This window comes from bacterium (assembly GCA_037200965.1).
In the GTDB taxonomy this organism is placed as follows: domain Bacteria; phylum Patescibacteriota; class Minisyncoccia; order Phycocordibacterales; family Phycocordibacteraceae; genus C7867-001.
On record JBBCGK010000001.1, the window covers coordinates 1 to 56,256 of the forward strand.

The following is a 56,256-nucleotide window of genomic DNA, read 5'->3' on the forward strand; positions in this document are numbered from 1 at the left end:
ATGTGGCCCGACCTCACGCTTCCCGAGATACAATCGCTCATCGCGCTCTACGGATACCTTCTCCTGTTTCCCATAACCGTCGTCGAGGGACCGATCGTCGGGGTGATCGCCGGGCTCCTGGTCGCGACGGGGCAGCTCAACTGGTTCTGGGTTTTCCTGGTTCTCTTTGCGGGCGACCTTGCGGGCGACGTCGCGTACTACGCGCTCGGCCGCTACGGACATGGCCCCCTCATGCGGCGCCTGGCCTCGAAGCTCGGACTCACGGAAGCGCGCATGCGTCCCATCGAAGACGAATTTCGGCGCCACGACGCGAAGCTCATCCTCATCGGGAAAACCCAGGCCCTCGGGTCGGTAATCCTCTATCTTGCGGGCGCGGTGCGCATGCCGCTCGGAAGGTTCCTTTGGTGGAATACGGTCGGCACGATACCGAAAGTCGTGCTCTTTGAAGCCGCGGGCTATTTCTTCGGCGCAAGCCTTACGCAAGCCAGCAGATATCTCGACTATGCGGGCGTCGCGACGTTCGCACTCGCGCTTATCCTCCTCGGCTCGTATCTGTATTTCAGGAAATACCTCGGTGCACAGATGACGCCAGGCGGGAAAGAATGAGGCATGAGCGTGACGGGGCGGTGCTTTCCATGTGCGAGAGGAAATAGAAATACTGGGAAATGATCTCGAAGGGAGAAAGGACGGTGAATACGTCGATGACCATGCCCGCTTCGGCCTGAAAGCCCCGGCGCCATCCTATCTTTTCGTACATCCGGACATTAAATACGCTCTCCCAATTGACGACCGTGAGGCGCAGGCCTGCCGCCATGATTTGGCGGTTGATGAACGATTCGCACCCGAAGCGCGGGAGTTTCCGCATTCCCTCGAGGTGTCCGGCGACGAGCGCGCGGGGAATGACGCGCTCTCCGGATACAAAATCGATGCCGACCATCCGGTATATCCAAAGGCTGTTCGCGCGAAGGCTAAGCGATACGTCGCTTCTGCCCTCAAGCACGGGCTTCGCGAGGGCGGAAATGTTCGCGGGCGTCACTCCCGCAAGATCGGCGTCGAGGAGCATGAGCAGTTCTCCCTTCGCCGCTTCGATGCCGAGCGTGAGCGCATGGGTCTTTCCCTTGTTCTGCGGGTATGAAATGAGCTTCAGCTTGTCGCCGTACGAGGAGAGCAGGGCATGCGTCTCGTCGGTCGACCCGTCGTTTACGACGATCACTTCTGCAAGGAACGGGTGGTCTATGACCGCGGAGAGGATGGTCCGTATCCGGTGTTCCTCGTTGTATGCGCATATGACGCAGGAGATCGTCCGCATATGAAGGATTGTCGCTCCTAAGCGCGTGCGCCGCAAGCGCCCCGGCGTACCGGCAGGTTGAGCGCGGAAACCGCGATCCTGCGAACTTCAGGTGCGTTTGATGACACGAACCACTATCCGTAGTATGTTGTTATCCGGGTAATTCCCAAACCCGTTCCTCGCATCAAATTAAGGAAGGATAGCGCAATGTCAAATCGCAGTCTCCGCCGCATGAGCGAGGGCGATGTCCTCGGCATCATGAATGCGCGTTCCGGACAAATTCGGGACGCTACGGCCGAACAACAGGCGCTCGAAGAGCGCCGGGTCTTCGCGGATCGTGTTCAGAACAATCTGGGCTACACACCTCTCGCTGCCGCCATCCAGCATGAGAGCATCACCGTTCCGGTGGACGTGGTTCTGATGAGGACCTTGTGGAATCTCGGAATCCGTCCACTTGATCGCGCATCGGTGCTCAAATATCAGCGGCGCGCGATCAAGGCAATGCACAACGTCCTCCTTACCTTGTTTGGATGGCCTATGCTCATAGTCGGCTTGATCGGCTCGATCTTGGTCATCAGCAATGGTATGAGCGAGGCGATCGGGAGCCATGATTCGACGTTCGCTGCCATGAGGCACGGCGGATGGGTCTGGCCTGCTCTGTTCGGTTTCGGTTTTGCGTTCGTTCTGATCGAGCACAGGATCGTGCCGCGCTCTGTCTGGCGTGTCTTGAACTTGAAGGATCATTCACGCTTCGGCCTGAATGGCACCGCGCTGTTGCCCCGTGCCGCGCTCGAGATCGCGCTCCAAGTACAAGAGAAAGTCCCGAGCGCGTTGTTTTTCGTGCATTCTCTCACGCACGAATACGGCTCGTGGCGGATTGTCCCGAGCCCGGACCCGTTCCTTGAAGTTCGGTTCGGCAGCGAAACGTATTTCGTTGCCGTCTGGGATGAGCCGGGATTTGACGGCCGTTTGGCGGCTGTCGAATAACGGGAACGATCATGCGTGCACTCCTTGAAATGCCCCGGCCTGCAAGTCGGGGCATTTTTTGTGTTCGCAGGAAACCCCGCGCGTATCCTTCATCCCCGCAAGCGCGGGGATGAATGCGGAGCGGTCACGCGCAAGCGCCGCAGAAGGAAACCCCGGGCGCAGCGAAGCGGAGCCCGGGGAGGAGGTCATTAGGTTCGCTCCCGCTTCGGCCGTCTTGTTCGAATCCTGTTCTTCGGGCTCTCAAGCCCGAGCGCCGCGCGGATGTGGCGCCGCGCAAGCGACGTCTTCGCGAAATCGAGCCATTTCGCGGTCGGATGCGTTGACTCTCGCTTCAGTATCTCGACGCGGTCGCCGTTCTTGAGCGTGGTATCGAACGACACCATCTTCCCGTTCACCTTCGCCCCCTGCATATGGTCGCCCAGGGTCGAGTGTATCGCGTACGCGAAGTCGACCGGCGTCGAGTCGATCGGCAGATCGATCACGTCTCCCTTCGGAGTGAAGACGAAGACGCGGTGGCTGAAGAAGTCTTCCTTGAGGCCCGTGATGAATTCCTTCGATTCGGCGATGGAAGCGTGCGCTCCCGCAAGGTCGGCGAGCCACTTTGGCGGGTCGGCCTTTTTCATTTCCGGCGCCGCTTCGGGAGGCTTTCTCGAAAAGCGCAGAAGCGACGGCATCATTTCCCGTATCCAGCCGAACGAGAGGCGTTGCGAAGCGTCTTTCGATGCCTCGGCTCCCAGCTGCTTATACGAGAGGTGCGAGGCGATGCCGTATCTCGCTTTCGCATGCATGTCGCTCGTGCGTATCTGTATCTCGACGATGCCCGCTTCGGCCGTGAGGACGGTCGTGTGGAGGCTTTGATAGCCGTTGGGCTTCGGAAGGGCGATATAGTCCTTGAATTCTCCCGGGAGCGGCTTCCAGCGTGCGTGGATGACGCCGAGCGCCGTATAGCAGTCGCTTATGGCGGGGACGATGACGCGCAGCGCGGCGATATCGTTGATTTTCGTGATGTCGTCGCCCTTGCGCGCGAGCTTCTGATGCAGACTCCAGAGTCCTTTGACGCGTATCTCGGTATGGAAATCCTTGACGCCCTTCCTTGCGAGTTCCTTCTGGAGTTCTTTCTGCACTTTCGCGAGCCCCACTTCGCTTTCCTTGCGGGCGAGCTTGCGGACTTCGGCGGTGTGCGCGTATGCGTCGGGATCGACATACGGGAACGCGAGGTCCTCAAGCTCCTTCTTCACGCGCCCCATGCCGAGGCGGTCGGCCAGGGGAGCGTATATCTCGAGCGTCTCGAGCGCGATGCGCTTGCGCTTCTCGTCCGGCACATGCTCGAGGGTCTGCATGTTGTGATAGCGGTCCGTGAGCTTGATGATGAGCACGCGGATGTCGGAGGAGGTCGCGACCAAAAGGCGCCGGAGGCTTTCGGCGTGCCGTTCGGCACCGCGGTATTTATGCTTGCCGAGTTTGGTCACGCCCTCGACCAGAAACAGCACTTCCTTGCCGAATTCCTTTTCAACTTCTTCGGGGGTCGCCCGGGCGTCTTCGATGGCGTCGTGAAGGAGCCCCGCCGCGATCGTTCTCGCGTCCATTCCGGCGGCGGCGAGCATCTTGGCGACAGCCGCGGGATGTATGAAATACGGCTCTCCCGAATAGCGGGTATGGCCCTCATGCGCTTTGGCAGCGAAGTCGTACGCCTTTTTTACGAACGCGATATTCTCGTCCGACGCATTCTGCATTTCTGCCAGGATTTCCTTGACGGGCGTCATGCCCTCTATGATACCCCTAGCATCGAGTTAGTAAACTAATACACAACTCCTGCTTTATTTGGATTCTGCAATAGTCTTTGCAAGACTCGCCTTAAGGCTTTCCGATTCCGGCCACCAAAAAAGCTGCTCAAGATCATGATCGATCGCGTACAATGCCAGACGTGTGCCTAATTTGTTAAACGAAAAGAGTTCAGGGTAAAATTCTCTATACCACTCCATCAGGTCTGCATAATCTTCCGGCCTGATAAGCGGTTCCGCCGCTTCGGACGCATATTTCATCGGTTCATTGACCATTCGTTGCACGACATCAAGAACATATTCGGCCGATCGAATATCCGTTCTCTCGAAATCAAGCATGCCAACTACCTCCATATCTCGAACGATGAAATTGTCGAAATGCACATCATAGTAGGTCAGTGCCGTCTTGCTTTCATCGAGCACTTGCGCGTTCTCTTCTACATATTTTCTTATCTCATGTACAAAGCCAGGCTCAATTCCTCCTTTCATAATGGCTTTGGCCGCATGTTCCTCAATATTCGCCATCATTCTGTTGCGCCATAATGCAGTGGTGTCGATGCCGAAGTTCGCTGCGAATTCCTGGTAAGGCGTTTCATTTATTATCCTCAAGTAGGAACATATCTGTTTAACAACAGCCTTTCTTTCATCAACGGAATATTCATGCCATCGCATATAGAGATTGTCTCCCTTGATTTTTTCATATATGACATACCCTCTGTCGAGCGCTAGCTTATTGGTATCCGAATATGCGATGACGGGAACTGGCAGCTTGTTCTGAAAGAGTCCGCAGAGATAAATCTCTTTCTTAAGATATATCTCATCTTCCTCGTCTCGTATTGCCTTGAAAATATACGTGTCGTCTATGGAATAGACATCATTCGAGAAGCCGACACCGAGCTTGCTGATTTGTTTAGGAACGCCAATCTCTGCTGCAATAAATACTTCCTTAATTTGATTTTCGCTCAATTTCGGAAGCGTCATAACTACTTAAGATATTCAGCAGCTTCCTCTGGCGTAAGCGTCGCGGGATCGATCGAATTCGGAAGATAGATGCGGCGGAGGCCTTTCTTGAGAAAGACTCCCTGCTTCGATTTGAGGAGCGTAATTATTTTCTTGGTCTTTGGATGGGGGCCGACATCGCGAACCTTCTCGACGCCCTTCGGAAGCTGCTTGGCGACCGCGAGAAGCGCGAGCGCCTCGGGAAGCGTGATCGTATACGGGTCGCCTTTCTTGATGGAGCGGAATTCTCCCTCCGTGCCGACGTAGGGGCCGAAGCGCCCGGTGTTGGCGAAGACATCCTTCCCGGTTTCCGGGTGTGTCCCAAGCACTCTCGGAAGCGACAGGTATTTCACCGCATCCGCAAGCGTCACGTTCGCGGGAGAAATGCCCGCCGGGATGCTCGCGCGGCGCACATTGGCTTTCGGCTTCGCTTTGGACTTTCGTTTGCCCTTCGGCTTCTTCGCAGCTTGTTCCTCCTTCGGTTCCTCTTCGGATACAGTCGCCTCAAGCGGCATCTCGACATACGGCCCGTATTTCCCGGTCTTTATGTATATCGGAGCTCCGGTTTCGGGGTGCATGCCGATCGGCTCGTCGCCCTTGAGTTCGAGGCCGTCTTCGCCGCGGGCACCGAGGCACTCGGGATAGCGCTTGCAGCTCATGAAAATACCGCCGCGCCCGAGCTTGAATTCCATCGGGCTTTTGCAGATAGGGCAGGGGAACTCGGAAGGCGCATCGCCAAGCGCCGTGGCTTTCGGAAGACTGTCTTTCTCATGCACTTCCTTGAGGAAGGGGGTATAGAAATCACGGAGCGTGGGCGCGTATCCGCGCTCCCCGCGCGCGATCTCGTCAAGCTCGTCCTCCATCTCGGCCGTGAAGGAATCGCTGATGTACTTCGCGAAATGATCCTCGAGCCAGCCGGAGACGACCATGCCGGTCGCGGTCGGCGTAAGTGTCCGCCCGGTCTTCTCGACATATCCGCGGTCTTGGATGGTCTTCATGATCGACGCGTACGTCGACGGGCGCCCGATGCCGCGCTTCTCGAGTTCCTTTATGAGTCCGGCCTCCGTATAGCGGTTTGGCGGCTCGGTCTGTTTCTCTTCGGCTTCAAGCGAACGGAGCGTGACCATATCTCCCTGCGAGAGTTTCGGCAGCTCCACGTCTTCTCCGCGCGCCTTCGTATCGCACGCAAGCCATCCCGGAAAGAGAAGACGGGAGCCGTTCGCCGTGAACTGCGGGATATCCGCATCCGCATCCACTTTGATGCTCGTGCGCATGATCTTCGCGGCGGTCATCTGCGACGCGAGCGCGCGGGTGCGGATGAGTTCGTACACTTCTTCTTCGTCTCCCGTCGCTCCCGCCTTCGCTTTCGCCGCGTCGGTGGGGCGGATGGCTTCGTGCGCTTCCTGGGCGTTCTTGCTCTTCGTCTTATACGCCCGTGCCTCGGCGTATTCCTTTCCGAACTGCTTTTCGACGACCGAAAGCATGGACGCGACCGCGTCCTTCCCGAGATTCACGGAGTCGGTGCGCATATATGTGATGTGTCCGGCTTCGTACAGCTTCTGGGCGGCTCGCATAGTGCGCGACGGCGAATAGCCAAGCCGGGTCGAGGCGACCTGCTGGAGAGTCGAAGTGGTGAAAGGCGGGCGGGGCTGACGCTCTTCCGCGCGTTCCGAAACGTCCGCGATCTTCCAGGCCGCCTTCTTTCCGAGCTCTACGATGCGGCCGGCCTCTTCTTTTGTCTTCGGCTGTTCGCTTGCCGTTGCGGGGAAGTCGCCTGCTTTCGAGCCGAAGAGCGCATTGAGTACGAAATAGGTTTCGGCAATGAATGCCTTGATCTCGCGCTCGCGCTCGGCAAGTATGCGAAGCGCCGGGGACTGCACGCGTCCGGCCGAAAGCCCGTACCGCACTTTCTTCCAGATAAGTCCTGAGAGGTCGTACCCCACGAGGCGGTCGAGCACGCGCCGCGCTTCCTGGGCTGCCCGCAAATGCTGGTCGATCTCGCGGGGGTGGGCGAGCGCTTCCTCGATCGCCGCTTTGGTGATCTCGTGGAAGACGACACGCCTGGGCTTTTTGAGCCCTACGACCTGCTGGATATGCCAGGCGATCGCCTCGCCTTCGCGGTCCGGGTCGGTTGCGAGGTATATCTCGTCCGCCTTCGCCGCCTCGCGCTTGATGCGCTCGATCACGTCATGCTTGTCGGGAGAGACGACGTAGCGGGGGAGGAAATCCGCCTCGACATCGACCGCATCCTTGTTGCTTTTGGGGAGGTCGCGCACATGCCCCACCGACGCGATCACCTCGTATTCCTTGCCCAAATATGCGCCGATGGTGCGCGCCTTCGTGGGCGATTCGACGATGAGAAGCTTCTTTGCCATTACCCCACTCATACCGCGACCCTATATATATGGTCAAGCGCGGAAGACAGGGTGAAGGATGGAGCCGCTTCATAATAATCGCGGTTGAATCATTCTTTATCCGGTTATGAAGCGCCTCTCGCTATGAATATCGGATGCAGCGCTTCGTGTCCGCATATGGGGTCGTAACGCTTACGGAGGAACGAAAGAAACACATCCTCGCGTTTCATCCTGACGTCACGCGCTGCTTCCCGCATTTTGCTCAAACGCTGGCAGAACCCGAGCTTACCCTGCCTTCCCGGAGCGACCCATCCGTTCTTATTTGCTACCGATTCCTTCCGCGTCGCAGGAAATATCTCGCAATCGTGCTGAAAGTCGGTCTCGAGCCCTTCGTACTTACCGCATATCTTGCAAAGAAACCGAAACGAATTATCCTATAACCATATGATTACGTACTACTACGACAAAGAAGCCGACGTTTTTTACTTCTCGCAGGGTATCCCGCGGGCATCCGACCAGACCGTGGAAACGGGAGACGACGTTCTGTTGCGCGTGAATCCTCGCACGAAGCGGGTGCGCGGTTTTACTATTCTCAATGCGTCTAAACATTCCCGGAGCACCCGGATTCATGCATCGCTCCCGTTTTCTTTTACTCCGGCGGTCTCGTAACTTACATACGGCGCCACTTGCCGAACTCCTTTTTGAGAACGCCGCGAAGCTCGAGCATTACGAGCGCCGCGAGCGCTTCTTTGGCTTCAAGCCGCAGGGCACGGATGATTTCGTCATGCGCTGCCGGCTCCTCAAGCAGGTCGTATATTTCCCGCTCCGCGCCCTCGAGTTCCGGCGGCGCTTCGCCTGATTCTTCCCGCGGCTTGAGCCGGAGCGCCTCGAGGATATGCTTCGGGTCCGACACAAGTTCGGCACCAAGGCGAATGAACAGATGCGAACCGAAGCCGTGGGGTGATCCGATCTCGTGCGGAACGCACAGAAGCTCACGGTTGTATTCGCCGGCAAGACGGGCAGTGATGAGGGTCCCGGAACGCTCTCCGGCTTCGATAACGAGGACTGCATCAGCGATTCCCGCCATGATGCGGTTCCTCTTTGGGAATCCCCAACGGGTGGCGCGGGAATCGGGAGGGAATTCGCTCATCAATCCTCCGCCGGCTTCAAGTATCCGCTTCGCAAGACCGCGGTTAGTTGAAGGATAGAGCACGTCGTCCTCGATCCCGGAACCGGGAATGGCGAGCGTGTGGAGACCCGCGTCAAGCGCGGCTTCGTGCGCTGCCGCGTCCGTGCCGAGCGCGAGCCCTGAGACAATGGAGACCGGGTATCCGGCGAGGCCTCCTATGAGCGTTTTACATGCCTGCCGTCCGTATCCCGTTATCGCTCGTGAACCCACGACCGCCAGACATTTGTGGCCCGGCGGCGGGAGTTCTCCCCTAAGCCACAGCCGCCCGGGCGGTCCCGGGATTTCCGAGAGGAGCGGAGGGAACTCTTGTCTGTCTAATTCTCGAACAGGCCATTTCATGCCGCGAACTATGCACGGTGTCTGGTGATGAAAAGATAAAAGTGTCGTATAGTATCGAGACAATGCTCGACATACATTTCATCCGGGAGAACGCGGACCTCATAAAGGCTGGGGCGCGGAAGAAGCGCATCGCGGTCGATATCGACCGCCTTCTTGCCGTCGACGAGGAACGCAAGTCGATCAGGCAGCGGATGGACGAAAAGAAGGCGGAGCAGAACCGCATGAGCAATACCATTGCGCTCGCCCAGGGTCCGGAACGCGCTGCCCTCATCGAGGGCATGCGGCATGTGAAGGAAGGATTCCAGGAGCTCGAGGAGAAATATAAGACGGTGATGGAAGAATGGCAGAAGCTCATGCTCCTCGTGCCGAATATCCCCGACATGTCGGTGCCGGAAGGAGAGTCGGACGCGGACAATGCGGAAGTGAAGAAATGGGGGGAGATTCCGCAATTCGGTTTCGAGCCAAAAGGGCACGTAGAGCTTATGGAAGCGCTTGGGATGGCGGACTTCGAGCGGGGCGCGAAGGTGGCGGGGTTCCGCGGATACTTCCTTAAGGGAGACGGCGTGCTTCTTGCGAATGCGCTGTCCCAGCTCGCGCTCAAGCATTTCCTCGCGAAAGGCTTCGAGCCGATGATCGTGCCGTCCTTGGTCCGCCGCGAAGCATTTATGGGAACCGGGTACCTTCCGCAGGGGGAAGAGGATTTATATAAGACGCAGGATGGGGAATTCCTCGCGGGAACCAGCGAAGTCGCCACGATGTCCTATTACATGGACGAGACGCTTGATCTCAAGGATTTCCCGAAAAAGTTTCTTTCATACTCGCCGTGCTTCCGCCGTGAAGCGGGGAGCCACAGCAAGGACACAAAGGGCCTTTTCCGCGTGCACGAGTTTTTCAAATGGGAACAGGTCGTGCTTTGCGAGGCGTCGCACGCGAAGTCGGTAGAACTCCACGAAGAGTTGACGCGGAATGCCGAGGAATTCATCGAGCTTCTCGGCATCCCGTACCATACGGTGGTGAACTGCGGAGGGGATCTCGGGCTCGGGCAGGTGAAGAAATACGATATTGAGGCGTGGATGCCTTCGCAGGCGCGGTACCGCGAGACGCACTCATCTTCGTATTTCCATGATTTTCAAACACGCCGGCTGAATCTTAAATATAAAAACGCGGAGGGCAAGATTGAATTTGCGCATTCGCTCAATAACACTGCGGTCGCGATGCCGCGCATATTTTCGATGCTTATCGAGAACTATCAGCAGGCCGACGGATCCGTAAAGGTGCCGGATGCGCTTGTTCCCTACATGGGGAAGGAAGTTATAACCCATGGCAGCGGAACGAACTAAGGGGGAACGTCTTCGGGCGCGTCGCCGCGCGCGGCGGCGAATGCTTCGGATACTTGGCGCGATTCTTGCGGCGTTTTGCGTCGCCGCGCTCTTCTATCTCCTATGGCAGCCATACCTGCGCATTTCGAACGTGGCTGTAAGCAATGGGGATACCTCGATCGAGGCGATCGTGCGAGAACCGCTTGCGGGAACCGTCTGGGGAATCCTTCCGCGCGATTCGTACTTCCTCGTACCGGACGAGACCATACGCAATTCGATACTTGCCGCGCATCCGGAACTCGAAGCCGTTTCCATCTCGCACTCTTCGCTCACGTCCCTTGCGGTCACGGTAACGGGCAGGGTGCCGCTTGCCCGCTGGTGCGGCATGGCCTATGAGCCTGACCTGCCGCGCTGCTACTTCTTCGATACGACAGGCTTCATATACGGCGAGGCGGCGTCTTCGACCATGCGCGCAGGATCTCAACTCCTTTCGACACTTCTTGTCTACGCTCCGCTTGCGGACGAAGCACCGGGCATCGAAGCAGTCGGGCGGACGCTGCGGAATGCCGGGAAGCTTCCCGCCGCGTTTCAGTTCGCGCGCGACATGGCGAAGCTCGGCGCCATAGCCGAAAGCCTCGCCATCCGAGGCGACGAGGCCGATCTGCATCTTGAAGGCGGTACTCGCGTCACGTATGTGCTTGGGGACGAAGAGAGGGCGTATGCGCTCGTTTCCTCCGCGGCATCGGAACTCGATTTTCCTGGCGCTTCTCTCGAGTATGTAGACCTGCGCTTCACCGACAGCGGCAAGGTGTATTTGAAACGGAAGGAGTAGATAGTGTAAGGTGCGGACATGCACTTTTGGGAGAAACTCAGGAAGCCCTTCTTCGCGCTCGCGCCCATGGCGGACGTGACCGACCCCGCGTACCGGAGGCTTATCGCGCAGACCGCCAAGCCCGACGTCATGTGGACGGAATTCGTTTCCGCAGACGGCCTCTACCACACCCGTGAAATAAAGAAGATGTCGGACGCGGAGAATCCGCTCATGCGGGACCTGCGGTATACGGAAGCCGAGCGGCCCGTTGTGGCGCAGATATTTTCAAGCTCGCCGGAGCGCATCGCGTACGCTTCGGAGCTTGCGGCCAGGCTCGGCTTTGACGGCGTCGATATCAACATGGGTTGTCCGGACAAGACTATCGAGAAGCAATGCGCGGGCGCGGCGCTCATGAAGGACCCGGTGCGTGCGAAGGAACTGGTGCGCGCCGCCAAAGACGGCGTAGCGCGCGCCACTCCGGGCGGCATTCCCGTTTCGGTAAAGACGCGCATCGGATACGACCGGGAAGCGCTCGATACCTGGCTTCCGGCTCTTCTCGAAACGGAGCCCGCCGCAGTCACTCTCCATCTCCGCACCCGCAAGGAGATGTCGCTCGTGCCCGCGCACTGGGATCTTATGCCGCGTGCCGTTGAGATCCGCGACAGCCTCGGCTCCAAAGCCCTAATCATTGGTAACGGGGACGTAAAAAGCATGCAGGATGCGGAAGAGAAGGTGCGCGCGGGCGGGTGCGACGGCGCGATGCTCGCTCGCGCGATATTCGGAAACCCTTGGCTCTTCTCCGAGCGTAGGCCTGAAGATATCACCTCGGCGGAAAAGCTCGCGGCGCTCGTGCTCCTTGCCCGCTATTTCGAGGAACTCTCGCCTCCCAAGCACTTCGCGATATTGAAAAAGCATTTCAAGGCGTTTGTTTCGGGTTTTGACGGTGCCGCGGAGCTTCGGATGAAGCTCATGGAAGCGCAGAATGCGGAGCAAGTGGCAAAAATCATCAGGGAAGCCGGACCGTTTTCATAAGAAGGGGTTCGTGGTAGAACGGGTCTAGCGAAATAACGGAGGTGCATATGAGTTCTTTGGCAACCATGCCGCTTGCGTTCGACTACGAAGAACTGCGACGCGTACTTCAGACTCCGTCAATGTGGGCGTGCAGCGAACGGATTCTTCGATCGCATTTCAAGCCGGAGGCACGCGGATCAGCCGGGAACTACTATACGCTCCGGCCGACCAGGGACGAATATATCCTCACGCCAAAAGGCGACGAGATACTGCTTCACCTCGAAAGCGACTACGCGCTCGTCCTTGAATGCGACCTGGTACCGATCGCCTGCATCGGCTTTACCATGGATATTCTCGACACCCGCGTCCTGCACGTTATCCAGATACAAGGGACCAAGACGGAGCGCGCGGTAGCGTGCGTGCCTCAAGCGACAGCCCGCTTCAGGGCGAACTTGAACCGCCTGAAATGGGACGATGCGCTTGTCGATGTGCTCCTTGAAGTCGCGCGGCGCCTTGCGGTGGAGTCCGTGCGCATCCGCCCGGCCGAGATGAATCCCGAGTATAAGCGGGGCATGTGCCCTGATGACTTAAGAAACAGGCAACTGGTCACGCGCTATGACCGGACCGCGATGCGGCTCGGCTTCATGCTCGACCCGCGGGACGGGTGGTATGCGCGGACACCGTGAACTGACCGCCAGGCGCGCAAGCGCCTGGCGGTCGAATCTTTCGCCTCCCGGCTGTATACTGCTTCAATGGCGCACCAATCCCTGTACCGCACCTATCGCCCCTCCACCTTTGCCGAAGTCGCCGGGCAGCCGCAGGTAACGCAGCCGCTTGCGGAAGTCGTTGCCTCCAAAAAAGCGGGGCACGCATACCTCTTCGCCGGTTCCCGAGGCCTCGGGAAGACCAGCGCCGCGCGCATTTTCGCACGGGAGCTCGGCGTAACCGAGAAGGACCTGTATGAAGTCGACGCGGCCTCGAACAACAGCGTCGAGGATATCCGCGCGCTTACCGAAGGCGTGTATACGCTCCCGTTCGAATCTCCCTATAAGGTGTATATCCTCGACGAGGTGCACATGCTCTCGAAGGCGGCATGGAACGCGTTTTTAAAGACGCTCGAGGAGCCGCCTTCGCACGCGATATTCGTCCTCGCCACGACCGACCTTGAGAAAGTGCCGGAAACCGTCCAGTCGCGCTGCCAGGTGTTCGAGTTCAAAAAGCCCTCACGGAGGGCGCTTGCCGAAGTGGTCGCGGATGTGGCGAAGAAGGAAGGATATGCGCTTGCGCCGGACGCTTCCGAGCTTGTTGCGCTTCTTGGCGACGGCTCGTACCGCGATGCGCTTTCGATACTCCAGAAAGTACTTGCGGGTGCGAGCGGAAAAAAACTTTCGCGAGCTGACGTGGAAGGCGCCACGGGCGCGCCGAGGGGCGAGCGGGTGCATGAGCTCGTCGCCGCGGTCGCGAAAGGCGATCGGGGAAAGGCTTTAGCCGCTATCTCGCATGTTTCCAAAGACGGCGCCGATCTGAAGCTTTTTCTTATGCTTGTGCTCGAGGCGCTGCGGTCCATCCTTCTTATCCGCCACGCGCCCGACCTTCGAAAGGAACTGGAAGCGGAGCTTGGCGCGGACGAATATGCCACGCTCAAGAAGTATGCGGACGAAAGCGGTTCGAATCTTACCCATACCGTTCTCCTCTCCTTCCTCACCGCTTCCGACCGCATTCGCTTCGCCCCCGTTCCCGAGCTTCCGCTCGAGCTTGCGGTGCTTGATGCCGTTCCCGAGGGGCGGTAGAGTATTCGTCAGAGCCCTTTAGTAGTTTTGTGCAACATCAGGGCTCGCAATGGGAGAGACTTCATGTCTGCATCAAACAGCACTCAGACCGAATCGCGTTCATTCCTGTCCGAGGCGTTTCGCCTTTTCGCTTCGGATCGACGGGCAGTCGAGCGTCTTTCGCCCGATCATCTGGAAGTCGTTGCCGCCGCGTCGGCGATGGCCTGCGGGAAAGGTTCGCCTTTCGACGACGATGAGCTTCTGCGGGTCCTTCGGGCGGCGGTCCAGGATCGTTCGACGGTCGAACAGCTGAGAGGCAAGCTAAGCGCCATCCTCAACCGGGACGCGGCGCAGCAGCCGCTTTCGCTTGAGGGCGGAGGCCGGGCGCCTCTTCAAGCGAACGCTTGATGGTCTTGTGCGCTATGCGCGCTGTCGGAGATGACTCCGGCGGCGCGCTCGCTTTTTATTTATGGTTAAATCGATCTTTGATGCTAGTGTATTTCGTATTGGGGGATCGTCTAACGGCAGGACAACAGCCTTTGAAGCTGTGTATGAAGGTCCGACTCCTTCTCCCCCAGCAGAAAGAGATTGGGCATATCGTTTATTGCTATACTTTCGCTATGCAAGGACTAGCGTCCGGTACGGTACATAAAATGCCTGCGGATTTACGAAATGCCCTGGCCGCTTCCGCTCCCGCGCGGACGCTGTGGAACGATATTACGCCGCTCGCCCGCAACGAATGGATATGCTGGATCACGTCCGGCAAGAGGGCGGAAACGAGGAACATCCGCATCAAAAAGGCGCTCTCGAAACTCAAGAGCGGGATGCGAAGGCCTTGTTGCTGGGCGGGGTGTCCTCATCGTTAGCAGTTAAAAACTTCAAGGCGCCCTTTGAAGGAAGGTTCTGCGCGGGGCGTTATCTTGATTACGATACTATTCCGTTTCAACCTGCATGAGCACCCTCATCTCGTTTTTCTCAACCTATATCTTCCTGCTTTCCGCCAGGGAAGTGCAAAAGCAAATCCTGATCCTAGGCGCGCTTTTCGCGCTCATCACTCCCTTTATTGAACACGCAAATCTCGCCGACTGGTGGTCGCCGGTATTCGTCTGGGATACGTTTTTCCATATCGAAGACCTGCTCTTCGGTTTCGGGCTTACCGGCACGGCCCTTGGCACCTACTTTTGGATTTCAAAGGGCGTTCGCGCGAAGATCGAAAAGCAGGCGGTCTTTCCCCGCGCCTCTAAAGTTGTCCTGACGATTGCCGCGGCATGCCTTATGTTCGGACCCTTTTATCTTATGCATATTCCGTCGTTCTATACCGAAATCACCTGCATGATCGTGCTCTCCGCATGCGTATGCGCGAGGGTTCCGAGAATGATTCTTCCGGCCATCGCCACCGGAATCATACTTACGCTTATCGTTTTGCCCGGGTATTTTGTCGCGACGCATTTCCATCCCGGATGGATACAGGAGTACTGGAAGCTCGCGGGCTGGCCGGGAGAGCTGTTCCTCGGCGTCCCGATAGGCGAGTATGTTTTCTACCTGCTCTCGGGGTTGTTCATTCCGGCGTTTGCGGAAGCGTTCTTCGCGAAGAAGTAAGGCGCCTCACTTCGCCTGTCCATTCAATTCCGCAGTCCCTGCGCGCCGGAATAGCAGGGCCGATCCGATCCATACCAGGACGAAGAAAGTGTTCAAGACGAATACCCCAAAGACGCCGGGAGGCTCAAAAAGGAGGGGCTTCCAGAAAACGAGCGCGATCACGGGAACCAGGGCCTGGGCAAGGGCCGTTATACCCAGTGCGCGCGCCATTCCGCGGGGCCTAAAGCGTGCGATACAGGCGCTCACGAATCCGATCGCGAGCACCGCAAAGTACAGCCCGTTGGGGCTGTCCAAGTCCCCGTCCCCGATGATGCCGACGGCCGCGTTTATCCAGACAAGAAGCACCGCTGTCGCCACCGCAAGGCCGACCGCCGTTCGATATGCGCCATTGTTCCTCGTTTCCGCTACCAGCTCATAGACAAGGCACGCGCCAAAGAGAAGCGCGCCCATGAAAACGAAATCGAAGAAGGTCCAGTGCCAGCCGTCCCCGTCGACTCCGCTGCCAAGAAGCGTCAGCGCAAGCGGTATCGCGAGTATAAGCGCGACGACGGCGGCCCAGACGATCAGTCTGCCTGCGGTGCTTCGCATTGTTTTGTGGCTATGATAACCGCCTCAGGGACAGTGAGGTTTCCGTCTGCAAGTCTCGCTCTCGAGGTCGTATACTTAGAAGTACGATGGACGCATTTCACGAAACTATTCTCAGAATCGTACGCAGCATCCCGCACGGGAGCGTCGCGAGCTACGGCCAGGTAGCGGAATATGCGGGCGCACCCAAAGCCACGCGGGAAACCGGATGGGCTATGCACGCCCTTGGCGGGACGCCAGATTTCCCCTGGTGGAGGGTGCTGAGTAGTGCGGGACGGATCAGCCTCCAGGAAAATTCGGGCACAAGCCCTCAGGCGCAGCAGAAGCTCCTTGAGGACGAGGGCATAGAATTTGCAGCTCCTCTTGCGCTTGATATCGAGCGCTACCGGTACCGGGCCGATACGACCGCGCTCAAGGCTTTCGGGCTCAGTCCGGAGCGCGCCGGGGCCCTGTCTGAAAAATATCGCGCGAATCAGTTGCCGCTCCTTTAATTAATAATTATTCCGTGCGGCTCCTTGTTGCCGGGGGCAACGGGCTTTAGTATGGAAGCATACGCGCCCGCGCTGTTTATCCTTTAATTTTACGCACCATGATCCGCCATCGACTTCTTTCCGGCATCGGCCTTCTCGCATTGGTAGGTATGTTCGGTGGCATACACGCGCCAAGCGTACACGCCGCGGCACTATGCGTATTCGACCGCGACCTCGAGCTCGGGATAGAAGGAACGGACGTGCGCTGCCTCCAGCAGTATCTCAATAGCGCGGGCTTCACCGTCTCCCTAAGCGGCGTCGGGTCTCCCGGCCACGAGACAACTCAGTTCAAGGACCTCACTAAAAAAGCGGTAGCGGCATGGCAGGCGGCAAACGGGATCAGCGCGACAGGATATTTCGGTCCGGTTTCGCGCGCGAAGTACCTCAGGCTTGCCGGGGGAGCTCCGTCGGCTCCGGCCGCATCGGGCGACGAGGCCCTCAAGGCCCAGATCGCGTCCCTTCTCGCGCAGGTGAATGCGCTCAAGACATCCGCCCCGGCTGCCGCAAGCGGCAAGGCGCTTGACGCCCAGAATGCGATCAAGAAGGCGATAACGATGCTAAAGAACGCGGATGACGAGATAGACGACGCGAGCGGCGATATCGGATACGCGGACAAGGAGCTCGACGACGCGCGTGATTCCCTCTTCAGTGCGGTTAACTGGTACTTCAAGAACGATTTCGCCCAGGCCGTCACGGATGCGGACAAGGCATACGAGAAGGCGACCGACGCGTTTAAGGACGCGGGCGGGGAGACGAGCGAGGACAAGACCGACGACTATATCGACAAGATAAGCGACAAGCTCGACGACGCGCGGGACAAGGTCGATGATTCGGACAGCTCGAACGTAAAGGAAGCGGACAACGATCTCGACGATGCGGAGGACTATCTCGACAAGGCATACGACGCCTTTGACGACGAGAAATACGACGACGCAAAGAGCTATGCCGCAAAAGCCCGCGACCTCATAGACGACGCGCTCGACGTCCTTGAAAGCAAGGGGGACAAGAACGATGCGAAGGACGCCATAAGCGACGCGGAAAACGCGATCGACGACGCGCAGGACGCTATCGACAAGGCCGACGACCGGGGGAAGGACGTGGATGACGCGAACGATATGCTCGATGACGCGAAGGCGAAGCTCAAGAAGGCGAACAGCGTCTATGATGACAAGGACTACGATAAAGCTGTCGACTACGCAAACGATGCGGAGGATCTTGCGAACGACGCGCAGGACGAGGTGTAGATACGCTGAACTATAAATGATACGATCAGTGCAGTAACTGAAAAACTGCAAGGAGCCTGAGTATGCCGTTAAACGCAGAGACGCTGGCGAAGATGCCGCCGGGGCCCTATTCCTGGGCGATAAAGGGAAACTTCCTGTACCTTATAGACGGCACCGGGAAAAAGATCGCCACCCTATTGGGAACATCCGAAACGAGGAACGCGTTGCTTGACTTCATTATCGCAGCCGAGCGACACAAAGACGCACTTCCGGTGCATGACTAAGTGAGGTTCTGAGTTCAGAGCGGCCCGCGGGCCGCTCTTTGTCATGGCGGGTTATAGTTTCTTCATGACTATGAGCGAGCGGGAATTCGAACATATCGCGGCGGAGGAGTGGAAGCGCATGCCGGAGCGCTTTTCCGATAAGGTAGCGAATGTCGCGCTGCTCATCGAGAACGAAGTCGATGCCGAAACGCGCCAGCTCGAAGGCCTGGGGGAAGGCGAAACGCTTCTCGGGCTCTACCGGGGCATCCCGCTCGTCGAACGCGGGAGCGAATACGGGGTCGGCGTGACGCTTCCCGATACCATCACGCTCTACCGCCTGCCGCTTCTTGAAGAAGCGCACGAAATGGGCGGGGACTTCCCGGAGGCGGTACGGCGCGCGATACGGGAAACGCTGTGGCATGAAGTAGGCCATTATTTCGGCCTTTCCGAACAGGGCGTGAACGAGCGGGAAGCCGACGGGACGAACCGGTTCGCTCATTGATTTTTCACCAGGGCCGTGTGCTACCATACGGGGTATGAACAAAACCATTATCGCAGTTGTAGCGGTCGTCGTTATTATCCTCATCGGCATCGGTGCCTATTTCTTTACTAAAACCGCCCCCGCCCCGGTGACTTCAGGGGAAACGGCATCGAGTACGGTACCGGTGCCGGAGGCTACGCAGGGAACGGCGCAAAGCGACGGCAAGACTTCGGTCATCGGCACCTCGGCCGGAGGAAATGCCATCACCGCGTACCACTACGGCACGGGAGATGCCGAGCTTCTCTTCGTCGGCGGCATCCACGGCGGCTACGAGTGGAACACCGCTCTTGTCGCCTATCAGCTCATGGACTATCTCGACGCGCATCCGGATGCGGTACCGAAGAACGAGAAAGTGACGGTCATCCCCGTCCTGAACCCGGACGGCCTTGAGAAAGTCGTCGGCACCACCGGACGCTTCAGCGCTTCCGACGTGCCGTCCTCGCAGGCGGCTACCGTCCCCGGCCGCTTCAACGCCAATACCGTCGATCTCAACCGAAACTTCGACTGCGACTGGCAGGCCGAAGGCACCTGGCAAAGCACGAAGGTGAGCGGGGGCACGAGCGCTTTCTCCGAGCCCGAGAGCCAGGCGGTCAAGTCATACGTGGAAGCGCAGAAGCCGATGGCGGTCGTCGTCTGGTACAGCTCGGCGGGCGGCGTGTTCTCCTCGAATTGCCACGGCGGCGTCCTTCCGGAAACCGCAACCCTCACGAAGCTCTTCGCGGACGCGTCCGGCTATCCGGCTCACGCATCGTTCGATTTCTACGCCATTACGGGCGACATGGTGAACTGGCTCGCGAAGCTCAAAGTCCCGGCCATAAGCGTGCTTCTCACCAACCATACCGATACGGAATGGGATAAGAACTGGAAGGGCATCAGCGCGGTTCTCAACCACTACGCGGAGTAATGGGAGTTTCGAGAACCTGTCTCGTCATCGGCATTCTCGTTCTCGCGGTACTTGCCGCGGGGGCATGGATGCTTTTCGGCCGGCACGCAAAAGCGCCGGAACCCGCACCGGCAGAGCCCCAGAAGGTTTCGGTTCCTGTTCCTTCTGCGAAAGGTATCGGTTCTTCCGTGGAGGGCCGTTCGATCACGGCCTATAGCTACGGAACGGGTCCGAAGCACCTGTTGTTCGTCGGCGGCATGCACGGCGGCTATGAGTGGAACAGCGTCCTTCTCGCATACCAGTTCATGGATTATCTTGCCGCGCATCCCGAAACCGTTCCCGCAAGCCTTACTATCGACGTAATACCGTCGATCAATCCGGACGGGGTCTTTAAGGCGGTCGGCAAGGAAGGCCGCTTTAGCGCCGCCGATGCCTCGACCGATTCGAAGGTTCTCGCGTCGGCGCGCTTCAACGCGCACGCCGTCGATCTCAACCGCAACTTCGACTGCAAATGGCAGGCTACGAGCACGTGGCAGGGGAGGCCCGTGAGCGCCGGAACGAGCGCCTTCTCGGAGCCCGAGAGCCGGGCGGTCAGGACAGTCGTTACGGAACATCACCCTGCCGCCGTCGTCTTCTGGCACAGCCAGGCAAATGCCGTCTATGCTTCCGAGTGCACGCAGGGAATCCTTCCCGGCACGCTTGCGAGCATGGACGCGTATGCGCATGCGGCGGGATATCCGGCGGTCAAAACGTTCGACGCATACCCGATCACCGGGGACGCCGAAGGCTGGCTCGCGTCAATCGGCATTCCCGCGATCACGGTTGAACTCGCGACCCACGAGACGGTCGAATGGGATCGCAACCTTCTCGGCATACAAGCGCTTATCGATCTCTATAAATAGCGGATTGCCGCATGCGGGGCATGCGGGTATACTGAAGAAGTGAGTTTCCCGGACCCGAGGTTCGGGATTGATTTATCTAGTAACACGAACGACATGGACCCAATCACCACCCCCGACGAGACGGCAGTACCGATGGCCCCGGCAGAAGCGCCAGCAGATGCCCCGATGGCAGCGCCGGAGGAAACTCCCGCAGCGTAACGGTATTGACCGCAAAATCCCGCCACGTTTCAGTGGCGGGATTTTGCATTTCGGTGGATAAGCGCGCTTCTCAAGTGCGGGGCAGTGCGGCTATAGTATGTACATCCATGTCGCAGCCTTCACCCTACATGTTTCGCGATACGCATCTGGTGCTTGATAACCCGGGCAAGCAGTACGTCTACAAGATCCGCGACCTTGCTCCCGCGGACAAGCCGCGCGAGCGGCTCCTTTCGGCGGGCCCCGGCGCGCTGACGCTTCCGCAGCTTCTCTCCGTGGTGCTCAATGTCGGAACGGTGCGGGAGGGCGTGCTCGAGATGTCTTCGCGCATCATGCAGGAATACGGGGAGAAGAGCCTGGCCGCGAGGAACGACGCGAAACGGCTCTCCGAGGACCTCGACATCCCGCTTATAAAAGCGACCCAGATCGTCGCGTGCATCGAGATAGGCCGCAGGCTCTTCGAGCGCAACCGGCACGGCCAGAGGGTGGTCCGCACCGCGCGCGACGTGTTCGAGTACGCCGCGAATCTGCGGCTGCTGCCCAAGGAGCACCTGCGCGGCATCTATCTGAACGCGCACTACAAAGTGATCCACGACGAAGTGGTATCGATCGGCACCGTCGACGCGAACATGATCCATCCGCGGGAGGTATTCAAGCCCGCGCTTGAGTATTCCGCGGCCGCGGTCATCCTGGTGCATAACCATCCTTCGGGCGAGACGGCGCCCTCCGAAGCGGACAAGATCGTGACCGCGCAGCTCGTCGCCGCGGGGAAGCTGCTCGGCGTCCACCTCATCGATCATGTGGTGGTCACGGAGTCCGGCTTCGAAAGCGTTCCGGCCGATTACGAATAATTTCAATTACCTGCCTGTATGACTCCTGCCTGTGAAAGAACCTACGGTATCCCGGGCGTGGCAATCGCCTCGCCGTATTGGGTGCTCAGGGACGGCAATGCCGCGCTGCCCGCATTCATCATGGAAACGCTGCGGCGCGTGAACGAACGCCTTGAGCAGGCAGCCGCCCTGGAGCAGATACTCACGCCCGGGGACGAACAGGGCATCAGGGCGCTTACGGAAAAGCTCTTCGAAGCGAAGCGCGTCTGGCAGGAAACGCTCGAAGGCGAGGTCCTCCACCGGCTGTCGAAATAAGCGCCGTACCGCAGCTCCGGATTCTGCGGTTTGCTATACTTTCCGTATGCTCGAACGAAAGACATCGCTTGCCCTCGGCCTCATCCTTGGCGTGGTCATAGGAGCCCTGGTGCCGAGGCTCTGGGGCGAGGAAGTTCTTTCTTCGTCGTCCCTTCTTTGGGGCGGCATCGGGGCCGTGATCGGCCTCTATGTGTCGCACCGGTTATCGAACTGAGAGAACTTCCGCGGGCGCGATGCCCGGCGCCGTCTGTCCGTCGCTCCCCGTAACCAGCCACCATACGCCGCCGAGAGCGACAGCGGCCGCGACAATCCAGAGAATCCATTTTTCGGTCGAAGACATGGCTTCAGTATACCGCGTGCTATGCTTTTTTCATGATTGATCCGGAACTCGCGGAGCGCCTTTCGGGGCTCGAGGCCAAAATAGACGCGGCCTATGCCTCGACCGAAAAGACACGCGCGTATCTCTGGTGGAGCGGCGTGATCGCGGTCGTATTGTTCGTTCTCCCGCTTATCGCTCTCCTCTTCGCCATCCCTTCGTTCATTTCTACGTATCCGGCCGGACTCGAAACCATTCAATAGCGACGGGAACGAAGGAAATAACAATGATCCCGATGCTTATCGGAAACAGATACTCTTGCAGTACCGGAAAGGCGCTTCCGAGCGTAAAGCCGACGAGGGTGATTCCTGCCCCCCAGGCGACGGCACCGGCGACGTTGTAGGTGAAGAAGGTGCGATAGGGCATGCGGCCGATACCCGCGAAAAAAGGCGCGAGGGTGCGCACGACGGGCACGAACCGTGCGATCACGACGGCCCGTGCCCCGTGCTTCTCGTAGAAGCGTTCCGTCCGCGCCACGTATTCCCGTTTAAAGAGCCACGAATCCGGACGGTTGAAGAGCATCCGTCCGGCTCTCGCTCCTATCCAATAGCCCACGCTGTCGCCGACGATCGCCGCGCCGACACAGAGGACAACGACCAGCCAGATATGGAGATAGCCTTCGGCGGAAAGAAGGCCCGCGGCGAAAAGAAGGCTGTCGCCGGGAAGAAAGATGCCAAGCAGGATGCCCGATTCGAAGAACACGATGGCGGTGAAGCCGAGATACCCGGCGGTTTTGAGAAACGTCACCGGATCGATATGAAGGAGGGCGTCGGACATGAAGCAGTAATTATACACACCCTGCCGATTTTTCGTTCATGGTAGGTTCTAAGTCCGGTGAGTTTTATACGCTAACCAGTAACCTATGCCACATATACAGATAATCCTCGGAAGCACGAGAGAAGGCAGGAACGGAGAGAAGGTCGCGAAGTGGGTTGCGCGCGAGGCGGCATTGAGAAGCGACTTCACTTCGGAAGTCCTCGATGTTAAGGAATTCAACCTGCCCTTTTTCGAAGGCGCGGGAAGTCCGGGCATGACGGGCATCATAGCGCCTGAGGCGGCAAAGTGGTCGGAAGCGGTCGCGAAGGGCGACGGTTATATCATCGTCACTCCCGAATACAACCATGGCTATCCGGCCCCGCTTAAGAACGCGCTCGACCATCTCTATAAGGAATGGAACAACAAGCCGGTGGCGTTCGTAAGCTACGGGGGAGCCGCGGGCGGCGTACGCGCCGCCGAGCAGCTCCGGCAAGTGGCTGCCGAGCTTCGCATGGCTTCGATACGGGATTCGGTCGTGATTCCCGCGGTATGGGCCGCCTTTACGAGCGATGGCGAGCCTCTCGAGAAGGAGTCGCTTGCAAAGACGCTCGGGGAAGTGTTCGACCAGCTTGCGATGTGGGCTGACGGTCTCAGGACGATGAGAGAAAAGGCGGGAAAGTAGAGTACAGATGAAAAGCTTCGGGCGCGGCTTGGATAAGCCGCGCCCGTTTCGTTTCACTTTTGCCGGGCGGCCTCGATCTTCCATGCCGCGGTCAGCTGGCGGCAGTCTTCGGCATAGGAGACTGGCGGTTTAAGCGACTCCTCGCCGTTCAGACCGAATGAGACGGCCTGGTTAAGCGGAATATCGATATCGGCGAGTCGGTCGAGGAACGATTTGCCGGTGAGATGCGCGACAACGTCGTTTCCGGGGTCGGCGATATTAAGCGTTCTCGAATCTATTCGCGCTCTCCATGCTTTGAATCCTTTGTGATCGAAGTGCGCGGCGCAGTTCGCGACGCGTGCAGGCGGGGGAGTTCTCATTGCGTCGTCTCCGCAAAGGGTATCTGACGAGAACGATACTCTGCCCGCGCGGAAACGCAAATCGGGAACGTATCCCCGATACGAAGGGAAAGACCATGTTCGAATGCTTTATACTGTACTCATCATGGAAGGAATCGCGCAGCCGATACAGACGCCGGAAGAAGAGCTCGCCTATCTTCGGGCGCAAGTGGCGGCAAAGGAAAACGAACTTCGGGGACTTCGCAGAGAAAGCGCGCCTCCGGTAGCGACGGCCGAGATCGTGCATGAGCGCATCATCCATCATAAAGAAACCCCCGCGGAAGAAGTTCTCGCACCGGCGTATCAAATGCCCGAGACCGAAGTCAAGGCGCTCGCGCTCAACCTCGACCCGAAGGACGACGATGCGACCATCACCGAACTCATGCAGATCATAGAAACGAGAGGCATCAGGAATGCGCTTTCGGTTCTCGAAAAGATGGACAACCCGCATATCGAGGACGATTTCCACAGGTTCCTCGTGCAGTACGTCCTTTCGGGCATGCAGGTCAAGGGACTCGACGAGAAGGCTCCGACCTGGAAAGCGCTCCATATGACGCTTTACGAAGTCGCGCTTCCGGAGCCCGACGCCAAGGGCGAAGGGCGGGAGAAGCCGCTTAAGGAACTGGTCTCCGCGATGGAACAGTTCTATGCGGGCATGCTTTCGGTGGGAGAGGCGTACGCCGGGGAGCCGCGCTATTTTTCGATGGAGCTCGCGGTTCCCGTCGGTCGCGCCGACCTTCTTTTCTATGTCGCGGTTCCAAACGGCAAGCGCGATCTCTTCGAGAAGCAGCTCCTGGCGATCTTTCCCCATGCGCATATCGCGCCGCAGCCAAACGATTATAACGTCTTCGCCGAAGACGGAACGTCGCTCGTTTCCGTCGCAAAGCTCTCCGAAAAGCCCATGCTTCCCCTTAAGGACTACGCTGACTTCGACTACGATCCCCTCAACGGGATATTGAACGCGTTCGCGAAGATCGCCGCGGAAGGCGAGGGGGCGGCGCTGCAGCTCCTTATCGAGCCCGCAGGAGACCGGTATCTCAAGCACTATCGCAAAGTTCTCGATGCGCTCAGGAAGGGCAAGAAGCGAAGCGAAGCCTTCTCGCTTCCCGAGACCGCGTTTGGGGAGGTAGCAAAGGAGTTCGGCTCCTTCTTCCTTCCGGGAGGAAAGTCCAGGGACGGGCAAAAGCAGCGGGAGGCCGAACAGCGGCAGATCGAGGCGAATAAGACCGATATCGAAGCGCTCGAAAAGAAGCTCGGGTCTCCCGTCGTCGAAGCGACGATGCGGCTCGTGGTATCGGGGACCGACGCGGTACGCGCGGGCCAGGTGCAGGGCGAGCTGGAGTCGGCGTTCAACCAGTTCGGCAATACCAGGGGGAATACGCTCGCGTGGGAGCGGCCGTCCGGAAGTACGGGCAAGAGAGCGATCCGCGATTTTTCGTTCCGTACCGCCGTCGGTTCCGCGCTTCCTCTTTCGCTTAAGGAGGTGACCACGCTCTATCACTTCCCGCCAAACGGCATCAAATCCGCGCCGAGCCTCAAGCAGGCGCGGTTTTCGACCGCCGCCGCGCCGCTCACGCTCTCCGGAGAAGGGACGCAGATCGGCACCAACACGTTCCGCGGCGTCGAGACGAAGGTGTTTATCGCGGACGAAGACCGCCTCAGGCATCTCTATGCGATCGGGCAGACCGGCGCCGGAAAGACCGGCCTCCTCCGGACGCTCATCGACCAGGATGTCCGGGCCGGAAAGGGCGTCTGCTTCATCGACCCGCACGGAAACGACATTCTCGAGGTGCTTGCCGGCGTTCCGCCCGAGCGCTATGAGGACGTCATCTATTTCGACCCGGCGGATACGTCGCGGCCGTTCGGGCTGAATCTTCTCGAATACGATCCGTCGCGCCCCGAACAGAAGACCTTCATCGTGAACGAGATCCTCGCCATTTTCCGCCGCCTCTATGGCGACGTGCCCGAGTCGATGGGTCCCGCCTTCGAGCAGTACTTCAGGAACGCGACGCTTCTCGTCATGGAGGATCCCGCAAGCGGTTCGACCATACTCGATATCCCGCGCGTGCTCGCGAACAAGGCGTTCCGCGACCTGAAGCTTTCGAGAAGCAATAATCCCGTCGTCAATCAGTTCTGGACCGAGATCGCGACCAAGGCCGAAGGCGAAGCGTCGCTTCAGAACATCGTGCCGTATATCACGAACAAGTTCGACGACTTCACCGCGAACGACTTCATGCGCCCGATCGTCGGGCAGCAGCAGTCCTCCTTCCATTTCCGGGAAGTGATCGATAACAAGAAGATACTCCTCGTGAATCTTTCGAAAGGAAGGCTCGGGGAACGAAACGCGAACCTCATCGGACTCATCGTGGTCGGCAAACTTTTCATGGCCGCGCTCTCACGGGCCGACAATCCCCGGGCAGAGTACAATCCCTTCTATCTCTATATCGACGAGTTCCAGAACATCACGACCGACTCCATCCCCGGCATCCTTTCCGAAGCCCGGAAATACAAGCTTTCGCTCACCATGGCGCACCAGTTCCTTTCACAGGTTGACGAGAAGATCCGCGACGCCGTATTCGGGAACGTGGGCAACATGGCCGTGTTTCGGGTGGGCGAGGAGGATGCCGAGTTCTTCGAGAAGCAGTTCGCGCCGGCGTTCTCCGCGACCGATTTCGTGAACCTCGAAAACCGCAACGCCTATGTCCGCATTCTCGCAGGGGGGGTACCCCAAAAGCCCTTCAACATAAAGACCCTGAACCTCAAACCGGGGAATCCCGACCAGATAGACGACCTCAGGCAGTTATCCTCCCTGACATATGGCAGGGACCGTGGTATGGTTGAAGGCATGATTAGAAGCCGGTATATTTCGTAATCCATGTCTTCATCAGGCGAAAATCCTCCGCGCAGATTTACCGCCAGCAGCTTTAAAGGGACTCCACTTAACGAAGAACCGCAAAACATACAGACAGGGGAACCTGCAGCGTTTTCGCAGGCAGAGGCACCTGCTGTCGTGAATGCGGGCAAAACAGCTGATGCGCCCAGGCAGGAAATTGAAGCTGCTTTGCGTTTTCGTCTCAAGGAGGGAGATTCTCCGGACATAAGAGATTTGCGCAAGGATACCTATGAAGAACTCATGGAACTTGCGGATGATATCCGCGGCTCAGGCAGGGAGCCCGGCGATATGGAGGAGTGGCGGAAAGCATATCGTGAATACGAGAAATTCAACGACATGTGCGACAAATTCACAAAGGCGAATGACGCCGAGGCTGCGCAAATGGGGCCGAATATGCAAAAGCAATACGATCTCTTCATACGCAGGACAGACGAAGCCTACGATACTCTGACGAAAGCGAACGTACCGAGCGAAGAAGCGCCAACTCCTGCGGTTACCCAAATTCCCGGTTCCCCGGGGCCCGGTAGCAAACCGCTTGGCGATGAAGGATATAAATCCATTCCTCCTGAAAAGAAGGATGAAATCCCTCCGGATACAGCCCCGGTCGAAGAATCAGATATCGATACCGATAAAGGGGTCGGCGATGATATGGGCAGGGACGAAACTGCCGCTCCCCCGGAAGTAGATCCGGTTATTGAAAGAGAGAAGCTGAAGGAAAACATCGAAGCGCTTAATGCGGCTGAGGCGGCTCGTTGGAAAGCAGAAAATCCGAGCAAAGAAGAAACTGAGTCTAAGGTACCAGAGGATTCAGGTACGCATGTTGAAGACCGGCCTGCGCCTGAGAAGAGACCTGAGCCGGGGAGTATGGCTGAACATCTGGCGCAAGTCGGATGGCATCGGGATAAGACTTTGGATCGTGAAGCTACCGAGAAGCTCGGTTCGGGTTCCAAGGCTTTTAACTGGTGGAAGCAGAACGCGGAAGATTACAACGGATTCCGTTTCCGCGATAAGCTCGTGCTTGGCGCGGTCATGACCGTGGTCGGCTTCGGGGCCACTGTCGTCATCGGGCTCCCCGGCGCGGTTGCCGCGGCGTTAGCGCTGCCCTTCAGGCTTTTTACGAGTTCCGCTACCGGTCTTGGCGCTGGCATAGCTACCGATGCTCTCATCCAGCGCTCCGCATACAAAAAGGATGCGGCAGGCAAGGGACTTGGGTACCTAACGGGCAATACGCGCAACAGGAAGATTGCGGCGGGGGCGATCGGCACGGCCACTGGCGTCGCCACGTTTTTCCTCGGACAGTGGCTTTCGGGCGTCGTCGGCAACTGGCTCGGTCATGCTCCCGGTGTTGAGGCCGGGGCCGGTACTCCGAACGTAGAACACCATTTCGATCCGAAAGCAATGATCGAGGTTCAAAAGGGACATGGCGCGATCAGCATGATCGAAGACCTTAAGGAACATCTGCGGCACCTTTACGAGCATACCGATCCAAGCAAGATTCCGGCCGGGGCGAAGGCCGTACTTGGTGCCGATCCGACGAAACTTGCGGAACAGCTGCAGGCATATCAGCCGGGAGAATCTCTCAACAGCCAGCTTATTCCGGAGCATGCGCATCTCGGTATCGGCCAAGACGGATCACTTATGTACAGCGCTGACGGTGTCAAGAATCCGCTCACGCTTATCGACGGACAAGGTCATCAGGTGGCTAGCTGGAATGACCATATGATGCGTCCGGGCGCACACCCGGCCCCTTCAACCGAAGCGCAAGCTTCGCAGCCGGGCGACGCCAGCGCTTCCGATCCGAACTCGCTCCAATACAGGGAAATGGAGATGTCGAAAGCTTCGCATGGCGATCTGGTGCCGGACGCAAGGGGTGTCGGCCACCCGGCGTCTGAAATGGGCGGCTCGGAGCGGCTTGCTGCACATTCGGCACCCGCTCCCGCACTTGAGACAGCGTCTTCCAACCTTACTTCCAATGCGCTCCATACATTGCAGGAGGCAGCCCCGGGTATGCAGCCTGATCCAACGCTGACGCAGGAAATACTCTCCGCAAATGCGAAAGATATCAACGCGTACCTGTTGCACGACGGACGCGTATCCGTATTCGGCGGTTCGCCCGCCCTCTACGAGCAGTTCGCGAAGAACTTCGCGGGCGCGATGCGTACCGATGTCGTTTTGCCGGTGAACCAGAACGGTACTATACTAGATTATATTATTCACCCCGACGGGACTTCGGAGTTAGTAACGCCGAAGAGTCCGACACCGATTGTCGAACAGCTTGTGATGAAACTGGCTAAGTAGGCGCTTTATATCATCCAACCATGCAAGACGAAATCCAGCGCGCGGTTGCAGAAGAGCTTGGCATCGAAGGACTCTCGAGCGCAGAGCAGCAGGAGCTTATAGCGCAGATGACGGGTATTATGCTCAAAGCGGCGACTTTGGCGCTTCTTGAGAAGCTGCGCGAAGATAAGCGCGATGAGTTCGTTATCATTGCAGAGTCCAAGGACGAGGAGGCGCTCCGGACATTCCTTGAAAAGGAACTTCCCGGAAGCGAGGAAATCGTCCGTGCGGCGGTCAGCGAGGAGATCCGCCGCTTTAAGGAATATCAAAGCGGAATACCAGCCGCATAATTCAACCGATCATGAACACCGTCTCTACCGGCATTGCAGTAGCGCTCGCGCTTGCGATTATGGCGTTCTTCTTCCTTCCCGGCCCCTTTCCGTTCCATGCGGCAACAATGCCTGCCGAGGACGCTTCCGCAGACCTGCGGCTCGCAACCAGTACCGAAGGGAACCCGTCAGATATAACCACTAACCAAAACGTCATGACGAATGCGACAGAACTTCAGATCAGGGATATCGCGGTCGGTACGGGCCCTGCGGTCAAGGCGGGCGATGCTATCACCGTCAACTATGTCGGCATGCTCGCCGACGGCACGGTATTTGACGCTTCCGCAAACCACAGCGCAGGCGGCGTTCCCTTCACTATCGGTGTCGGGCAGGTCATTCCGGGCTGGGACCAAGGCCTTATCGGCATGAAGGTCGGCGGCAAGCGCGAGCTCGTGATACCCGCTTCGCTCGCATACGGCAGTCAGGGCGCGGGAAGCGCCATTCCGCCAAACGCGACGCTCATCTTCGAGATAGAGCTCTTGAAGATCGGAAACTAACCACATAGTGGGCGCGATTACTTTCAAGATAGAGGCACGGGCGCCACATGGCGGTGCCCGTGCCGGCGTTATAACCACCGCGCACGGAGCGATACGGACGCCCGCCTTCGTTCCGGTCGGCACCAAGGCCGATGTGAAGGGAATCCTCCCGGAGCTTCTCGCACGCGAAGGCGCGCAGGTCGTGCTTGCGAACACCTATCATCTCTATCTCCAGCCGGGCGAGGCGGTCGTCAAGGAGGCCGGAGGGCTTGCGAAGTTCATGAACTGGCGGGGGCCGACCATGACCGACTCCGGCGGGTTCCAGGTATTCTCGCTTGGCGCTGCGTTTGGCAAGAAGGTATCGAAGTTTTCCGGTGCGATTGACGGGGAAATGAGCGAAAAGGAAGATCAGATCGCGGTCTTTGATGACTCCCTCGCTTCCCAGCACGGGCAGCTCGCGATCGTCGACGACGAGGGTGTCACCTTCACCTCGCATCTTGACGGGTCGCTCCACCGCTTTACGCCCGAGCGCTCCGTCGAGATCCAGCATGCGCTCGGAGCCGATATCTTCTTCGCGTTTGACGAGTGCACCGCGCCGACCGAGCCGTATGCATACCAGAAGGAAGCGATGGAGCGTACGCACAGATGGGCGGGGAGAAGTCTAAAGGCCCATCGGCAGAATATCGGGGCGAACAGGATGCAGGCGATATTCGGCATCGCGCAGGGCGGGCAGTTCGACGACCTGCGGCGTATAAGCGCGCGGGAGATCGGGGACATGGGCTTCGACGGATTCGGACTTGGCGGTTCCTTCAGCAAGAAGTACGGTGAGCATTCGCTCGAATCAGCGCTCAAGATGCTTTCCGAAATCCCGCCGGAGATGCCGGTGCACGGACTTGGCGTTGGCGAGCCGGGCGATATCCTTCTTGGTATAGCTCACGGGGTCGATCTTTTCGACTGCGTCGCCGCTACCCGCATCGGCAGGCACGGGAGCATTTATACGAAACGGGGAGTCCTGCATCTTCGGGGAGAGAAGTTCAGGAATGATTTTTCCGTGCTTGATCCGGAAACGCCGATGGAATCGACCGCGGGATTCACCCGCGCGTACGTCGGGCACCTGATCCGGTCCGGAGAGACGCTCGGCTCCGTCATTTGCTCGCTTCATAACCTTGGTTTCATCCTGCGGCTCGTCGACGGGGCGCGGGAGGCTATTACCAAAGGACATTTTGATGAGTACCGTGCCGCTTTCCTTAGCGGCTACTACGGCCGTTAAATAGAAAAAGAGCGGCCATGACGGCCGCTCGAGTTTCCAGGCTCACACCTAATTGATTTGTACCGGAGGCATCGGCAAGTGATGTGCTATGATCGCTGCCGATCCGCCGCATACCGCGTCCAGGCAATCCTTTTGCCTTCGGGAGAGGTTCGGTCGCCGCGGGAGAACTTCCACCAAAATATCCATCAAGTCCGTCGTGGCCGGCGTCCCGCGGCCCTTCTTCTTGTCGAGAATCTTTAGCTTGTAGAACTTTCGTAGCGCCTCCCCGGAAAGATTCACTTTCGGTTCGTCACCATCCGGCTTCGTCCTGGTCACTACGGCGGCGAGGAATGAAAGAACGCCCTTCATTTCCTTATACCCCGTTACCAGGGTCTCGTATCTCTGTGTATCCATTTCTTCCTCCTGCGGGTAAGGCCTGCTATAACTATACAGTTGAAATAAGTCCCTGGCAACTGTGCTGGTTGAATTCTAGCTTGAAACGCAACAACCCGTATTGAAAAGCGCATACCCGCAGGTACGCTAGGAGTGTTGAATCACCTAAGCACCAACGGGTATGCATACACACAATACGCGCGACATGCGCGTTTCGCTAGGCGCGCTCCTGCGCGCTGGTGTGAAGAAAGCTGGGATCGCGCGGCAACTGGGCGTCCACCGCTCGACCATCTCAAGGGAGTTGAAACGGAACGCGAAGAAGAACGGGCGGTATCACGCCACGCACGCGGACGTGCGTGCGAAGGCACGCCGCATGAAGAGCAAGGAGGCGGGACGCCTCCTTGCAAACAATCAGCAGTTGGCTGACCTTGTCGAGGCACTCCTTGACCCACTCGTCTCTCCAGAGGTGATCGCACACCTTCTCGACATATCGCACGAGACGATATACGCGTGGCTATATCGCACCCGTCCTGATCTGTTGGCTCGTCTGCCGCAGCGAGGAAGGAAGCGCCGCCGATATGGCTCAAAGCGTACGCAGAAACAAGGATGGACCAAGAACGTGCGTTCCATTGAGGAGCGCACAGAACCTGGCTGGGAGGGCGATACCGTCAAAGGCGCAGGTCGTGAACGCATCCTCACCCACGTGCACCAGAGCTTGTATCTCGTTGCCGACCTAATCCCGAACGGCACGGCAGATGTCGTGCATGCGGTACTGAAGTCGCATCAGAAAGTCACCGGGACCATCACGTACGACCGCGGGAGCGAGTTCGCACTCTGGCAGTTCATTGAACGTGATACCGATGCCACCGTGTACTTCGCACACGCACACCATCCGTGGGAGCGCGGGAAGAACGAGAATACCAATGGCCGCCTGCGGCGACCATTCCCCAAACGGCTGAACCTGGGTACCATATCCAAAGACGACCTTGCGGACGTGGTGGACCTCATGAACCACACGCCGCGGAAGTCTCTCTCCTGGCAGACCTCGTGCGTGCGCTTTGGGAAGGCGTGTTGCGTTTCAGATTAGAATTCAAGCTGGTATGAGCCTGCTGAATAACCCCTAAACGCCAAAAGGCGTCCGGTATTCTGGTTGTGTTGGCAACCTAATACTGAACGCCTCGTGGTATGGAAAAGTGTATACCCACATACGCCCGCTTTCAATGGATCAATCATCCTCTGGTACGTACCGTTCTCGCTCCTTTCTTCCCGTACGCCGGTACCGGAAGGCGCGGATACGACAAGGTCACGCTCTTCCTCTGGCTCGCATACAAGCAGCTCCATGGCTGCACGTATCGAGACCTCGAAAGCATGAGCGGCATCGACCAGACCACGTTCGTGAAGTTCAGGGGACGACTCAAGCAGTCCCGTGGATTTGAACACTTGTTCGGGTGCCTGACGCAGCGCGTGCTTGCGCACCTCCCCGCACTCAACCTCATACTCGACTCCTCTTTCGTCAAGACATACTCGGGACACGACGAGGAGGGTTCGGCATATTCCGGACACAAGAAAGCCAACGGGTACAAGACCCACGAAATCATTGATCGGGACACCAGACTTCCGGTATTTCAAAGCGTCACGCCCGGTGCAGTGGCGGACATCACGGAGGGCAGGCGACTCGTGTCGAGAGCGCCCCCTGATCTTCCGGTCGCTTCGTTTGCCGCCGACAAGGGATACGACAGCGAGTCGTTCGTCTTTGACCTTGCGCGCAAGTGGAGTATCGAACCGGCGATACCACTCCGACGCATGAAGAAAGACGGCAACCGAACGAATTGAACCCTTCGGGGAGCCCGTCGTTCGAGCGATCCTGCCGAATATCGCGCCCGAACCGGCGTCGAGCGACATTTCTCCCGCAAGAAAGGCGTCTTCAATCTTGGTGAAGAACGCACTCGGCATCTCGAGAATTTTCGAGCCAACGCATACTTCGTATCCGGCCTGCAGATTCTCGAGTGGCTGAGCACAAATGAAACCGTACCGGCCTAGCGGCTGTATGGGAGGGTTTTTCAGCGGGCTCTGGTATAATGTCCAACTCCAATCCCCCTAAGGGAAAAGTGTATCGCGCCTACGTAATAAACGTGAAATTTGGTAAAATGGAAGAATGACGTTTAAGCTTCACTCCCCGTTTCTTCCCGCGGGCGACCAGCCAAAGGCCATCGAGGCGCTCACCAAGGGCGTCGAGGAGGGGCTGCGCCATCAGACGCTTCTCGGCGTCACCGGCTCCGGAAAGACATTTACGGTCGCGAACGTGATAAGCAGGATAGGGAAGCCGACCTTAGTGATGGCGCACAACAAGACGCTCGCTGCGCAGCTCGCCCAGGAGTACCGGGAATTCTTCCCGGAGAACGCGGTCCACTACTTCGTCTCCTACTATGACTATTACCAGCCCGAAGCCTATATCGCGCACTCGGATACCTATATCGAGAAGGAGGCGCAGATAAACGCGGAGATTGACCGGCTTCGCCATGCGGCGACCCAGGCCCTCCTTACAAGAAAGGACGTGATCATCGTCGCTTCCGTCTCCGCTATCTACGGCCTCGGCTCTCCCGAAAACTATGAGAAGGTGCATGTGAAGCTCCAGAAGGGCGCACCGGAGAACCGCTCCGCGCTCATACGGAAGCTCGTCGGCATCTATTTCGAGCGGACGAACGCCGATCTGCTTCCCGGGCAGCTCCGGGCCGTCGGAAACGCGGTCGAGTTCATGCCGGTCAACGAGCGCGCGATATACCGGATCACGTTCGACGGCGAAAACACCGGGCATATCGAGCTTCTCGATCCCGTTTCGCGCGCGAAGACCGGAGAGCCCGATTCCGTGTTCGTCTTCCCTGCCAAGCACTTCGTGACGGACGAGGCGGAGCGTAACCGGGCAGCGGAAGATATCAGGCTCGAACTTGAGGAACGCCTCGCGCAGCTTAAAAGAGAAGAAAAGCCGCTTGAAGCCGAGCGCCTCAAGCGCCGGACGCTCCACGATCTCGCGCTTATCCGCGAGATGGGATATACGAGCGGCATCGAGAACTATTCGCGGCATTTTGACGGGCGGGCTCCCGGGGAGCCGCCGCACACGCTCCTTTCATACTTCCCGCACAAGTCGGACGGCTCTCCCGACTTCCTTACGGTCGTCGATGAGTCGCATGTGACGCTTTCCCAGATCGGCGGCATGTATGCGGGCGATAAATCCCGCAAAGATACGCTTATCGAGTTCGGCTTCCGGCTTCCTTCCGCACGCGACAACCGTCCGCTCCGGTTCGAGGAGTTCGAGGAGCGTACGGGACAGATGATCTATACGTCCGCGACGCCGGGGAAATACGAGCAGGAGCATTCGGTCGCGCCTCTTGGCCAGGTGGTCGAGCAGATCATCCGCCCGACGGGCCTTGTCGATCCCGAGCTCATCGTCCGTCCGGTCGTCGAAGGCGAAGGGTACAAGGGCCAGATAGCAGATTTCATCGACGAGTCGGAAAAGGTGATCAGGGGAGGCGGGCGCGTGCTCGCGACGACCCTTACCAAGCAGATGGCGGAAGACCTCTCGGCGTTTCTTCGCGAGCGCGGCGTGAAGGCCGAATATCTCCACTCGGACATAAAGACGATCGACCGCATCACCATCCTCACCGAATTCCGCCAGGGAAAGTTCGATATCCTGGTCGGTGTGAACCTGCTTCGCGAGGGTCTCGACCTGCCGGAAGTGGAGCTGGTCGGCATCCTTGACGCAGACAAGGAAGGGTTTTTGCGCTCCGAAGTTTCCCTTATACAAACCATCGGGCGCGCGGCGCGAAACATCCTCGGCCGCGTGATTCTCTATGCGGACGTGATGACCGGCTCGCTTACGCGCGCCATAGGCGAGACGAACCGGCGGCGCGCCATCCAGCTTGCGTACAACGAAAAGCACGGCATCACGCCGCTTTCAATCAAAAAGGAAATCAGGGACATCGCGGAAAGCATGCGGAGCGAGCACCAGAAGACCGTCGATTCGCTCCTTACGCTCGATGCCCGGCTTTATAAGGAGGATCCGGAGGGATTCATCAAGGAGAAGCGCAGGCAGATGGCCGACGCGGTCGAGGCGCTTGATTTCGAGACGGCCGCGATCATCCGCGACGAGATTTACACGCTTGAGGGAGTCGAGAATCCCAACAAAGCGAAACCGAACCGCAGGAGGAGGCGCGGATAGATGCTAGTATTACCGCATGAGCCTTCGTTCGCTCCTGGCGTGCGTATTCGTCTTTCTCGTTGCCGCAGGCGCGGGCCTGCTCTGGTTTTTTAACGCCTCGGTGCTCGCGCAGCTTCCGGACCCCGTTACCCGCGACTTCGTTCTCGTCGCGGCCGCACTGTTCCTCAGTGCCTTCCTGGTCGTTATCGCGCTTGCCCTCTGGTTTATCGCCGGACGGCTCGCCCGCCCGCTTCGCCACCTTGCCCATGCGCTTGACGTGTTCGCCGAGCGCGGGGAGCGCGCGCCGCTCACGTCTTCCTCGATGAGCCCGCGGGAAGTAAGGGTGCTCGAGCATTCTTTTACCGACCTCGCGGACAAGGTCGAGGCGGCGCACGCGCGCGATGCGCAGGTCTCGCGGGTCAAGTCCGATTTCATCACGACTGCCGCGCATCAGCTCCGTACCCCGCTCACGGGCATCCGCTGGGCGCTCGAGGCGCTCCAGCAGACGAGCCTCGGCGGGGACCAAAAGCAGCTTGTCGAGAACGCAACCACCAAGAGCAAGGAGCTTGTCGCCATCGTGAAGACCCTGCTTGACATCTCGTCGATCGAGTCCGGCAAATATAACTACAAGGTCGAACGGGTTGATCTCGCGGCCCTCGTCGACGAAGTGGTGCGGGATTTCGCGCAGCTTTCCCTGGAGAAGAAGGTGCCGCTCCTGTATGAAGGGAGCGGGGAACAGGTGCCCCCGGTCGTCGCCGACCGCGAGCGCATCAAATGGGTCCTTACGAACCTCGTCGAGAATGCGATCCGCTACACTCCCGAAGGAGGAAGCGTGCGGCTCTTAACCGACGAGGTCCCGGGCCTCGTCCGCATTCTCGTGCGCGATACCGGCATCGGCATTCTTCCAAAGGACCGGGAGAATATTTTCGAGCGGTTCTTCAGGGGCGGAAACGCGCTTGCCAAGGAAAACGAGGGCAACGGTCTCGGGCTCTATATCGCGCGCACCATCGCGACCGACCACGGCGGCGACCTCGCGTTTGAGGAGAACAAGGACGGGCCCGGCACCACCTTTATCTTCTCGCTTCCGATTGCGGAGGCTTCTTCATAGGCTATACTGAACGTTATGGCAGATACCAAGCTCGTGCTCGTCGTCGAAGACGACCCGATCCTCAAGAACCTCCTGGGGCATACCTTCGCGGGCAAATACCAGACGCTCTATGCCTCCGACGGCAACGAAGCGCTTTCGCTTCTCGCAGAGTACAAGCCTTCGCTCATTCTCCTCGATCTTCTCCTTCCCACCATGGGCGGCTTCGAAGTGCTTGAGAAAATCCGCGCACGGACCGACGAGCTTAAAGGGACCCCGGTTATCGTCGTTTCGAACCTCGGGCAGGAAAAGGACAAGGAGCGGGCCAGGGAACTCGGTGCGAACGATTATCTCGTAAAGGCGGAGGTGTCGGTCGAAGAGATCATAGGGAAGGTCGAGGGAGTGCTGGGGAAGTAAATTTCAAACGCACGACAGGGTGGGGTACTTGACAACGAATCAAGTCCGTTTATAGTCTGCGCAGGCCACAGCATGTATCGCGCCCCAGGCAAAGAAAGGAGCTCTCCCATGAGTCATGACCGGATTATCGCACTCTTGGCTATATTTATCTCGGTCGTGAGTATAGCACTCACGTGCTATACCGCCGTGTACGAGTACTGCAGCGAGAATTCCTGTCCATGGAATCTGCAGCACAAGTAAATACAGCCCAGTCTGCTTTTCTGACTTCACTGCAGACGAGAGAAAGGTCCGCCTCATCAGCGGACCTTTTATGCTATACTGATCCCGTACCTGCCCCGCCTCGGGCGGGGACTCACCTATGGCCACCAACCCAAAAAAGAAGCACGCGCAATTCGAAGGAGCTGACAAGCTCGTGGTGAAAGGCGCACGCACGCATAACCTCAAGGACATCGACGTGACGATGCCGCGCGGTGCGATGACGGTTATCACGGGCCTCTCGGGCTCCGGAAAGTCCTCGCTCGCTTTCGATACAATTTTCGCCGAAGGGCAGCGCCGCTATGTGGAAAGCCTTTCCGCCTATGCCCGCCAATTCCTCAACCAGATGCAGAAGCCGGACGTGGACGAGATAACCGGCCTCTCGCCCGCCATCTCCATAGACCAGAAGAGCCGTTCCAATAACCCGCGTTCGACGGTCGCGACCGTGACCGAAATATACGACTACCTGCGCGTCCTCTATGCCCGCGCGGGGCAGCCGTACTGCATCCATCACGACGTACCTATCTCGAAGCTTTCCAAGGAGGAGATGATCAAACTTATCCTTTCCCGCGCCGAAGCGCGCTCGGGATCCGCAAAAGAGGGCAAAGGAAGCGAAGTGCTCGGGGTCGCGGTTGATAAGCGGGCGATCACGATCTATGCGCCCGTCGTCGTCGGCCGCAAGGGCGAATACTATCAGCTCCTCTACGATCTTCTCGGGAAGGGATACGAGAAGGCGGTGATCGACGGCAAGACGCATTCGCTCCGGGAAAAGGTGGTGCTCGACCGCAATAAGCGCCACGACGTCGATGCGCTCGTCGACAGCATCTTCCTTACGGAGTTCATGCGAAACGGGACGGCAGCCCGCGAGCGCCTCTCCGAGGCCCTCGAGCTCGCGCTTAAGGAGAGCGACGGGCTCGTGAAGATAAAACATGCGGACGGGACGATAGAGACGCTTTCCTCGAAGTTCATCTGTCCCGAGGACGGCGCGTCCTTCCCCGAGGTCGAGCCGCGCCTCTTCTCGTTCAACAGCCCGTATGGCGCATGTCCGAATTGTAACGGGCTGGGTACGGCCTCGCTCTTCTCCGAAGAGCTTTGTCCGGTCTGCGAAGGGAAGCGGCTTCGTCCCGAAGCGCTTCGCGTCTATCTCTCGGGCAGGAAGAATCCGAAGATAAACAACGGGCTCGGCATGAATGTCGTCGACTTCACGAACTTTTCGATACGCGAAGCCAAGGAATTCATGGACCACCTCGAGCTTTCCGAGATGCGCATGGAGATCGCGCGGCCAATTATCCGCGAGATCACGAGCCGCCTCGAATTCATGTTGAACGTGGGGCTCGACTACCTTACTTTGAACCGCTCCGCGGCAACGCTCTCGGGAGGGGAGGCCCAGCGCATCCGCCTGGCTTCCCAGCTTGGTACGGGGCTCGTGGGCGCGCTTTACGTGCTTGACGAACCCACCATCGGCCTTCACCAGCGAGATAACGACCGGCTTATTTCGACTCTGATATCGCTCAAGGAGCTCGGCAACACCATTCTTGTGGTCGAGCACGACGAAGATACGATCTTCGCTGCCGACTATATCGTCGATATCGGCCCGGGCGCCGGAGTCCATGGAGGCGACGTGGTCGTCTCCGGCTGGCTCGAGGACCTGCTTACGGCCAAGGACAACCCGAGCGGTTCCCTGACCCTCGCCTATCTTCGCGGGGAGAAGGAGGTCGCCGTGCCCGAGGAGCGCCGCACGTCGGAGAAAGGCAAGCTCCAGATACGCGGGGCGACGCTCCATAATCTCGTGAACCAGAACGTGGACATCCCGCTCGGGAAGCTCGTCTGCATCACGGGAGTGTCCGGTTCCGGAAAGTCGACCTTCCTGTACGACATCCTTCATAAGAATCTTGCAGCGCGGCAGGCAAAGCGCGAAGCGAAGCTTTCGCATATTTCCTCGATGGCCGGAACCGAATATGTCGGCCGCACGGTTTTGATCGACCAGTCGCCGATCGGCCGGACGCCAAGAAGCAATCCGGCCACCTATACCGGCGCCTTCACCCATATCCGCGACCTCTTCTCGGCGACCTCGGAAGCGAGGGCCAGGGGCTGGAAGCCCGGCCGCTTCTCTTTTAACGTCGCGGGCGGGCGCTGCGAGGCCTGCCAGGGGAACGGCATGATCGCGGTCGAGATGCACTTCCTTCCTACCGTATACGTCGTCTGCGACGTGTGCGAAGGGAAGCGCTTTATGAAAGAGACGCTTGAAGTGACATTCCGGGGAAAGAATATCTACGAAGTCCTCCAGCTCACGGTCGAAGAAGCCGAAAAGTTCTTTAACGATATCCCCGCTATCGCCGACCGACTCGCTTCGCTCAATTCGACGGGGCTCGAATATCTCACGCTCGGCCAAAGCGCGACCACGCTCTCGGGGGGAGAAGCCCAGCGCGTGAAGATCGCCTCCGAGCTCTACCGGCCGATCACGATGAAGACCATCTATCTTCTCGACGAGCCCACCGTCGGCCTCCACTATGAAGACGTTCGCAAACTGATTGAAATACTCCAGGAACTCGTCCGGAGGGGGAATACGGTGGTCGTGATCGAGCACAATCTCGATGTCATAAAATCCGCAGATTACATCATCGACTTCGGGCCGGAAGGAGGGACGGGAGGGGGGAAAGTGGTGGCGAAGGGGACGCCGGAGGAAGTCGCGGAGGCGAAGGGCTCGCATACCGGGCACTATCTTGCGAGGCTTCTGGAGAGGCATAGGAAGCAAAAGAAGAAAGACCAGGGTTCATTCCTAGTCTAATGAAAACTAACGGGCGGGGAGGAAGCGTCTGCTTCCTCCCCGTTACCTTTATTTGAAGGGGCCGTACAGAATGACGTATCCCAGGCTAAGCAGCCCGAGTATAGTGATAATAGGAGGCGCGAAGATAAGCGTAGCTCCAAATCTTGCACGCTCCTTCTTGTGGCGTAGATCCCTCTCCCTCTCAGGAGTTACTCCTGGTTTCATGGCACTATCCGGCGTTACCGCCGGCTCCCTATTTCACCCGACGCTTTCGGGCTCCGAAATTTATATACTATAGTATGATACAATAGTCAATATGCAGCGCGAAGACCTGAAAAAATACGAGCTTCCCGACGTCCCCGGCGTCTATCTCTTCACCCGCGGCAAGGGCAGGTCGAAGAAGATACTCTATGTCGGCAAGGCCTCGTCGCTACGCGACCGCGTACGCTCCTATTTCGACGACGACCTGATCGCGACCAGAGGCCCCAAGCTCGTCGATATGATTACGAGGGCCGACGGGCTCATGCACGAACCCACCCCCACGGTTCTCGAGGCGCTCGTCCGCGAGGCTGCCCTCATCCGCCACTATGATCCGCCCGCGAACACCGAAGGCAAGGACGGCAAGTCCTTCCTCTATGCCGTCATCACGGACGAGGAAACTCCCCGCGTGCTTGCGGTCCGCGGGAAGGATATCGACTTCGAAAAGCTTGTCGCGAACGGCCAGAAGCTCCGCGAGGCATACGGCCCGTTCCCATCGGGAGCACAACTTCGGGAAGCGCTCCGGCTCATCGGCCGCATCTTCCCGTTTTTCGATACCGAGCGGCCTGTTACCAGCACGGGGAAGCAGACAAGGGCGAATATCGAATTCAATACGCAGATCGGGCGCTATCCGCGCGGCATGGACCGCGCGAGCTATCTGCGCTCCATCAGGAACGTCTGCCTCTTCCTTTCGGGACGCGTGAAAACACTCAAGAAGACGCTTGAGAAGGATATGCGGCAGGCGGCGAAAGAAGAGCGGTTCGAAGATGCGGCCGTGATGCGCGGCCAGCTCTACGCGATCGATCATGTGCAGGATGTCTCGCTCATAAAGCCCGGGACCGAATGGGTGCCGGGAACGACGAAAGCGGTCGATTCGGGACCGCGCATCGAAGCGTACGATACGGCGCATATCTCGGGGACGAACGCGATCGGCGTCCTTGTCGCGGTCGAGGGGGGTCTTCCGATAAAGAAGGACTATCGCACCTTCAAGATACGCACGGCGCGAAACGACGATATCGCCTCGCTTAAGGAAGTGCTCGGAAGGAGGCTCGGGCACCCCGAGTGGCCGCTTCCGCGGGCGATCGTGGTTGACGGCGGAAAGACGCACAAGAAAGCGGCGGAGGAGCTTTTAAAGGAAGTCGGAGTCATGATTCCGGTCGTGGCAGTGGTGAAGGACGAGAAGCACCGTCCGCGGGAGGTGCTCGGGGCGCTTCGCGCGGGCATTTCGGAAGCCGATGCGGTGCTTGCGAATTCCGAAGCGCACCGCTTTTCGCTCAACCGGCACCGGAGAGCGCGTTCCGCCGCGATGCGGAGATAGCCCTCGCATCTTTTTGCGGCCCGCAGCTGCTATACTTTCCCCATATGCAAGGCACAGTCGTCGGAGTGCTCCGGGGAGGGCCATCAAGGGAGCATCACGTATCCCTTCGCACGGGGCACACGCTCCTTTCGAGCCTTCCTTCCGCCCGCTTTTCGGTACGCGATATCTATATCGATGTGAAGGGAGTGTGGCATGAACGAGGACGGGCCATTTCTCCCGCGGACGCGCTTCGTACGCTCGATGTTGCGCTCATAGGGCTCCACGGCGAATACGGAGAGGACGGGGAAGTGCAGCGGCTTCTCGAGCGCGCGGGCGTCCCGTATACGGGCTCCGACGCGCTTTCTTCATTCACGGCCATGCACAAGGCGCTTTCCAAGGAGCGCGCGAAAGACATGGGGCTGCGCACTCCCGACTATCGCTATATCGAGCGGATGGAAGATATCGAGCCTATGGCGAAGGATGCCGTGCGCACGTTCATGCAGCCGGTCGTCATAAAGCCGGTGCGGTGGGGTTCGTCGATCGGCGTTTCCCTCGCGAGCGGGTATCAGGAGATTCATACGGCCGCGTCCGAGCTCTTCGGTCTCGGGGCCGACGGCGTGCTTATCGAGGAATACATCCGCGGAACCGAAGCGACCGCGGGCGTTCTCGAAGGGCTTCGGGGCGAGCCGCTCTATGCGCTTCCTCCGGTCGAGGTCGTTCTCCCGCGCCCCGAAAGGCTCTTTTCGTTCAATACGAAATACTCCGGGGCGGCGCAGGAAACGGTTCCGGCGCGCTTCTCCAAAGCGGTTAGGGACGCGCTCGGGGACGCGGCCCGCACGGCGCACCGGGCGCTCGGGCTCCGGCATTATTCCCGCTCCGATTTCATCGTTACGCCCCGCAACATCTACTACCTCGAGACCAATTCGCTTCCCGCGATAGCGGAGGAATCGCTCTTCGCGAAGTCGCTCAAGGCGGTCGGGGTTTCGCTTTCGGAGTTCGCGTCGCACCTGGTCGGGCTTGCTCTGAAGCGTTAGAAACGGTACAGTCTTTCGACGGGCCGTTAGCTCAGTTGGTAGAGCACCTCATTTGCAATGAGGGGGTCGCAGGTTCGAATCCTGTACGGTCCACCAAATCTGATTTTTCAGCAACAACCTGCTGATTTATCTCGTAAATCCAACCTAATTTCGCGGTTCCAAAACCTGTATTTTTATCGTATCTAATTCCTTCGGGAAGGACGAGTTTTTGGAACCGCTTTTGGGCGTCTACCCCGATGCTGCTCCATGTGCGGGGCAGGTCTGAAATAAACGTGGTAGCGTAGGCTATTGCTGCTTCTATGTCGAGCTTATCGAGGTTGTTTTCTCGAATGGTGATTTGCTTTGCGGCAATCTCATTGTCGGTCTTCTCGATAATCTCCTTGCCGAAGTCCTCGCTGACCGTGCCTTTGCGAATCATCTCTGCGTACTCGAACTTCTTTTGGCGCAGCTCCTCAAGTTCGGTTTGCTGCTGCTTGATAATATCGTCGAGTAATGAGGCATTGCTGCGCCATACTTCTACGACAATCTCGCTGAACAGCGCGAGGAACCCTTGCTTTGGAGTGATAGTGCCAAGCCATGCAAGAAAGTCTGTGTGCATCTTTTCTTGCGAAATGTTCTTGGCATACATGGGGCACTGCTTATTGTGGCAATGGTAGTAAGAATAAACGCCGCCGTTGCCGCGCGGATGACTGCCACTCAACCCGATACTGCAAGCGGCGCAGCGTACGTCCCTTGTGAGCGGGAAATCGGGGTGATTCTTGAGCTTCTTGATGACCTTCGGAACCTTTCCTTTGCGGATAAGCTGTACCTGGATAAACTCCTCGGGCGTAATCATCGCCTGGTGCTTACCCTCGACTTCTTTGCCCGTGAACGGATTGAGGATGATGCCCGCATAGAACTTATTGGAAAGAATCTCGTCAATCTTCTGCGGATAGATTTTGCGGCCTCGCAGCGTCGTGAGACCCCATTGGTTTGCGAGCTTTGCCAGCTCGACGTTGCCACTCACTTTCTTCTCAAGACAGGCACGGAAAAGCGCCTGAATTATCGGGAAGCGCTTTGGGTCTGGGTCATCGGCTTCCGTCTTTTTCATGCCGCGCCTCTTGAATTGCTTGCAGGTATAGCCAAGCGGCGACTTCCAGGGATAGATACCCTGATTTATCTTCTCGCTCATACCATCAGAGCACTGCTGCTTCCTGATAGCGTTCTCATAGTCCGCTGATGCGGCCGCAACCGTCTCGACTAGTTTCTCAATCGGCTTATTGCCGATAGGTTCGGTAACGGAAAGAAGTGTCGTCCCATAACCGGACAACTTCTTTCTTATAAAGAAATGGTCTTCTGTGCTGCGAGAAAATCTGTTGACACGAAGCACTAGGAACGCATGAATCTGGCCGTTGTGCTTGCGGCAGAACTCGATGGCTCTCAAGAACTCTTTTCGATTATTGAGCGATAGGTCTTTTGCTGATTGCCCTTCCTCTCGGAATACTTCGACGACTTCATAGCTGTTGCGCTCGCAATACCTCCTGCACTCTGCCTCCTGAAACTCCAAGCTCGTACCGTCAACCTGCTCGTCGGATGAGACGCGCACGTAGATGATTGCTTTTCTTGTTGTGGAAGTTTTCATGCTCATGTGTTTTATGTTAGGCGGTTCACTGCATCGCGGAGACCAGCATCGCTGACGTGCAGATAGCGGCTCGTGGTCTCCAGCTTTGAGTGGCCGAGAAGATTCTTGATAGCAAAGAGGTCAACACCGTTGGTCAAAAGCGAAACACTGAACGTATGACGCAGCGAGTGAACACCTACGTGCTCCTTCTTGATACCTGCTTTCTTGATGTAGTGCTTGATAAGGTGGTATACGCTGCCGGTGCTCAATCCATTGCCAAGCCGACTGATAAAGAGATATGGCACATCGGTCTCCGGCCGCTTTTCGAGATGCTTGCGCAATACCTCGACTACCACGCAGTTGAGCGGGATAGTGCGTTCTTTATCTCCCTTACCGCGCACCTTGATGGTGGGCTGCGCCGAATCAAGACTGACGCTGGTGAGCTTGAGCCCTACCAACTCGGAGAGACGGACACCCGTATTGAGGAATGTGATGACAATGGCGAGGTCGCGTGCAAGGTAAAACGGTGTTGCGGTGCGCTTTACGGCAGCAATCAGCGCTTCGTATTCTTCTTTGGTCAAATAGCTCGGCTCCTTGTGCGGTAGCTTCGGAGTCTCAACTTCGGCGGCAGGATTTATCGTAAGAGCATCAAACTGCACCAGGTATTTGAAAAAGGATTTTATTGAGGAGAGCTTGCGGGCGCGGGTTACGGCGCTGTTCGGCTTCTTGATGCCGTTATGCGTGAGTTCCGAGAGGAAGGCGCGGACATCATCACGCGATACTTTCTTGATATTGCTTTTGCCGCGCGACTCCAAAAACTCGGTGAACTTTTCCAAGTCAAGTCGATATGCAGCCATCGTACGCACCGATGCGTTTTTGTCGCTGTGAAGGTAATTGATGAATTGTGAGATATAATTCTGCATAATCATTTTTGAGGCGGAAACTGCTCGACAAGAGCTGCGGGCAAGCGTTCGACCAACTCCTTCCGTACCAAAAGCGCATCTTCATCACCGCGCGAATCAACGCCAAGCGTAATGCTCGTGCCGAAGCAGTGCACGCCACGCTGATTTATGCAGACGAATCCTGCGGCGAGCGCTAATGCTGGCGACTCGACCACGCTGCTGTGCAATATTTCACTGTCGAACACGAGAGCTTTCCCTGCGGTAGTGACGACGTACTTCATGGGGATGCGTCCAGCGATGAAGTCCTCCCATTCTTTTGTTTTTGATGTGTCGTATTCCATAGTCATTTCTTGGGTAGCTTGCTATCGAGGTACAAGCCGGTGAGTCCTACGAGAGCAATGATGAGCGCCGCAAGCCATTCTTGGTCGAATCCCGATAGAAGCTCATCGAGATGCAGCCAGAGGAAGACAATCGCTCCGATGATGAACAGTGCTTTGCCCGTGTTCCAAACTTCTCGCCAGGTTATCTTCGACCTTGTAGGGATACCGGCATCGGCCGTATTTTCCGCTAGCTTTTGCGTCCGTTTTCCAATGTGATTTTCGTTGCTCATAAAATATTTTTGCTATTGCTGATAAATGCTTCGTACTCCTCACGTCGAATGAGCCATTTATTTCCAATGCGAAAGAAGCCTGGGATTTTTCCGGCTTCAATCCATCGAAGTACCGTTGCGCGCGATACGTTCAAATCGGCAGCGACTTCAGATACATTTATCGTTTTACTTTGGATTTCTTCGCTCATAACATTTAGTAGATATTTACTTCGATACGATGATTCGTTTGTACGTGTTTGTTATCCACTTGACCTGCAACACGCACTTGGTATGATTTACTTGTAGTCGGATGCTGCTATTTGCATCATTTGAACGGCTGCTAATATCTATTTAGTGCCATTGCCCCGTGAGGGGTCTTTTTCGTTCTAGGCTTTCCATGTTGCTGCTCTGTTTCTTTCCACGGGTATGGCACCTCACTTCCTCTCAATGACCTCTGCAAGTGGTGCATGGGTATGCAAGTGTCATAAAGAATGAACTCGCAGGGGTGTCATCTACTCCATGCCCGCCGGATTCTGTGAAAACAAAAATCCGGTGGTGGTAGTTGTCGGTTTGTCCCTCGCACTGTGGGCGGGGACACCCTCACCATGTGGAAGTTATTTTGTCGAAACTTCCTTCTTGGGATTCAGGTAGCCCTCGACAATTTCATCAAGCAGCTCTGACATTGCCATTTCTTCTTCTGCTGCTCGCAGCTTCAACTTTTGTGCGTTTGATACTGACATACGAACTTGCCGTGTAATGCGCTTTTTACGTGCTTGCCAGCCACGCTTCATCGCATTACTCATCTGCTGCTGATAGTGCTGGTGCATTGCATCCTCTATTTGCTTCGTGAAATCTATTTTTTGTACCTTTGTCGACATAGATTAGTTATTACGACTCTTATATCCTTCATCTCCCCGAAGATGCCGGAATCTGAAACCTAGTAATGAACTCATAGCATCCGTCCAAACCTTCAATCAGTCGGGCTTTCACCTTCAGCATCGCCTCATCACGGCGACACTTTCCCGAACGTTTGTCTGACAAGGCTAGACGGCCAGTTATCGTTTGATGTGCAGGTGAAGTCCCCCGTCGCAGAGTCGTCAGGCGGAGCGGGGACTGGTATCTGCACACCAATCCGATTATTCGGCCGGTTTTTTATCGAGGACTCGCCGACGACCTCGTGCTTTGAGCTTGTAGAGAGCTACGCCTGCATTTCGGCTGGCGCGGGCAGCGTACTCACAAAGGGTGATGGCATTGCCTTGTCCTTTGCAGATACGAGACCTTTCTTTTGCCAACTATCAAATGCGAGATTTGCAGCGATGTAGAGTTCATCACGGACAGCCTCAACAGCCTCATCGGAGAGGAGGTTTGCTTCGTTGCCTAGAACTTTTTTGCATTGCGCGATGCTCAACATAAGGGTTGGCGTCGGCGCGTTGTGAGCAGTTTCTAATTTGTGGAGCTGTTCAAAAGAAAAGACCCGCAGAAGAATCAGAAAACCACTGTGTAAACAGTGTCTTACTAGTTCCTATGCGGGGCGGAGTTGGTGCCTGGCTATCGAGAAGTCTCGATGTGCTCTGCGGCTAAAAAATTTGCCCTTGCCGTATTAGTTGACGTTGATATGCAACGTGCTGACTGGGTACAGTTTAGTGCTGTAGACAATGAGACGCAAGCGTTTTTCAACAATGCTTGTGGAGAGCGACCATGTCAATATGACAGTTTAGTCAATTTTGTCATAGTTTGATATACTATGACCATCGGCGTGAGGGATTATTATTAGACCGCCGCTTCAATATGGCTTCAAAGGACAAAAACTACCTGACGATTCAAGAAGTCGCCAAAAAATTGGAGGAGCGGCACTTCGACATCACCGAGCGAACGGTGTATCGCTATGTCCAAAAAGGAAAGATACGGGCAATCAAAATCGGCGGCTGGCGTATCGAGAAAAAAGATTTTGAAAAGTTCCTCGAAGAAAGCTCAAACACCAAGAAATAATTTTATGAAGAACCAGCCAACAAAAGTAAATCTCGCCTCCGCAAATCTCTCCGAGGAGAAGCTGTTTGAGTTGCGGCGTATCCTTCCCGAAGCGTTCAGCGAAAACAAAATTGACTGGGAGAAGCTCCGCACGGTTCTTGGCGACGCGGTGGATGCTCATATCGAGAAGTTCGGCTTTACCTGGGCGGGCAAGGGCAACGCCATCAAGAATGTTTTGATACCGAGCAAGGCCACGCTCAACCCCGCTCCCGACGAGAGTGTGATGTTCGACGAGAGCCAGAATCTTTTTATCGAGGGCGACAACCTCGAAGTCTTGAAGCTTTTGCAAAAGGCGTACTTTGAGAAGGTGAAGATGATTTATATAGACCCGCCGTACAACACCGGCGGCGACTTCGTGTACAAGGACAACTTTACCGCACCGCTTGATAACTACCTCCATCAGACCGGCCAGAAGAACGGCAACGGCGAGCATCTCACGACAAACAAGGAAACCAACGGCCGCTTCCACAGCGATTGGCTCTCAATGATGTATCCGCGTCTCAAGCTCGCGTGGAATCTTTTGCGCGACGACGGCGTTATCTTCATCAGCATTGATGATAACGAGGTGCATCATCTCCGCATATTGCTAAATGAAGTGTTTGGCGAAGAAAACTTTATTGGTGAGTTTATCGTCGTACGTGCAGAAGGGGGTGGTTTAGCACATCAGTATGTGAAAGGACATGATTATCTGCTTGCATACGCAAAGTCTATTACAGACTTTGAACCACTCCGTCGCCCGAAAGATATTAGAGGCAAAATTATTGAGAAAGACGGCAAGGAATACTGGATAGAAGAAGACTGGCTCCGCCGAGAGTTCGGTAAGTACGGCACTCTCCTATACGAAGACATTGAGGAAGTGAAGGGGGCTAACAAGAAAGCGGAAATTGACGCTGGTTTGCAGAGCGGAGAGTATCAACTGATAAAGAAAAATGGCGGCCATATTGTTGGTCGACTTCGCCTAATTGAAGAAGATGGCTCCAAGTTCTACAGCATCCTCAAACATCTTTCTGCGAGGGGAAACGATGATTTGCAGGAATTGGAAATGGGCAAACTCTTTGACTTTCCAAAGCCGGTATCTTTGCTGCGCGAACTCATTTTGGGAGCCACGTTCTTTAGTAAGAATGACGGCGATATTATTCTCGACTTTTTCGCTGGCTCTGGTACCACGGCTCATGCTGTAATGGCACAAAATGCGGAAGATGGAGGCAATCGAAAGTGGATTGCTGTTCAACTACCGGAGAAGACCGAGAGCGATAGCGAAGCGTTCAAAGCCGGATACAAAACTATTGCCGACCTTACTAAAGAACGTATACGCCGCGCCGCAAAGAAGCTAGAAAATACTGATGGCTTCAAAATCTTCAAGCTCGCAGCATCAAACTACCCCGAGAACGCTTTTGAGTTCGACCCAGATAAAACAGAAGACGAGAACAAAGCCGCCTTCGAGGACTACTTGAAGCACGCAAAGCGCGCCAAGCTTATTGACGACCTAGACGAGACGAGCGTCATCTACGAAAACATCGTCAAGGAAGGATTCTCGCTCAACTCCAAGATTCAGGAAGGCGTGCCAGGAAACAACAAGGTCTACACCATCACCGACGGCGACCGGCAGTTTTCTATCTGCCTCGACCGTTCGATTGATGACACGACCGTAAAGAACATCACGGAGTGGGCTAAAGGAGCGACCTTTATCTGCTTCGATAATGCGCTCTCTGACAGCCAGAAAGCAAACCTCGGCCTCCACGTGGAGCTGAAAACGATATAACTATGAAGTTCAAGTTTGACGCAAACCAAGATTTTCAAATAAACGCAGTCAACGCCATCGTTGGCGTCTTTGAAGGTCAGCCGAAGCGTCAAAGTGTGGTAGTAAATGTGCCCGCACTTTCCGTTTCCGGCTCATTGCCGCTCCAAACTACATACGGCATCTATCCGAACGAGCTGACGCTTTCCGACGAGGAGGTGTTTGCCAACGTCTGGAAGATTCAAGAGCAAAACAAAATCGGCAATGGCGGCACGGTTGAGGAGTACGACTTTTCTATCGAGATGGAGACGGGTACGGGTAAGACGTATGTGTACCTTCGTACCGTCTTTGAACTCAACAAGCAATACGGATGGAAGAAGTTTATCGTTCTCGTGCCGTCCGTCGCCATCCGCGAGGGCGTCATCAAGACGCTCCAAATCACCAAAGACCACTTCGCCGAGCTGTACGACAACGTGCCGTACCGCTTCTACGAGTACCAGTCCAAGAACATCTCGCAGGTGAAGCGCTTTGCGGAATCCAGCAACCTGGAGATTATGGTGATGACGGTAGGTGCGTTCAACAAGGACGCGAACGTGCTCTATGCCGCCCGCGACCAGATGCAGGGCGAGCAGCCTATCAGCTACATCCAGCGCAGCAACCCCGTCCTCATCCTCGACGAGCCGCAGAATATGGAAGGTGAAGCGACGAAGGAGGCGCTCAAGAACTTCAACGCGCTTGCACGCCTGCGATACTCCGCGACGCATCGCAATCCGTACAACCTCATGTACCAGCTCACGCCGTTCGATGCGTATCAGCTCGGCCTCGTAAAGAAGATTGAGGTGTATTCCGTTACGGATGACGACACCGGCATCTCGCGCCCGTCGCTCAACCTCATCTCCGTTGAATCCGGCAAGGCGCTCAAGGCAAAGTTAGAGGCCATCGTGAAAGATGCCGACGGCGCATTGAAGCGCAAGAAGCTCACCGTCAAACAGAACGACGACCTCGCGCAGAAGACCGGCAACGACGTATACGCCGGCTATATCGTGGACGAGCTTGACGCCGATGCGCCAGACCTCGGGCAGATTGGTAGGATTCGCTTTCGCAACAACGTGGAGATTCGCCAGGGTGAAGGCGTAGCAAACAACAACGAGCAAGTGATGCGCGAGCAGATTGAGCAGACCATCCGCCGCCACTTCGAGAAACGCAACCAGCTCCGCGATATGGGCATCAAGGTGCTCTCCCTCTTTTTCATAGACAAGGTAGACAACTACGTTCAATCAGACGGGTTTATCCGCTCTGCGTTCATAGCCGAGTTCAATCGCCTCAAGAAAGACTATGGCGCTGACGGCATGGACGTGGATACCGTCCACAAGGGATATTTCGCCAAGCGCGGCGAGGAGTATTTGGAGCGAGAGTCCAGCATCGCCGAGAACCAGGAAGCATACGAGCTGATTATGAAGGACAAGGAGCGCCTGCTTTCCTTCGATGAGCCGACGGAGTTCATCTTCTCGCACTCCGCACTCAAGGAAGGATGGGACAACCCAAACATTTTCAATATCTGCACCCTGCGCGAGACCGTTTCAGTCATCCGCAAGCGCCAGGAGATTGGCCGAGGTATGCGCCTCTGCGTCAATCAGGACGGAGAGCGTATTTTCTTGCGCAGCGTCAACCTGCTCTCCGTGATTGCAAACGAGAGCTATACGGAATACGTCTCATCGCTCCAGGGCGAATACGAGGAGGACGGTATCTACAAGTCTGCGCCGTTGCCGAACAATGCCAAGCGAAAGACCACGGTGAAGCTCAAGAAAGATTTTGATAAGGACACGGACTTTGCTGGTATCTGGGAACGCATCTCGAAGAAGACCCGCTATGTCGTGCAGGTTGATAGCGAGCGCGTCATCGAAGCGTCCGCAAAGCAGATTGCGAAGCTCCATCTCGCAAAGCCCAAGATGCGCGTCGAGCGCGCGGGCGTGAACATCGCGGCCGAAGGCATCACCGCAAACATCGTAGGCACCCGTGCCGAGGATTTGAGCCAGACCAAACGCACCATTGACCCTATCGAACTCATCAAAAACGAGACCAAGCTGACGCGCCACACGGTCGCGGAGATTTTGGCGAAAGCGGACAATACCGACTCCTTCCTCAAGAATCCCGAACGCTTCTGCTTCGAGGCAACGCGCATCATCAAGGCCGAGCTGGTGAAGGATTACGTTTCCCAGATTCGCTATGAGGTACTGCCGGAGCAGTATGACCTCAAGCAGTTCGAGGACATCCCGAGCTACAAGGACGCGACGCACAAGGTGAACAACTCCATCTACGACGCCATCGTGTATGACTCCGACGTGGAGAAGAACTTTGCCGTCGCCCTCGATGCCGACGAGCGCGTGAAGCTCTTTATCAAGATGCCCAACTGGTTCAAGGTGAACACGCCTATCGGCGGCTACAATCCCGACTGGGCAATCGTAACGGCCAAGCGAGACCTCCAGGGCAACGAGGAGAAGGAGCGCGTGTATTTCGTGATTGAGACGAAGGGCGACATCTCCAACCTGCGCGAGAGCGAGGGACAAAAAATTGCTTCCGCGAAGAAGCACTTTGAAGTCATCGAGGTGAACTACAAGGAGGTCGAGAACTACGGGCAATTTGCTGAACAACTATGAACTTCTATGGACTCTTTATCGGGATAGACAGATATGCCTCTCCAAGTATCAACTGGTTGAGTTGTGCAAAGCGTGATGCAGTAGCACTTCATGCGCTCTTTACTGACACACTTGGCGGCAGCACGAAACTACTTACAGATGAACAAGCCACGCGCCCTACCATTGAAGCGGAGTTTGCAGAACTGGCTAAATGCAAAGAGGATGACGTGGTAGTCATAACCTTCTCTGGACACGGTACTACTACGCACGAGTTAGTTGTCCATGATGCGGACAGAAGTAATTTGCCAGGCATGTGCATCCCGCTTTCAGTTGTAAGCGAGTGGGTTGCAAAAATACCAGCAAAAAAGTTGCTGTTTATCTTGGATTGCTGCTTTTCTGGCGGCATGGGTGCGAAAGCTCTCCAGGTTGATGTTGTCTCACGTGATATAACTTCAGCCGATGATTTGCTCAAACAACTTTCTGGAGATGGACGGTTGATTTTGACCGCATCGCTTGCCACAGAACCTGCTTGGGAGAACCAAAAGCTCGGCCACGGCTTTCTCACATATCATCTGCTGACAGCAATGCAGGGTACCGAAGAAGTGAAAAAGGCAGGTAAGATTACTGCGTACCGCTTACTTGAATACGTAACGGAAAGAGTGGTAGATGACGCAAAAAAGATTGGTAAAGAGCAACATCCAACTCTCCGCGGCACGATGGACGGCTCGTTGACGTTTCCTGTATTTACTCCTGGCACGCTATACGCCGCCGCGTTTCCAGAGAGAACAAAAGCAAAAGTTAGTGCAGATATTCAATCGCTTGAACCCTATGGATTCCCCGAGACCATACTAAAAGCATGGGCGGGTGCGATACCATCGCTCAACCAGTTGCAGATAGACGCTATCAACGACTTCGGGCTACTTGATAGTGAGCACTTGGTTGTTTCCGCACCAACATCCTCTGGTAAGACAATGGTTGGTGAACTTGCTGCCATCAGTGGCGCACTGAAACGTCGGAGAGCACTTTTCTTATTTCCTTTGAAGGCGCTTGTAAATGACAAGCTGCGCCATTTCAATAGCACATACGGTGCGTTTGGTCTGAAAACCATCAAAGCAACTGGCGAGAGTACAAGCGATGACATGCTCCCTTTGATGCGTGGCCAGTATGATATTTGCTTGATGACGTATGAGAAGTTTTCTGCGCTCGTTCTAGGCTACCCGCATATCCTTGAGCAAATCGGAACCATTGTAGTTGATGAGGTGCAGATGATTGCCGATGAATCACGTGGAGTGAATCTTGAGTTTATCCTTACACTATTGAGGATGCGACGTAGAGAAGGAGCTGAACCGCAGCTCATTGCTCTTTCTGCCGTAATTGGTGATACCAACGGACTGGAGCGATGGCTTGGCGGCCGACTGCTGCGCAGAACAGAGCGTCCCGTGCCACTTGATGAAGGAATTATCAAAGCCGACGGCAGCTTCCGCTATATCGAGTCTGACACTGGAACGGAGAAGACCGATACGTCTTATATTATCCCTGAATCACGCAAAGGTTCGAGCCAAGACTTGATTATCCCTCTAGTGCGAAAATTGGTCGGTGAAGGTAAAAGCGTGATTGTATTCCGTGAGACACGGGGTGAAGCGCGCGGCTGCGCCCTCTACCTCGCAAGCTCTCTTGGATTGCCGGCCGCACAAGTTGCCCTCGATACATTGCCGAATAGCGACCCGTCCATCTCATCCAACAAGTTGCGAGAGGCACTTGGAGGCGGTATCGCTTTTCATATATCGGATTTGGATACCGAGGAGCGTCTTGTTGTAGAGGAACAATTTAGAGCCAGACCTACAGCGCTCAAAGTGATAGCCGCGACCACGACTCTTGCAATGGGAGTGAACACCCCTGCGGAGGCGGTTATCATTGCCGGTCTCACACATCCAGGAGACCATCCGTATTCAGTTGCAGAGTACAAAAACATCATCGGTCGTGCTGGACGACTTGGCTTCTCGCAGCGTGGCACTTCCTACGTTGTCGCAATGAATGGTAGCGATGAACACCACATTTGGAATAGCTACGTTCTTGCATCCCCAGAAGACCTGAACTCCCGCTTTTTGGCAGACCATACAGACCCGCGCACATTGATTGTGAGAGTTTTGATAGCTGCTGGTCGTGCGGGTTTGCCAGCACAGCAGATAGTTGAGTTCTTGGAGGAGAGCTTTGGCGTGTTCCAGCAGAAAGCAATAAACGCTAGCTGGAAATGGGATGAGCAACAGCTTCTGCAAGCTCTCGCTGACTTGAATGCGCACGGATTGGTTGAGAAGGATAAGGATGATGTATACCACCTCACAGAACTCGGAAAGCTGGCGGGTGTTTCTGGCGTTGAGGTGGAGTCAGTCATTCGAGCTGTGAACGCTTTAAGCGGTCTGCCGACCACAGACATCAACGACCCTGCACTCATTACGCTCTCGCAAGCAACCGCGGAGCTTGACCAGGTATTATTCCCGATGAATAAGAAAAGCACGCAAAAAGAACCGCAGGCATGGGCTACTGAAATACGAAATCAAAATGTCCCTACTCAAATAACACAGGAACTTGGGCGCAACACCTCGGATACAACGCAACAAACATTGCGCGCTAAAAAAGCAGTAGCAAGTCTACTTTGGATAACTGACCGGCCGCTGAATGAAGTAGAGACAACTATGACACAGTTTGGCGGTGGGCTAGATGGTGCCGCTGGTGCAATTCGTGGTGTTGCTGCACGAACGTGTGATGTGCTGCCTACGATTGCTCGCATTGCCGAACTGCTGAATCCTGGTTTTGATTTGAGCAATCGAGTATCACGACTGTTGATACGGCTTGAGATTGGCGTACCGGCCGCTGGTGTTGAACTCGGCTCTCGCATCGGCAGAATACTTACTCGTGGTGATTATCTCAACCTTCTCAAAGCAGGCATCTCTACTGCTGAACAATTTGAGACAGCAGACGAGAAAGTCCTTTTGTCGTGCCTCGGAGACAGCACCGATAAACTTGAACAAGCAAAGCTCGCATTAGAAAACACCTCACAGGAAGAACCTGCTCCGATGATGCCACCGATTTTACCAGCCTATGAAGGATAAAAATATGATGAAAAAACGAACAGCAGTAATACTCATCGTCGTCGCTATCGTGGCAACATACGCTGTCATCATGTGGGCGTATTACGGAGACCCTTCATGGTCTAGCAGCAGCGACACCGCAAGCAGCACCGAGATACCGGCAGACTGCAACGTGCTCGCGTTCAACCTCAACGGAGAGATAGCAACATACCTGCCGCAAGATAGTATCAGTGAGACCGATTCCGTCTCATCGGCCGATATTCTCGATGGTCTCAAGCTGGCGAAGGAGAACCCGCAAATAAAGGCGGTGCTGCTTTCGGTTGATTCCGGCGGCGGGAGCGTCGTAGCCGGTGAGGAGATAGCCAACGGCTTCAAGGCGCTCGGCAAGCCCTCTGCGGCGGTTATCCGCGACCTGGGAGCTTCTGCCGCATACTGGGCGGCTACCGGCGCAGGCAGGATATTTGCCTCGAAGGTGTCGGATGTGGGTAGTATCGGCATCACCGCCTCATACCTCGACAATACCGTTGCGAACGCAAAGGACGGTCTCACGCCCGTGGCAATCGTCTCTGCGCCGTATAAGAACGAGGGCGACCCCGACTTTCCGCTCACGGCAGCAGGCAAGGCGGACATACTCGCATCTATCAAGAAAGACCATGAGGTTTTCGTGGACGAAGTTGCAGCAAACCGGAAGCTCGACCGCAGCAAGGTAGCAGCGCTTGCAGATGGCCGAACGTATGTTGGCACCGACGCCGTGGACAACGGACTGATTGACGGCATCGGCAGCAT

The 56,256-nt window shown here is 56.7% G+C and carries 58 protein-coding genes and 2 tRNA genes (1 of these 60 only partly in view); 44 read left to right on the forward strand and 16 right to left on the reverse strand.

Annotated features, from left to right (window positions below; genetic code table 11):
• On the forward strand, positions 1-606 hold a 606-nt coding region (locus WDN10_00005), incomplete at its 5' end, for a DedA family protein (GenBank protein ID MEJ0053102.1).
• Here the strand turns inward: WDN10_00005 and WDN10_00010 are convergent.
• Positions 560-1,309 (reverse strand): glycosyltransferase, encoded by a 750-nt coding sequence (locus tag WDN10_00010; GenBank protein ID MEJ0053103.1) that lies wholly within the window; start codon positions 1,307-1,309, stop codon positions 560-562. The two genes, WDN10_00005 and WDN10_00010, sit on opposite strands and share 47 nt — an antisense overlap.
• Before the next feature lie 186 nt (positions 1,310-1,495).
• Here WDN10_00010 and WDN10_00015 point away from each other — a divergent pair, with 186 nt between their 5' ends.
• Positions 1,496-2,275: a hypothetical protein gene (locus WDN10_00015; GenBank protein MEJ0053104.1), complete on the forward strand. Its 780-nt coding sequence runs from the start codon at positions 1,496-1,498 to the stop codon at positions 2,273-2,275.
• A 188-nt stretch (positions 2,276-2,463) separates the two neighbouring features.
• Here the strand turns inward: WDN10_00015 and WDN10_00020 are convergent, their stop codons facing one another.
• Genes WDN10_00020 through topA form a run of 3 tightly spaced genes read right to left on the reverse strand, consistent with a single transcriptional unit; the run spans position 2,464 to position 7,430 of the window.
• Entirely contained in the window at positions 2,464-4,038 is a 1,575-nt protein-coding gene (locus tag WDN10_00020; GenBank protein ID MEJ0053105.1) for an HD domain-containing protein, read from the reverse strand.
• A gap of 54 nt (positions 4,039-4,092) precedes the next feature.
• Positions 4,093-5,037 (reverse strand): phosphotransferase, encoded by a 945-nt coding sequence (locus tag WDN10_00025; GenBank protein ID MEJ0053106.1) that lies wholly within the window; start codon positions 5,035-5,037, stop codon positions 4,093-4,095.
• A gap of 2 nt (positions 5,038-5,039) precedes the next feature.
• On the reverse strand, positions 5,040-7,430 hold the full coding sequence (topA, locus tag WDN10_00030) for a type I DNA topoisomerase (GenBank protein MEJ0053107.1): 2,391 nt from the start codon (positions 7,428-7,430) through the stop codon (positions 5,040-5,042).
• 423 nt (positions 7,431-7,853) lie between these two features.
• On the opposite strand from topA, the gene WDN10_00035 reads away from it, so the two are divergent.
• Entirely contained in the window at positions 7,854-8,078 is a 225-nt protein-coding gene (locus WDN10_00035; GenBank protein MEJ0053108.1) for a DUF2283 domain-containing protein, read from the forward strand.
• A gap of 1 nt (position 8,079) precedes the next feature.
• On the opposite strand, the gene dprA is transcribed toward WDN10_00035, so the two are convergent.
• Positions 8,080-8,937: a DNA-processing protein DprA gene (dprA, locus tag WDN10_00040; protein MEJ0053109.1), complete on the reverse strand. Its 858-nt coding sequence runs from the start codon at positions 8,935-8,937 to the stop codon at positions 8,080-8,082.
• A gap of 62 nt (positions 8,938-8,999) precedes the next feature.
• On the opposite strand from dprA, the gene serS reads away from it, so the two are divergent.
• The 9 genes from serS (at position 9,000) to WDN10_00085 (ending at position 15,446) form a co-directional block, all read left to right on the forward strand.
• Positions 9,000-10,277 carry a serine--tRNA ligase gene (gene serS, locus WDN10_00045; GenBank protein ID MEJ0053110.1) on the forward strand — a complete coding sequence of 426 codons (1,278 nt, stop codon included), beginning with the start codon at positions 9,000-9,002 and terminating at the stop codon, positions 10,275-10,277.
• Positions 10,258-11,088 carry a hypothetical protein gene (locus WDN10_00050; protein ID MEJ0053111.1) on the forward strand — a complete coding sequence of 277 codons (831 nt, stop codon included), beginning with the start codon at positions 10,258-10,260 and terminating at the stop codon, positions 11,086-11,088. The genes serS and WDN10_00050 overlap by 20 nt, the downstream gene beginning before the upstream one ends.
• A gap of 18 nt (positions 11,089-11,106) precedes the next feature.
• Positions 11,107-12,099, forward strand: coding sequence for a tRNA-dihydrouridine synthase (locus WDN10_00055; GenBank protein ID MEJ0053112.1), 993 nt, complete (start codon positions 11,107-11,109; stop codon positions 12,097-12,099).
• 47 nt (positions 12,100-12,146) lie between these two features.
• Positions 12,147-12,764, forward strand: a complete 618-nt coding sequence (locus WDN10_00060; GenBank protein ID MEJ0053113.1) for a hypothetical protein — start codon at positions 12,147-12,149, stop codon at positions 12,762-12,764.
• 66 nt (positions 12,765-12,830) lie between these two features.
• Positions 12,831-13,868 carry a DNA polymerase III subunit gamma/tau gene (dnaX, locus tag WDN10_00065; GenBank protein MEJ0053114.1) on the forward strand — a complete coding sequence of 346 codons (1,038 nt, stop codon included), beginning with the start codon at positions 12,831-12,833 and terminating at the stop codon, positions 13,866-13,868.
• Positions 13,869-13,931: 63 nt separating this feature from the next.
• Positions 13,932-14,255 carry a hypothetical protein gene (locus WDN10_00070; GenBank protein ID MEJ0053115.1) on the forward strand — a complete coding sequence of 108 codons (324 nt, stop codon included), beginning with the start codon at positions 13,932-13,934 and terminating at the stop codon, positions 14,253-14,255.
• A 99-nt stretch (positions 14,256-14,354) separates the two neighbouring features.
• Positions 14,355-14,425 (forward strand) — tRNA-Gln (locus tag WDN10_00075).
• A 42-nt stretch (positions 14,426-14,467) separates the two neighbouring features.
• Positions 14,468-14,713, forward strand: coding sequence for a YdeI/OmpD-associated family protein (locus tag WDN10_00080; GenBank protein ID MEJ0053116.1), 246 nt, complete (start codon positions 14,468-14,470; stop codon positions 14,711-14,713).
• A gap of 85 nt (positions 14,714-14,798) precedes the next feature.
• Positions 14,799-15,446, forward strand: a complete 648-nt coding sequence (locus WDN10_00085; GenBank protein MEJ0053117.1) for a hypothetical protein — start codon at positions 14,799-14,801, stop codon at positions 15,444-15,446.
• A 6-nt stretch (positions 15,447-15,452) separates the two neighbouring features.
• Here the strand turns inward: WDN10_00085 and WDN10_00090 are convergent, their stop codons facing one another.
• Positions 15,453-16,034, reverse strand: a complete 582-nt coding sequence (locus WDN10_00090; protein MEJ0053118.1) for a hypothetical protein — start codon at positions 16,032-16,034, stop codon at positions 15,453-15,455.
• An 86-nt stretch (positions 16,035-16,120) separates the two neighbouring features.
• On the opposite strand from WDN10_00090, the gene WDN10_00095 reads away from it, so the two are divergent.
• From WDN10_00095 to WDN10_00135, 9 genes are all read left to right on the forward strand, one after another.
• Entirely contained in the window at positions 16,121-16,522 is a 402-nt protein-coding gene (locus WDN10_00095) for an MGMT family protein (protein MEJ0053119.1), read from the forward strand.
• 98 nt (positions 16,523-16,620) lie between these two features.
• A complete protein-coding gene (locus WDN10_00100; protein ID MEJ0053120.1) occupies positions 16,621-17,805 on the forward strand; it encodes a peptidoglycan-binding protein in 1,185 nt (394 codons plus the stop codon).
• Positions 17,806-17,867: 62 nt separating this feature from the next.
• Positions 17,868-18,068: a hypothetical protein gene (locus WDN10_00105; GenBank protein ID MEJ0053121.1), complete on the forward strand. Its 201-nt coding sequence runs from the start codon at positions 17,868-17,870 to the stop codon at positions 18,066-18,068.
• A 64-nt stretch (positions 18,069-18,132) separates the two neighbouring features.
• Complete coding sequence (locus tag WDN10_00110) at positions 18,133-18,549, forward strand: metallopeptidase family protein (protein ID MEJ0053122.1); 417 nt, start codon at positions 18,133-18,135, stop codon at positions 18,547-18,549.
• 34 nt (positions 18,550-18,583) lie between these two features.
• On the forward strand, positions 18,584-19,492 hold the full coding sequence (locus WDN10_00115; protein ID MEJ0053123.1) for a M14 family metallopeptidase: 909 nt from the start codon (positions 18,584-18,586) through the stop codon (positions 19,490-19,492).
• Positions 19,492-20,373, forward strand: coding sequence for a M14 family metallopeptidase (locus WDN10_00120; GenBank protein ID MEJ0053124.1), 882 nt, complete (start codon positions 19,492-19,494; stop codon positions 20,371-20,373). The genes WDN10_00115 and WDN10_00120 overlap by 1 nt, the downstream gene beginning before the upstream one ends.
• A gap of 305 nt (positions 20,374-20,678) precedes the next feature.
• Complete coding sequence (radC, locus tag WDN10_00125) at positions 20,679-21,419, forward strand: DNA repair protein RadC (GenBank protein ID MEJ0053125.1); 741 nt, start codon at positions 20,679-20,681, stop codon at positions 21,417-21,419.
• An 18-nt stretch (positions 21,420-21,437) separates the two neighbouring features.
• Positions 21,438-21,713 (forward strand): hypothetical protein, encoded by a 276-nt coding sequence (locus tag WDN10_00130; GenBank protein MEJ0053126.1) that lies wholly within the window; start codon positions 21,438-21,440, stop codon positions 21,711-21,713.
• A 46-nt stretch (positions 21,714-21,759) separates the two neighbouring features.
• Positions 21,760-21,927, forward strand: coding sequence for a hypothetical protein (locus WDN10_00135; protein ID MEJ0053127.1), 168 nt, complete (start codon positions 21,760-21,762; stop codon positions 21,925-21,927).
• Here WDN10_00135 and WDN10_00140 read toward each other — a convergent pair.
• On the reverse strand, positions 21,916-22,053 hold the full coding sequence (locus WDN10_00140; GenBank protein MEJ0053128.1) for a hypothetical protein: 138 nt from the start codon (positions 22,051-22,053) through the stop codon (positions 21,916-21,918). The two genes, WDN10_00135 and WDN10_00140, sit on opposite strands and share 12 nt — an antisense overlap.
• 32 nt (positions 22,054-22,085) lie before the next feature.
• Between WDN10_00140 and WDN10_00145 the strand changes: the two genes are divergently transcribed.
• Positions 22,086-22,292, forward strand: coding sequence for a hypothetical protein (locus WDN10_00145; GenBank protein MEJ0053129.1), 207 nt, complete (start codon positions 22,086-22,088; stop codon positions 22,290-22,292).
• Here the strand turns inward: WDN10_00145 and WDN10_00150 are convergent.
• The gene (locus WDN10_00150) at positions 22,258-22,866 is read right to left on the reverse strand and encodes a VTT domain-containing protein (protein MEJ0053130.1); all 609 of its coding nucleotides are present in this window, start codon (positions 22,864-22,866) and stop codon (positions 22,258-22,260) included. The two genes, WDN10_00145 and WDN10_00150, sit on opposite strands and share 35 nt — an antisense overlap.
• Positions 22,867-22,951: 85 nt before the next feature.
• Between WDN10_00150 and WDN10_00155 the strand changes: the two genes are divergently transcribed.
• On the forward strand, positions 22,952-23,527 hold the full coding sequence (locus WDN10_00155; protein MEJ0053131.1) for an NAD(P)H-dependent oxidoreductase: 576 nt from the start codon (positions 22,952-22,954) through the stop codon (positions 23,525-23,527).
• A gap of 53 nt (positions 23,528-23,580) precedes the next feature.
• Here WDN10_00155 and WDN10_00160 read toward each other — a convergent pair whose 3' ends face one another.
• Positions 23,581-23,886 carry a hypothetical protein gene (locus tag WDN10_00160; GenBank protein ID MEJ0053132.1) on the reverse strand — a complete coding sequence of 102 codons (306 nt, stop codon included), beginning with the start codon at positions 23,884-23,886 and terminating at the stop codon, positions 23,581-23,583.
• A gap of 124 nt (positions 23,887-24,010) precedes the next feature.
• Here WDN10_00160 and WDN10_00165 point away from each other — a divergent pair, with 124 nt between their 5' ends.
• The 5 genes from WDN10_00165 to tgt are packed head-to-tail and all read left to right on the forward strand — an operon-like array spanning position 24,011 to position 31,209.
• Positions 24,011-26,776 carry a TraM recognition domain-containing protein gene (locus WDN10_00165; protein ID MEJ0053133.1) on the forward strand — a complete coding sequence of 922 codons (2,766 nt, stop codon included), beginning with the start codon at positions 24,011-24,013 and terminating at the stop codon, positions 26,774-26,776.
• Positions 26,777-26,779: 3 nt separating this feature from the next.
• Positions 26,780-29,095, forward strand: coding sequence for a hypothetical protein (locus tag WDN10_00170; protein MEJ0053134.1), 2,316 nt, complete (start codon positions 26,780-26,782; stop codon positions 29,093-29,095).
• 20 nt (positions 29,096-29,115) lie between these two features.
• Positions 29,116-29,424, forward strand: coding sequence for a DUF5663 domain-containing protein (locus WDN10_00175; protein ID MEJ0053135.1), 309 nt, complete (start codon positions 29,116-29,118; stop codon positions 29,422-29,424).
• Between the two features lie 11 nt (positions 29,425-29,435).
• Entirely contained in the window at positions 29,436-29,960 is a 525-nt protein-coding gene (locus tag WDN10_00180) for an FKBP-type peptidyl-prolyl cis-trans isomerase (protein MEJ0053136.1), read from the forward strand.
• Positions 29,961-29,967: 7 nt separating this feature from the next.
• Complete coding sequence (tgt, locus tag WDN10_00185; GenBank protein ID MEJ0053137.1) at positions 29,968-31,209, forward strand: tRNA guanosine(34) transglycosylase Tgt; 1,242 nt, start codon at positions 29,968-29,970, stop codon at positions 31,207-31,209.
• Positions 31,210-31,257: 48 nt separating this feature from the next.
• Here tgt and WDN10_00190 read toward each other — a convergent pair whose 3' ends face one another.
• Positions 31,258-31,602 carry a hypothetical protein gene (locus WDN10_00190; protein ID MEJ0053138.1) on the reverse strand — a complete coding sequence of 115 codons (345 nt, stop codon included), beginning with the start codon at positions 31,600-31,602 and terminating at the stop codon, positions 31,258-31,260.
• 160 nt (positions 31,603-31,762) lie between these two features.
• Here WDN10_00190 and WDN10_00195 point away from each other — a divergent pair, with 160 nt between their 5' ends.
• From WDN10_00195 to WDN10_00245, 11 genes are all read left to right on the forward strand, one after another.
• Positions 31,763-32,668: an IS30 family transposase gene (locus tag WDN10_00195; protein ID MEJ0053139.1), complete on the forward strand. Its 906-nt coding sequence runs from the start codon at positions 31,763-31,765 to the stop codon at positions 32,666-32,668.
• Between the two features lie 98 nt (positions 32,669-32,766).
• On the forward strand, positions 32,767-33,414 hold the full coding sequence (locus WDN10_00200) for a transposase (GenBank protein MEJ0053140.1): 648 nt from the start codon (positions 32,767-32,769) through the stop codon (positions 33,412-33,414).
• Positions 33,415-33,736: 322 nt separating this feature from the next.
• Positions 33,737-35,797 (forward strand): excinuclease ABC subunit UvrB, encoded by a 2,061-nt coding sequence (gene uvrB, locus WDN10_00205; GenBank protein MEJ0053141.1) that lies wholly within the window; start codon positions 33,737-33,739, stop codon positions 35,795-35,797.
• Between the two features lie 16 nt (positions 35,798-35,813).
• Positions 35,814-36,884, forward strand: a complete 1,071-nt coding sequence (locus WDN10_00210) for a HAMP domain-containing sensor histidine kinase (GenBank protein MEJ0053142.1) — start codon at positions 35,814-35,816, stop codon at positions 36,882-36,884.
• Between the two features lie 15 nt (positions 36,885-36,899).
• Positions 36,900-37,277 carry a response regulator gene (locus WDN10_00215; GenBank protein MEJ0053143.1) on the forward strand — a complete coding sequence of 126 codons (378 nt, stop codon included), beginning with the start codon at positions 36,900-36,902 and terminating at the stop codon, positions 37,275-37,277.
• Positions 37,278-37,635: 358 nt separating this feature from the next.
• Positions 37,636-40,320, forward strand: coding sequence for an excinuclease ABC subunit UvrA (gene uvrA, locus WDN10_00220; GenBank protein MEJ0053144.1), 2,685 nt, complete (start codon positions 37,636-37,638; stop codon positions 40,318-40,320).
• A 295-nt stretch (positions 40,321-40,615) separates the two neighbouring features.
• Positions 40,616-41,875, forward strand: a complete 1,260-nt coding sequence (locus WDN10_00225) for a UvrB/UvrC motif-containing protein (protein ID MEJ0053145.1) — start codon at positions 40,616-40,618, stop codon at positions 41,873-41,875.
• Between the two features lie 44 nt (positions 41,876-41,919).
• The gene (locus WDN10_00230; protein ID MEJ0053146.1) at positions 41,920-42,888 is read left to right on the forward strand and encodes a hypothetical protein; all 969 of its coding nucleotides are present in this window, start codon (positions 41,920-41,922) and stop codon (positions 42,886-42,888) included.
• Positions 42,889-42,908: 20 nt separating this feature from the next.
• Positions 42,909-42,984 (forward strand) — tRNA-Ala (locus WDN10_00235).
• A gap of 241 nt (positions 42,985-43,225) precedes the next feature.
• Entirely contained in the window at positions 43,226-43,381 is a 156-nt protein-coding gene (locus WDN10_00240) for a hypothetical protein (GenBank protein MEJ0053147.1), read from the forward strand.
• Positions 43,382-43,480: 99 nt separating this feature from the next.
• On the forward strand, positions 43,481-44,107 hold the full coding sequence (locus WDN10_00245; protein MEJ0053148.1) for a hypothetical protein: 627 nt from the start codon (positions 43,481-43,483) through the stop codon (positions 44,105-44,107).
• A gap of 413 nt (positions 44,108-44,520) precedes the next feature.
• Here WDN10_00245 and WDN10_00250 read toward each other — a convergent pair whose 3' ends face one another.
• From WDN10_00250 to WDN10_00275, 6 genes are all read right to left on the reverse strand, one after another.
• Positions 44,521-45,417, reverse strand: coding sequence for a tyrosine-type recombinase/integrase (locus WDN10_00250; protein MEJ0053149.1), 897 nt, complete (start codon positions 45,415-45,417; stop codon positions 44,521-44,523).
• Positions 45,414-45,731 carry a hypothetical protein gene (locus tag WDN10_00255; protein MEJ0053150.1) on the reverse strand — a complete coding sequence of 106 codons (318 nt, stop codon included), beginning with the start codon at positions 45,729-45,731 and terminating at the stop codon, positions 45,414-45,416. The genes WDN10_00250 and WDN10_00255 overlap by 4 nt, the downstream gene beginning before the upstream one ends.
• Before the next feature lie 2 nt (positions 45,732-45,733).
• A complete protein-coding gene (locus WDN10_00260; GenBank protein ID MEJ0053151.1) occupies positions 45,734-46,000 on the reverse strand; it encodes a hypothetical protein in 267 nt (88 codons plus the stop codon).
• Positions 45,997-46,188: a helix-turn-helix domain-containing protein gene (locus tag WDN10_00265; protein ID MEJ0053152.1), complete on the reverse strand. Its 192-nt coding sequence runs from the start codon at positions 46,186-46,188 to the stop codon at positions 45,997-45,999. The genes WDN10_00260 and WDN10_00265 overlap by 4 nt, the downstream gene beginning before the upstream one ends.
• 405 nt (positions 46,189-46,593) lie before the next feature.
• The gene (locus WDN10_00270; protein MEJ0053153.1) at positions 46,594-46,857 is read right to left on the reverse strand and encodes a hypothetical protein; all 264 of its coding nucleotides are present in this window, start codon (positions 46,855-46,857) and stop codon (positions 46,594-46,596) included.
• A 320-nt stretch (positions 46,858-47,177) separates the two neighbouring features.
• On the reverse strand, positions 47,178-47,390 hold the full coding sequence (locus WDN10_00275) for a hypothetical protein (protein MEJ0053154.1): 213 nt from the start codon (positions 47,388-47,390) through the stop codon (positions 47,178-47,180).
• Positions 47,391-47,767: 377 nt separating this feature from the next.
• On the opposite strand from WDN10_00275, the gene WDN10_00280 reads away from it, so the two are divergent.
• The 5 genes in view from WDN10_00280 to WDN10_00300 are tightly spaced (at most 4 nt apart) and all read left to right on the forward strand, a layout consistent with a single transcriptional unit that may run on beyond the window.
• Positions 47,768-47,968, forward strand: a complete 201-nt coding sequence (locus WDN10_00280) for a helix-turn-helix domain-containing protein (GenBank protein ID MEJ0053155.1) — start codon at positions 47,768-47,770, stop codon at positions 47,966-47,968.
• Between the two features lie 4 nt (positions 47,969-47,972).
• Positions 47,973-49,769 carry a site-specific DNA-methyltransferase gene (locus tag WDN10_00285; protein ID MEJ0053156.1) on the forward strand — a complete coding sequence of 599 codons (1,797 nt, stop codon included), beginning with the start codon at positions 47,973-47,975 and terminating at the stop codon, positions 49,767-49,769.
• Between the two features lie 2 nt (positions 49,770-49,771).
• Positions 49,772-52,402 carry a DEAD/DEAH box helicase family protein gene (locus WDN10_00290; protein ID MEJ0053157.1) on the forward strand — a complete coding sequence of 877 codons (2,631 nt, stop codon included), beginning with the start codon at positions 49,772-49,774 and terminating at the stop codon, positions 52,400-52,402.
• Positions 52,399-55,491 (forward strand): DEAD/DEAH box helicase, encoded by a 3,093-nt coding sequence (locus WDN10_00295; protein ID MEJ0053158.1) that lies wholly within the window; start codon positions 52,399-52,401, stop codon positions 55,489-55,491. The genes WDN10_00290 and WDN10_00295 overlap by 4 nt, the downstream gene beginning before the upstream one ends.
• A 4-nt stretch (positions 55,492-55,495) precedes the next feature.
• Positions 55,496-56,256 carry the 5' portion of a S49 family peptidase gene (locus tag WDN10_00300; protein MEJ0053159.1) on the forward strand. Its footprint extends 64 nt past the window's final position, so only the first 761 of its 825 coding nucleotides appear in the window; its start codon is at positions 55,496-55,498; its stop codon lies off the right edge, out of view.

Bases quoted from the DNA above. Each gene is read 5' to 3' on its own strand.
- WDN10_00020 (MEJ0053105.1), bottom strand. From the start codon at position 4,038: ATGACGCCCGTCAAGGAAATCCTGGCAGAAATGCAGAATGCGTCGGAC.
- WDN10_00170 (MEJ0053134.1), top strand. From the start codon at position 26,780: ATGTCTTCATCAGGCGAAAATCCTCCGCGCAGATTTACCGCCAGCAGC.
- uvrB (MEJ0053141.1), top strand. From the start codon at position 33,737: ATGACGTTTAAGCTTCACTCCCCGTTTCTTCCCGCGGGCGACCAGCCA.
- WDN10_00265 (MEJ0053152.1), bottom strand. From the start codon at position 46,188: ATGAGCGAAGAAATCCAAAGTAAAACGATAAATGTATCTGAAGTCGCT.
- WDN10_00155 (MEJ0053131.1), top strand. From the start codon at position 22,952: ATGCCACATATACAGATAATCCTCGGAAGCACGAGAGAAGGCAGGAAC.
- WDN10_00060 (MEJ0053113.1), top strand. From the start codon at position 12,147: ATGAGTTCTTTGGCAACCATGCCGCTTGCGTTCGACTACGAAGAACTG.
- uvrA (MEJ0053144.1), top strand. From the start codon at position 37,636: ATGGCCACCAACCCAAAAAAGAAGCACGCGCAATTCGAAGGAGCTGAC.
- WDN10_00055 (MEJ0053112.1), top strand. From the start codon at position 11,107: ATGCACTTTTGGGAGAAACTCAGGAAGCCCTTCTTCGCGCTCGCGCCC.
- WDN10_00010 (MEJ0053103.1), bottom strand. From the start codon at position 1,309: ATGCGGACGATCTCCTGCGTCATATGCGCATACAACGAGGAACACCGG.
- WDN10_00280 (MEJ0053155.1), top strand. From the start codon at position 47,768: ATGGCTTCAAAGGACAAAAACTACCTGACGATTCAAGAAGTCGCCAAA.
- WDN10_00085 (MEJ0053117.1), top strand. From the start codon at position 14,799: ATGAGCACCCTCATCTCGTTTTTCTCAACCTATATCTTCCTGCTTTCC.
- WDN10_00295 (MEJ0053158.1), top strand. From the start codon at position 52,399: ATGAACTTCTATGGACTCTTTATCGGGATAGACAGATATGCCTCTCCA.
- WDN10_00015 (MEJ0053104.1), top strand. From the start codon at position 1,496: ATGTCAAATCGCAGTCTCCGCCGCATGAGCGAGGGCGATGTCCTCGGC.
- WDN10_00260 (MEJ0053151.1), bottom strand. From the start codon at position 46,000: ATGAGCAACGAAAATCACATTGGAAAACGGACGCAAAAGCTAGCGGAA.
- WDN10_00250 (MEJ0053149.1), bottom strand. From the start codon at position 45,417: ATGATTATGCAGAATTATATCTCACAATTCATCAATTACCTTCACAGC.
- WDN10_00050 (MEJ0053111.1), top strand. From the start codon at position 10,258: ATGGCAGCGGAACGAACTAAGGGGGAACGTCTTCGGGCGCGTCGCCGC.
- WDN10_00150 (MEJ0053130.1), bottom strand. From the start codon at position 22,866: ATGTCCGACGCCCTCCTTCATATCGATCCGGTGACGTTTCTCAAAACC.
- WDN10_00225 (MEJ0053145.1), top strand. From the start codon at position 40,616: ATGCAGCGCGAAGACCTGAAAAAATACGAGCTTCCCGACGTCCCCGGC.
- WDN10_00190 (MEJ0053138.1), bottom strand. From the start codon at position 31,602: ATGGATACACAGAGATACGAGACCCTGGTAACGGGGTATAAGGAAATG.
- WDN10_00145 (MEJ0053129.1), top strand. From the start codon at position 22,086: ATGATTGATCCGGAACTCGCGGAGCGCCTTTCGGGGCTCGAGGCCAAA.
- WDN10_00080 (MEJ0053116.1), top strand. From the start codon at position 14,468: ATGCAAGGACTAGCGTCCGGTACGGTACATAAAATGCCTGCGGATTTA.
- WDN10_00110 (MEJ0053122.1), top strand. From the start codon at position 18,133: ATGACTATGAGCGAGCGGGAATTCGAACATATCGCGGCGGAGGAGTGG.
- WDN10_00165 (MEJ0053133.1), top strand. From the start codon at position 24,011: ATGGAAGGAATCGCGCAGCCGATACAGACGCCGGAAGAAGAGCTCGCC.
- WDN10_00290 (MEJ0053157.1), top strand. From the start codon at position 49,772: ATGAAGTTCAAGTTTGACGCAAACCAAGATTTTCAAATAAACGCAGTC.
- WDN10_00200 (MEJ0053140.1), top strand. From the start codon at position 32,767: ATGGAAAAGTGTATACCCACATACGCCCGCTTTCAATGGATCAATCAT.
- WDN10_00120 (MEJ0053124.1), top strand. From the start codon at position 19,492: ATGGGAGTTTCGAGAACCTGTCTCGTCATCGGCATTCTCGTTCTCGCG.
- topA (MEJ0053107.1), bottom strand. From the start codon at position 7,430: ATGGCAAAGAAGCTTCTCATCGTCGAATCGCCCACGAAGGCGCGCACC.
- WDN10_00180 (MEJ0053136.1), top strand. From the start codon at position 29,436: ATGAACACCGTCTCTACCGGCATTGCAGTAGCGCTCGCGCTTGCGATT.
- WDN10_00210 (MEJ0053142.1), top strand. From the start codon at position 35,814: ATGAGCCTTCGTTCGCTCCTGGCGTGCGTATTCGTCTTTCTCGTTGCC.
- dprA (MEJ0053109.1), bottom strand. From the start codon at position 8,937: ATGAAATGGCCTGTTCGAGAATTAGACAGACAAGAGTTCCCTCCGCTC.
- WDN10_00140 (MEJ0053128.1), bottom strand. From the start codon at position 22,053: ATGTCTTCGACCGAAAAATGGATTCTCTGGATTGTCGCGGCCGCTGTC.
- WDN10_00175 (MEJ0053135.1), top strand. From the start codon at position 29,116: ATGCAAGACGAAATCCAGCGCGCGGTTGCAGAAGAGCTTGGCATCGAA.
- WDN10_00215 (MEJ0053143.1), top strand. From the start codon at position 36,900: ATGGCAGATACCAAGCTCGTGCTCGTCGTCGAAGACGACCCGATCCTC.
- WDN10_00270 (MEJ0053153.1), bottom strand. From the start codon at position 46,857: ATGTCGACAAAGGTACAAAAAATAGATTTCACGAAGCAAATAGAGGAT.
- WDN10_00285 (MEJ0053156.1), top strand. From the start codon at position 47,973: ATGAAGAACCAGCCAACAAAAGTAAATCTCGCCTCCGCAAATCTCTCC.
- WDN10_00160 (MEJ0053132.1), bottom strand. From the start codon at position 23,886: ATGAGAACTCCCCCGCCTGCACGCGTCGCGAACTGCGCCGCGCACTTC.
- WDN10_00090 (MEJ0053118.1), bottom strand. From the start codon at position 16,034: ATGCGAAGCACCGCAGGCAGACTGATCGTCTGGGCCGCCGTCGTCGCG.
- WDN10_00025 (MEJ0053106.1), bottom strand. From the start codon at position 5,037: ATGACGCTTCCGAAATTGAGCGAAAATCAAATTAAGGAAGTATTTATT.
- WDN10_00230 (MEJ0053146.1), top strand. From the start codon at position 41,920: ATGCAAGGCACAGTCGTCGGAGTGCTCCGGGGAGGGCCATCAAGGGAG.
- WDN10_00070 (MEJ0053115.1), top strand. From the start codon at position 13,932: ATGTCTGCATCAAACAGCACTCAGACCGAATCGCGTTCATTCCTGTCC.
- WDN10_00275 (MEJ0053154.1), bottom strand. From the start codon at position 47,390: ATGTTGAGCATCGCGCAATGCAAAAAAGTTCTAGGCAACGAAGCAAAC.
- WDN10_00255 (MEJ0053150.1), bottom strand. From the start codon at position 45,731: ATGGAATACGACACATCAAAAACAAAAGAATGGGAGGACTTCATCGCT.
- WDN10_00105 (MEJ0053121.1), top strand. From the start codon at position 17,868: ATGCCGTTAAACGCAGAGACGCTGGCGAAGATGCCGCCGGGGCCCTAT.
- serS (MEJ0053110.1), top strand. From the start codon at position 9,000: ATGCTCGACATACATTTCATCCGGGAGAACGCGGACCTCATAAAGGCT.
- dnaX (MEJ0053114.1), top strand. From the start codon at position 12,831: ATGGCGCACCAATCCCTGTACCGCACCTATCGCCCCTCCACCTTTGCC.
- WDN10_00130 (MEJ0053126.1), top strand. From the start codon at position 21,438: ATGACTCCTGCCTGTGAAAGAACCTACGGTATCCCGGGCGTGGCAATC.
- WDN10_00100 (MEJ0053120.1), top strand. From the start codon at position 16,621: ATGATCCGCCATCGACTTCTTTCCGGCATCGGCCTTCTCGCATTGGTA.
- WDN10_00115 (MEJ0053123.1), top strand. From the start codon at position 18,584: ATGAACAAAACCATTATCGCAGTTGTAGCGGTCGTCGTTATTATCCTC.
- WDN10_00195 (MEJ0053139.1), top strand. From the start codon at position 31,763: ATGCATACACACAATACGCGCGACATGCGCGTTTCGCTAGGCGCGCTC.
- radC (MEJ0053125.1), top strand. From the start codon at position 20,679: ATGTCGCAGCCTTCACCCTACATGTTTCGCGATACGCATCTGGTGCTT.
- WDN10_00095 (MEJ0053119.1), top strand. From the start codon at position 16,121: ATGGACGCATTTCACGAAACTATTCTCAGAATCGTACGCAGCATCCCG.
- WDN10_00035 (MEJ0053108.1), top strand. From the start codon at position 7,854: ATGATTACGTACTACTACGACAAAGAAGCCGACGTTTTTTACTTCTCG.
- WDN10_00135 (MEJ0053127.1), top strand. From the start codon at position 21,760: ATGCTCGAACGAAAGACATCGCTTGCCCTCGGCCTCATCCTTGGCGTG.